We start from the raw sequence: 57,482 nt of genomic DNA on the forward strand, positions 1-57,482 counted from the left end.
CTGCGGCAGCGTGCGGTCGAGCGCGAGATAGTCGCCGGTCTCGCAGACCGGACCGACCACGTCGGCGACCATGGTCGGCGTACCCTGCGCGGGCTGGCGCACCGGCAGGATATCGTGATGGGCTTCATACAGCGTCGGCCGGATCAGGTCGTTCATCGCGGCGTCGATGATGACGAAGTTCTTGGCATCGCCCGGCTTCACATGGATCACGCGGGTGACCAAGATGCCGGCATTGCCGACGATCATGCGGCCCGGCTCGAACATCAGCGTGCAGCCAAGATTGTGCGTGACGCGCTTGACCATCGCGGCATAGGCATCCGGCGCCGGCGGCGCGGCGCGGTCCATGTAATAGGGAATGCCGAGGCCGCCGCCGAAATCGACATGGGAGATGTCGTGGCCGTCGGCGCGCAGTGTCTGCACGAAATCGGCGAGCAGGCGGAAGGCCGCCTCCAGCGGACCGAGATCGGTGATCTGGCTGCCGATATGCACATCGGTGCCGGTGACCTGGATGCCCGGCAGCTTCGCGGCGCGGGCATAAACCTCGCGGGCGCGCGCGATCGGAATGCCGAACTTGTTCTCGGACTTGCCGGTCGAGATCTTGGCATGGGTGCCGGCATCGACGTCGGGATTGACCCGCACCGAGATCCGCGCCGTCGTCTTCATCTCGACCGCAAGCCGCGACAGCATCTCGAGCTCCGGCTCGGACTCGATGTTGATGCAGAGGATGTCGGTGGCGAGCGCCGCGCGCAGCTCGGCTTCGGTCTTGCCGACGCCGGAGAACACGATCTTCGATGGCGGAATGCCGGCCGCCAGCGCCCGCTTCAACTCGCCGCCGGACACCACGTCGGCGCCGGCGCCGAGCTTGGCCAGCGTGCGCAGCACCGACTGGTTGGAGTTCGCCTTCATGGCGTAGCAGACCAGCGCCTTCTCGCCTGCGAAGGCTTCGGTGAAGACGCGGTAATGCCGCTCCAGCGTTGCGGTCGAATAGCAATAGAACGGCGTGCCGACGGCTTCCGCCAGCTCAATGAGATTGACCGCCTCGGCATGCAGCACGCCGTTGCGATAGTCGAAATGGTTCATGACACGTTAGATTGTTTGAGCATGATCTTGTCGGAAAACCGGCTTCCACTTTTCCGGATCATGCTCCGGATACTAGTTGCCGAGCAGCGGATCGAGGATGAAGGGCCGTTTATTGCCTTTCGATGCGGCCGGCGCGGCATCCGATCCATAGGTCGGATTGAACACGCTGGGCTGCGCCGCCCGCTCGCTCTCGGTATCGCCCGGCGCCGCTGTCGTCCCCGGCGCGGCATTCGCGGTCGGCGGTAGGTCGAGCGGTCCCTTGCGGCCGCAGCCGCCGAGCGTCAGCGCTGATACGCTCAGCACAATGATGGCCCATCCCGAGGGGGTCAGGCGGTTCTTGCTAGTCACGACGAAATCCCCAATTCGGGCCGCACCATACAAACATTGGCGTGCTCTGGCGAGAGGCGGAGCGCCACGAAATCACGGCCAAATTTTCGCGATCAGCCCGATTTTCGCTCTTTTTCCAGCCGCTTGGCCCAGGCTTTGGCTTGCGCCGTCACATTCTTCGGCGCCGTGCCGCCAAACGAGGTCCGGCTCTGCACCGAGGATTCGACGCTGAGCACCTTCAGGGCGTCGGCCGTGATCTTCGGCTCGACCTCCTGCATGGCCTTCAGCGGCAGCTCGTGCAGCGCCACGCCCTGCTTGGAGGCGAGGCCGACGATACGTCCTGTGACGTGATGGGCGTCGCGGAACGGCATTTTCAGGGTGCGCACCAGCCAGTCGGCAAGGTCGGTCGCGGTGGCGTAGCCCTCGCCGGCGGCGGCCTTCATCTTCGCCGCGTCCGGCACCAGGTCCTCGACCATACCGGTCATGGCGCGGATTGCGAGCGACAGCGCCGCGAACGCCTCCATCGCGCCCTGCTTGTCCTCCTGCATGTCCTTTTGATAGGCGAGCGGCAGGCCCTTCATCACGATCAGCAGCGCAGTGAGCGCGCCGATCACGCGGCCGGTCTTGGCGCGCACGAGTTCGGCCGCGTCCGGATTGCGCTTCTGCGGCATGATCGACGATCCCGTCGTGAACTTGTCGCTGAGCCTGACGAGGCCGACCAAAGGCGAGGTCCAGATCACGATCTCCTCGGCAAAGCGCGACATGTGCACCGCGCAGATTGCGGCCGCCGACAGCGTCTCCAGCACGAAATCGCGGTCGGACACCGCATCGAGCGAATTGGCCATCGGGCGGTCGAAGCCTAGCGCCTTGGCGGTCGCGGCGCGGTCGATCGGAAACGAGGTGCCGGCCAGTGCGGCGGCGCCAAGCGGCGATTCGTTCAGCCGCTTGCGCGCGTCGGTAAAGCGGCCGCGGTCGCGGGAAGCCATCTCGACATAGGCCAGCAGATGATGGCCGAAGGTCACCGGCTGCGCGGTCTGCAGATGGGTGAAGCCCGGCATCACGGTTCCGGCATGCTCAAGTGCGCGGGCGACCAGCGCCTCCTGGAACGCGGCCAGCGCCGCATCGGTCTCATCGATGGTGTCGCGGACATAGAGCCGGAAATCGGTCGCGACCTGGTCGTTGCGCGAGCGTGCGGTGTGCAGCCGGCCCGCCGCGGGACCGATCAATTCGGACAGCCGCGACTCGACATTCATATGGATGTCCTCGAGCGCGCGCTTGAAGTCGAAATCGCCCTTGCCGATTTCTGACAAAATCGTGTCTAGACCTTTGCCGATATTTTTCGCATCAGCAGCGGTGATGATGCCCTGCGCGGCGAGCATTGCGGCGTGGGCCTTGGACGCGGCGATGTCCTGGGCATAAAGGTGACGGTCGACGTCGATGGAGACGTTGATTTCCTCCATGATCGCGTCGGGACGCTCCGAGAACCGGCCGCCCCACATCTTGTTGCTCATGACTTCTCGCTCACGAATTTGTATTGCAGGCCGTGCGGTTTCATCGCCGGAGCGGCGAAACAGCATGGCGGTTCCGGTCGTATTCCCGGCATTGCTTAGCCACATCTGACCCAGGATGACAAACGATATGCCCGAGACGACCCCGTCCGAACCGACCGCCAAGCCTGCCGCCCGGTGGCGCATCCCGCTGGTGATCGGCGCCGTGCTGGCCGGGGCCGCGATCGGCTATGTCGGGGTCTCCGGCCTCAAGCATCCCGCGGGCGGCGATGTGGCCTGCAACAGCGCGGTGGCCCTAGCCAAGAAGATTGCCCCGCTCGCCCATGGCGAGGTCGCGGCGCTGACCATGGCGACCACCCCGTTGAGGCTGCCCGACCTCGCCTTCGAGGACGCCAACGGACAGCCGAAGAAGCTCTCGGACTGGCGCGGCAAGACTGTACTCGTCAATCTGTGGGCGACCTGGTGCGTGCCCTGCCGCAAGGAAATGCCGGCGCTCGACAGCCTGCAGACCAAGCTCGGCGGCAAGGATTTCGAAGTGGTCGCGATCAACATCGACACCCGCGATCCGGACAAGCCGAAGAACTTCCTGAGAGAGGCCAATCTGACCAATCTCGGCTATTTCTCAGACCAGAAAGCCAAGGTCTTTCAGGATCTTAAGAACATAGGTAAGGCGCTGGGCATGCCGACCTCGGTCCTGGTCGACGGCAACGGCTGCGAAATCGCCAATATCGCCGGTCCCGCCGAATGGGCGAGCGACGATGCGATCAAGCTGGTGAAGGCGGCGCTGGCGCCGGCCGCGGCCGGATTCTGATCAGGCGACGGCGTTGAGGTTGCCGCCGACGCCGGGGGACAAATTCGCGGTCGAAGGACTGCCGAGCAGGGTCTGAACCGCGAACTTTTCCGCGTCGAGGTTCTGCTTGGTCACACGGGTCGCGATCTCACCCTGCAAATTGCCCTGCTGCATCGACAGGATGCTGGTGACCATGCTCATCATGTCCATACGCGGTACTCCCAAGTCCGGCTTTGGCGTAGCCGGGGAAAGTTAACGCTTGGTATCGGCGGCCGCGTCAGGCGGACACATCGTTTGGACGACGAGCCGCTCAGGCCGCGTTCGCCGCGAAGGCCGCACCCAAGGTGCGCAACGCCTGCCGTGTCCGTGCATCTGACAACTTTGAGTGCAGCATGACGTCGCGCGACGGCAATGGCGGCAGGCCTAGCCGCGGCCCGAGGTCGACGGTATCGGCCGGCGCCACCCGGCGCGCCAGTGCTGCGACGGCAAGGCCCGCAGAGATCGCGGCGCCGATCGTCGCAAGCCCGCCACCGACGAACGCCTCGGTCCAGGCGATGCCGGCAGCGTCGAGAGCCTCGACCGCCATGGCGCGCACGCTGCAAGGCTCGGCTTGCGTCGCCAGCCGCAGCGGCTCGCCCGGCCGATGGTGAAAATCGGGCGCGGCCATCCAGCCGAACGGCTCCTCGAACAGCACATCGCCATCGCGACGCTTGGCGTCGTGGCGCAGCACGATCGCAGCATCGAGCTTGCCGTCGTCGAATGCGCTGAGCACCGACCGTGACGTATCGACGTGCAGCTGGATCACCAGGCCCGGATCGGTGGTGTTCATCCGCTTCAACAGCGAGGCCAGTTCCGATCCCACGATGTGGTGGCTGATGCCGACGACCAATCGCCGATGTTCGACCGCAAACGACCCGATCGCCGATTGATGCGCGGCCACCAGATTGCGCGCCGCGCCGAGGAAGGCGGCCCCTTCCGCGGACAGCCGGACCAGCCGCGGCGTTCGCTCAAGCAGCCGCCGGCCGAGCCCGTCCTCCAGCCGCCTGATCTTCAGGCTGACCGCGGACTGCGTGGTCTCCATGACCTGCGCCGCGCGCGTGAAGCTGCTGAGGTCCGCGACCAGGACAAAGGCCTGCACCGCCTCGACGTCGAGTGCCTTCATCGCCATTCATTTAAATTGAAAATCATTGAAATGCGATATCATACCGTTTTTCAATGATCAAGAAGCCCCTAGGATCGGCCGCACGTAACGCCGCCAGGAGAGCCACCATCATGCCGCTGACCAGTGTTTCCTTGCGACGGGGCAAGCCCGCCGCCTACCGCAAGGCCATTCTCGAAAGCCTTTATCGCGCCATGCGCGAGACCTTCGATGTGCCGGAAGGCGATCGCTTCATGACGATCTCCGAGCACGATGACGACGATTTCGCCTATGGCGCGAACTATCTCGGCATCAGGCGCAGCGAAGATCTGGTCATCATTCAGATCACGGTCAGCAACACCCGCGCGGTGGCGCAGAAGCAGAAGCTCTATCGACGCATGGCCGAACTGCTGACGGAAAGTCCCGGCCTGCGCGCCGAGGACATCTTCATCAACCTTGTCGAGGTGCTTCCCGAAAATTGGTCGTTCGGCAACGGTGAGGCGCAGTACGTCCGATGACCGCGACACCCATCCTCTCGCCGCGCATGAGCGGCATCAAGGCATCGCCCGCATCGGTGCTGCGGCGTCGCGCCCGTGAACTGCGCACCGCCGGGCGCGAGATCATCGAGCTGTCGTCGGGCAATCTCGACTTCCCGACGCCGGATCATGTGATCGCGGCCGCGCATGAAGCGGCACGGCGCGGCGAGACCCGCTACACCGATGTCGACGGCACGCCCGAGCTGAAGCGCGCGGTGCAGGCCGCGCTGCTGCGCGACCACCAGCTCGACTACGAACTGAACGAGATCGTCATCACCAATGGCTCGACCCAGGCGCTGTTCAACGCACTGCTGGCGACGCTGGCGCCTGAAGACGAGGTGATCGTCCCCGCGCCGTACTGGGCGCCGTATCTCGATCAGGTCCGGCTGGCGGGCGGCACGCCGGTGATCGTGCCCTGCGCGCAGAACAACGGCTTCAAGCTGCGTGCCGAGGATTTGCAGGCGGCGATATCGCCGCGAACCCGCTGGGTCGTCGTCAACAATCCGGTCAATCCCTCCGGCGCGCTGTATTCTCCGGAGGATCTGGCCGAGATCGCCGCGATCCTGTTGCGGCATCCGGACGTCTGGGTGCTTGCCGACGGGCTCTATGAGCACATCGTGTTCAACGGCGCTCCCGCGCCGACGCTTGCGGAAATCGAGCCGCGCCTGAAGCCGCGGACGCTGACCGTGAGCGGCCTCGCCAAGAGCTACGCCATGATGGGATGGCGCATCGGCTACGCCGCCGGCCCTGCAGCGTTGATCCGCGAGATGATCACGATCCAGTCGCAGACCACCTCCGGTGCGTCGTCGATCAGCCAGGCCGCCGCAATTGCCGCCCTCGACGGCGCGCAGGATGTGCTGGCCGAGCGCGCCGCCATCCTTCGCGCAAGGCGTGACCGCTTTGCTGAACTCGTGAACGGATGCAGCGGGCTCTCCTGCACGCCGCCGGAAGCCACGTTCTATCTGCTGGTCAGTTGCTCCGGCGTGATCGGCAAGCATGCTCCCGACGGCAAGCTGATTGCGACTGACCGCGATTTCTCCAGCTACCTGCTCGAACAAGCCGATCTGGTGGTGTTTCCCGGCGAGGATTTTGGGCTGTCGCCCTCTATCCGCGTCAGTTTCGCCAACCCGTCATCGACCATCGAGGAGGCCGGACGGCGGTTGAAGCGCGCCTGCGAGGCCCTGCAATGACAACGCACGGGTACAACCAGCGCCTCGCGCTAACAGCTCATCTGCTCGGACTTGGAACGGGTGTGACTGTCATCGTCGGCCTCGTGCCCGCGACGCTTGCGCTGTTGCGGGCACTGATCTGAGACGAGCGCGCGTGAATTACCGCGTCGGGACCGGCTTGTCGCCGCGATAGTCGTAGAAGCCGCGCTGGCTCTTGCGTCCGAGCCAGCCGGCCTCGACGTACTTCACCAGCAGCGGGCACGGCCGGTACTTGGAATCGGCGAGCCCCTCGTGCAGCACCTGCATGATCGACAGGCAGGTATCAAGGCCGATGAAATCGGCGAGCTCGAGCGGGCCCATCGGATGGTGCGCGCCGAGCTTCATCGCGGCGTCGATCGCCTCGACGTTGCCGACGCCCTCATACAGCGTGTAGATCGCCTCGTTGATCATCGGCAGCAGGATGCGGTTGACGATGAAGGCGGGGAAATCCTCCGACACCGCGACCTGCTTGCCGAGCTTGGCAACAAAGGCCTTGGAGGTGTCGAAGGTCACGTCGTCGGTGGCTATGCCGCGGATCAGCTCGACCAGCTCCATCGCCGGCACCGGATTCATGAAATGAATGCCGATGAATTTCTCCGGACGGTCGGTCGAGGCGGCGAGCCTTGTGATCGAGATCGACGACGAGTTGGTCGCGACGATCGCTTCCGGCTTCAGCACCGCGCAGAGGTCGTGGAAGATCTTGCGCTTGGTCTCTTCCTTCTCGATCGCGGTCTCGATCACGAGATCGCAATCGGCGAGCGCATCGATCGTCTCGGAGGAGGTGATGCGGTCGAGCGCCTGCTTTCGCTCGCTCTCGCTGATGTGTTTCTTGGCGACCTGGCGGGTCAGATTGCCGTTGATGGTCGCCAGCGCCGACTTCAGCCGGTCGCCGGACACGTCATTGAGCACCACGTCGAAGCCGGCCAGCGCCGCCACATGGGCGATGCCGTTGCCCATCTGGCCCGAACCGATCACGCCGACCTTTTTGATTGCCACCGTCATCTTGTCATCCACCGGAACGGCGCGCATGTCGCGCCTGCCCAATTCCAACGATACCCGAAGCGAAGCCTTCCGGGTTGCCCAATCCGCCGGAAAACGTTTCCCGGGACCATGATGTGATTAAAGATAATCACACCCCGATCCCATTTTCCCCTATCGAGCTCGATCCTTTCGGAAAACCGTTTCCGGATCGTTGCCCCAAGAATAATAACACCGGCCGGAGATTACTCACCCGGCCAGTGTCTTGTCGCTTACTTTCCGAGCTTGCCGAGTGCTTCGGTCAGCTCTGGAACCGCCTGGTAGAGGTCGGCGACCAAGCCGTAATCGGCGACTTGGAAGATCGGTGCGTCCTCATCCTTGTTGATGGCGACGATCACCTTGGAGTCCTTCATGCCAGCCAGATGCTGGATCGCGCCGGAGATGCCGACCGCGACATAGAGTTCCGGGGCCACCACCTTGCCGGTCTGGCCGACCTGCCAGTCGTTCGGCGCATAGCCGGCATCGACCGCGGCGCGCGAGGCGCCGACGCCGGCGCCGAGCTTGTCGGCGAGCGGCTCGATGTACTTGGCGAAGTTCTCGCGGCTCTGCATCGCACGGCCACCCGAGACGATGATCTTGGCCGAGGTAAGTTCCGGACGGTCGCTCTTGGCGACTTCCTCGCCGACGAAGCTCGACAGGCCGGGATCGGCCGCCGAAGCGGCGTTCTCGATCGCCGCGCTGCCGCCTTCGCCGGCTGCGGCGAAGGTCGAGGTGCGGACCGTGATGACCTTCTTGGCGTCCTTCGACTTCACGGTCTGGATCGCGTTGCCGGCATAGATCGGACGCTCAAAGGTGTCGGGCGCGACGACCTTGATGATCTCGGAGACCTGCATGACGTCGAGCAGCGCCGCGACGCGCGGCATCACGTTCTTGAAGCGCGAGGTCGCGGGCGCGACGAAGGCGTCATAGTTCGGCGCCAGCGCCACAATCAGCGCAGCCAGCGGCTCGGCAAGGTCGTGCTCATAGGCCGGGCCTTCGACCACCAGCACCTTCGCGACGCCGGCGAGCTTGGCCGCGGCTTCCGCCGCCGCCTTGGTGCCCTGGCCGCCGCCGGCAACCAGCACATGCACGTCGCCGCCGAGCTGGCTCGCCGCGGTCAGCGCCTTGTTGGTCGAGTCCTTCAGGGTCTCGTGGTCGTGTTCAGCAATCAACAGCGTCGTCATCAGAGAACCCCGGCTTCGGTCTTGAGCTTGTTCACGAGTTCGGCGACGTCCTTGACCTTGACGCCCGCCTTGCGGCCCGCCGGTTCCGCGGTCTTCAGCACTTCCAGACGCGGCGTGAGATCGACGCCGTAATCCGACGCGCTCTTGTCGTCGATCGGCTTCTTCTTCGCCTTCATGATGTTGGGCAGCGACGCGTAGCGCGGCTCGTTGAGGCGGAGGTCAGTGGTGACGATCGCCGGGCCCTTGAGCTTGATGGTCTGCAGGCCGCCGTCGACTTCGCGCGTGACCTTGAAGTCGCTTCCTTCGACCTCGAGCTTGGAGGCGAAGGTCGCCTGCGACCAGCCGAGCAGCGCGGCCAGCATCTGGCCGGTCTGATTGCTATCGTCGTCGATCGCCTGCTTGCCGAGAATGACGAGGCCGGGCTGCTCCGCCTCGACCACCGCCTTCAGGATCTTGGCAACCGCGAGCGGTTCGACATTGCCTTCGGCCTTGACCAGGATGCCGCGGTCAGCGCCCATCGCAAGCCCGGTGCGAATGGTCTCGGAAGCCTGCGCCGGTCCGATCGACACCACCACCACTTCGGTCGCCTTGCCGGCTTCCTTCAGCCGCAACGCTTCCTCGACGGCGATCTCGTCGAACGGGTTCATCGACATCTTGACGTTGGCGAGCTCCACGCCCGATCCGTCACTCTTGACGCGGACCTTGACGTTGTAGTCGACGACCCGCTTTACCGGCACAAGAACCTTCATCGATCCTCTTTCGCTTTGATTTTATGGGTTTCGGTTGGCTGGCGCGGAACCTAAAGGTCCCGTACCCCCCGGTCAACGCGGCAAAGCCAAAAAACCGTCCCCCGGTTTTGAACCAGTTTAGCGGTTCTGGCCCGGCACCCACAACACGTCCCCGGCCCCTTTATTGTTCTGGAAGCGGCTGGCAACGAACAGGAAATCGGACAGGCGGTTCATATACTGGATGCCAGCGGCATTGACCGTCTCGTCCGGCCGGGCTGCGAGTTCCACCATCATGCGTTCCGCGCGGCGACATATCGTCCGGGCCAGATGCAGATATGAAGAAGCGGGTGTCCCGCCGGGCAGCACGAACGAAGTCAGCGGTGCGAGCTGGTCGTTCAGGCTGTCGATATCGCGCTCGAGCCGCTCGACCTGGCTCGCCAGCATCCGCAGACGCTCAGTCTTGCCCTCGCGCTCGGGCACCGCAAGGTCGGCGCCGAGATCGAACAGATCGTTCTGGATCCGGCCGAGCATCGCATCGACATCGGGACTATCGGCCAGATGCAGCCGCACCACGCCGATCGCCGCATTGGTCTCGTCGACCGTGCCATAGGCGGCAACGCGCAGATCGTATTTCGGCCGCCGCTCGCCGGAGCCGAGCGCGGTGGTGCCGTCATCGCCGGTGCGCGTGTAGATCCGATTGAGAACGACCATGGTCGTGATCCCCTAAGGTTTGCGCATCTACCGCCCCATCGCCCAGACCACGACCATCGCGATCACGATGGCGACGAACTGGAACAGCACGCGCAGCCGCATCAACTTCTGCGACGTGTTCGGCGAGCCGCCCTTCATCATGTTGACGAGGCCGAGCAGGAGCACCAGCGCCACGGCGCCGACGGCGATGGGAAGAACGATCATGCTGAGGACAGATGTCATCTGCGGTACATAACACCGCATGGATCGGACTTCCACACAGCTGGGCCATGCAACCAACTGGCTTTTCAATGCGTAATATCAGATGCTGGGCCCGTTCTCGGACCGAGCCGTTGTCGACAATGCCGGGTGGAATGTGAAGCAGCTTCGTTACGTCGCCCATGTCGTGATGGATGCCTTTTACACGTTCCTTGCCGATGACGGCTGGGCGATCGCGAGCCATATCGCGCTGTCGACCCTGATGGCGCTGTTTCCATTCCTGATCGTGCTGACGTCGCTGGCCGGCTTCTTCGGCTCCAAGCAGCTTGCCGACCAGGCGGTCGGACTATTGCTCCAGGTCTGGCCCGATCAGGTCGCCGGGGCGCTGTCCGGCCAGATCCACGATGTGCTGACCAACACCCGCGGCGACATCCTGACCATCGGCGCGGTGCTCGCGATCTACTTCGCCTCCAACGGCGTCGAGGCGCTGCGGGTGGCACTGAACCGCGCCTATGCGGTGATCGAGCCGCGGCGCTGGTACTGGCTGCGGCTGGAATCGATCGGCTACACGCTGGTCGCGGCGTTCACCTCGCTCGCGATGGCGTTCCTGATCGTGCTCGGGCCGCTGATCATCGAGGCGGCGCGGCGCTATATCCCGTTCTTCGTCGAATCGAACGAGAGCCTGCTCAACACCGTGCGTTACGGCATCACGGTGCTGGCCCTGGTCGTGGCGCTCTTCATCCTGCATGCCTGGCTGCCGGCGGGCCGCCGCGGCTTCACGCAGATCCTGCCCGGCATCATCTTCACCATGGTGGCGTCACTGCTCTCGGGGATCGGCTTCGGCATGTACCTGGCGCGCTTCGCCAACAACTACGTCACGATGTATGCGGGGCTCGCCTCGGTGATCATCGCGCTGGTGTTCCTGTATTTCATCGCCGCGATCTTCGTGTTCGGCGGCGAGCTGAACGCGGCGATCATCAAGTCGCGGTTGCCGCACGGCGTGTCGCTTCAAGCAGCGCAGTCGCTAGCGCCCGCGGAGAAACAGGCTTGACCAGGAAGGCGTCGGCGCCGGCAGCGCGCGCCGCGGCCTCGTCCTCGGCACGGCCGGAAATCCCGACGATCACGGTACGGCCGTGCGGCGGCGGAAGCGCGCGGATGCGCTTGATCGCCTCGACGCCGTTGATGCCCGGCAGCACCATATCCATCAGCACCGCGTCGAAGGCGCCCTGCCCAAGCCGATCAGGCGCGGCCTCGCCTTGCCCTACGAATTCGGCGTGATGGCCGAGCTCGGTCAGGATGGTGTTGAGAACGACGCGGCCGAACGGATTGTCCTCGACGCTGAGCAGCCGCAGCCCTTGCGACAGCAGCGCCGTCCCGCTTTGGCCCGGCGTCGCACCGACCGGCCCTTCGGCGCGCGCCAGCACCACGTTGAGCGTGAAGATGGTGCCGCCGCCCGGGCGCTGGGCCGCGACGATGTCGCCGCCCATGGCGCGGGCGAGCTGCCTGACCGAGGACAGGCCGAGCCCGGCGCCGCCGAACCGCGAGGCGATCGAGACATTGGCCTGCGAGAACGGCCGGAACAGGCGCTTGACCTCCGCCAGCGTCAGGCCGATGCCGCTGTCGGAGACCGCGAAAGCGACGCCGAACCTGCCGCCGCCGATCCTGCCTTTGGCGGCGCGCACCGGCGCGACATGCAGCTCGATGCTGCCCTGCTCGGTGAACTTGACGGCGTTGTCGATCAGGTTTTCCAGCGCCGCGCGCAGGCGGACGGGATCGCCGACTGCGAAGGCGGGCAGCTTGCCGGAGACCTCGACCGAGGCCTGCAACCCCTTGGCCGCCGCGCGGCCGGCCAGCGAATCCCCGGCAAGGCGCGCCAGCGCACGCAGATCGAAAAAGTCCTGCCGGATCTCGAGCCCCGGCCCCTCGTTGCGGGCGGCATCGACGAACAGGGTCGCAAGGCTCGCCAGATGCTCCGCGCCAGCCCTGATGGTATCGACCCAGCGCCGCTCGCGCTCGCCAAGATCCGACGTCGCAAGCAGATTGCTGATCGCAAGGATTCCGGTCAGCGGCGTGCGCACCTCATGGGCAAAGGCGGCGAGCGCAGTCTCGACCATGCCGGGAGCGGCATTCGCCGACGCCTTCGGCGCGGCCCGTTTGCGGCGCGGCCTGGCTGCGGTCTTGGCTGCAGTCTTGATGGTACGAGTCTTGGTGGTACGAGATTTGGCGGTGCGCGTTTTTGCGGCGCGCGTCTTCGGCGGCACCCTGCTGGATGGCCGCTTGCTGCGCCGTACGCGCGATTTTGACGCCATGTTCTCCGTGATCCCCGCCCCTACAGCAACATGGCATGCCGGGCGTGCCGGAGTCACGGCGGCGTTGCGGCTTTCCTGGGCAAAGCGGCACGTTGGTAACCCGCTTGCTCGCGATCGGAATTCGGCCGGGATTTACGGCAGGCCGACCAGGCGGCGGATGTCGGCCGGGCTCGCCCCCGCCGCCCGCAGCTCGCGCAGCCCGGTCGCCTGGGTCGATTTCGACAGTTTCTGGCCGGCGGCGTCCGGGATCAGCCGGTGGTGCCGGTAGGCCGGCGCGGGCAGGCCCAACAGTTCCTGCAACAGCCGGTGCACGCTGGTCGACCAGAACAGGTCAACGCCCCTGACCACATCGGTGACGCCCTGCAGCGCGTCATCGATCACGACGGAGAGATGGTAGCTGGTTGGGGTTTCCTTGCGCGCCAGGATCACATCGCCCCAGGCCTCAGGCCGCGCTGCCACGTCTCCGCGCTCGCCGGCCGGCCCCTCGCCCGCTTCCCGCCAGCGCAGGCTTCCGGCGCGCGCACACGCGGCCGCCATGTCGAGCCGCAGCGCGAATGGCGCGCCCTGCCCGAACAGCTGGTCGCGGTCCTCGGCCGACAGCGATTTGGCCGCCCCCGGATAGAGCGGCGCGCCATCCGGATCGCGCGGCCAGGCGCCACCGGACTCCCTCTCCGCGACCAGCCGCGCGATGTCGGCGCGGCTCTCGAAGCTCGGATAGACCAGCCCCTGCGCCGACAGGCGGTCGACGGCAGCGCGATAGGCGGAAAAATGCTCGGACTGCCGCCGCTCCGGGGTTTCCCAGGCGATGCCGAGCCAGCCGAGATCCTCGTAGATCGCCTGCTCGAACTCCGGACGGCAGCGCGTCGCGTCGATGTCCTCGATCCGCACCAGCAAGCGCCCGCCCGAATCACGCGCTAGGTCGTGATTGAGCAGCGCCGAATAGGCGTGGCCGAGATGGAGATAGCCGTTCGGACTCGGGGCAAAGCGGAAAACGGGTGGCATGGCGTTTGGCCGTAGGTCATTGCCGGGCTCGACCCGGCAATCCTTGTTTAGGCATGATCTCTCCGGAAAACCGGTTTCCACTTTTCCGGATCATGCGGCTGGACAAGACTCTGTTACGATAGGAGATGGATGCGCGGGTCAAGCCCGCGCACGACAAGTCGATGCAGATCCCGCAATGCTGATCCATCTCGAAACCCAGGCCGACCTCGACGACGCTATCCACAAACTGGTCGCCCAGGACCGCCGCCTGCGGCCGATCCTCGAACTGACCGGCATGCCGGCGATCCGGCAGCGCGAGCCGGGCTTTGCCGGGCTTGCCGCGATCATCTGCGGCCAGCAGCTTTCGACCGCGAGCGCGGCGGCGATCTGGGGGCGGGTCAGCAAGGCGTTCGACCCGTTCCACCATGATGCGATCCGCAAGGCGCGGGCCGACCGCCTCGGCCGGCTCGGGTTGTCCGCGGCCAAGATCAAGACATTGAAGCACGTCGCCCGCGAGCTCGCCGAGGAGCGGCTGAACCTCGACGTGCTCGCCAACGAGGAGGCCGATGCCGCGCACAACACCCTGACCGCATTGCCCGGGATCGGCCCCTGGACCGCCGACGTCTATCTCCTGTTCTGCCTCGGCCATGGCGATGCCTGGCCCGCGGGCGACCTTGCCGTGCAGGAAGCGGTCAAGGTCGGGCTCGGCTTGAAGGAGCGGCCGACGCCGAAGCAGATGGCGCCGCTTGCGGAGCCGTGGCGTCCGCTGCGCGGCGCCGCCGCCCATCTGTGGTGGGCGTATTATCGCGTGCTTAGGAATCGCGAAGGCGTGATCGCCGGCGTGAAATAGCTTGCGAGAAAAACACATCTGCGGTGTGATCGCGTGATATATCGTCTGCAATTAATATTTCTGCAATTTGCCGGCTTCTCGCATTGAGCACGCTCAGCACATCCTTTCTGCAAGGGGGCAAAACTGGTTTCTCGCCGCATTCCGCTGACGCTGCTCCTGCTATCCCTGGCCGTCATCGCCGCGGTGTGGTCGTGGCTGGGCACACCGGTCAACTTGGTGCGGGCACCGATCGATCCGAACGACAAGGTGCAGTGCATCTCATACGCGCCGTTCCGTAACCACCAAACGTCGCTTTCGCAGACGACGCAGGTGTCGAAGGAACAGATCGCGGAAGATCTCGCCCAACTTGCCAAAGTATCCAACTGCATCAGGACCTACGCGAACGATCTCGGCCTCGATCAGATTCCCGAACTCGCGGCCAAGGCGGGGCTGAAACTCATCCAGGGCATTTTCCTCGACCGCGACCGCAAGAAGAATGCAACGCAGGTCGAAACGGCGATCCGCCTCGCCCGGGAATATCCGGAAACCATCATCGCGCTGGTGGTCGGCAACGAGGTCCTGCTGCGCAAGGAAATGTCGGCTTCCGACCTCGCCGCCCTGATCCGCTCGATCAAGGCGCAGGTCAGCGTCCCCGTCACCTATGCCGACGTCTGGGAATTCTGGCTGAGCAATCGCGAACTTTCCGACGTGGTCGATTTCGTCACGATTCATATCCTGCCCTATTGGGAGAACATTCCAATTCCGGCGGAACGTGCCGCCGCCCACGCTGACGAGATTCGCCGGCAAATCGCGGCGGTCTTTCCAGGCAAGGAGATCCTGATCGGAGAATTTGGCTGGCCGAGCGAGGGGCGCATGCGCGAGTCCGCGCTGCCGTCGCGCACCAATCAGGCGCGGGTGGTCGCGGAGGTACTGGACCTCGCGCGGCGCGAGCATTTCCGCGTCAACCTGTTCGAGGCCTATGATGAAGGATGGAAGCGTGAGATCGAAGGCACGATCGGCGGAACCTGGGGTCTGTTCGATTCCGAGCAACGCACGCTGAAATATCCGGCGGGCCTGCCCATCAGCAATTTCCCGCGCTGGAAGCTGCAAATGCTGGGAGGAATGGCGCTGGCGATCCTGGTGTTCGGCGCGGCATGGCTGACCTCACGCCGCAAGCCCGAACAACCCGGGCTCGCGTCATGGCTTGCAATCGGCGTGTCGGCAACCACAGCAGGAATCCTGTTTGGCGTGGCCGCGCAGAAAATGGTCTATGAAAGTTATGGAACGGGTGGCTGGCTGCTGTGGGGCTCATTGCTGGCGGCGGCAACGGCTTCGCCGGTGCTTGGCGCCAACGCCCTGATGTCGGGTCGCGCATCGCCCAGCTTCCTGGAACTGTTGGGTCCGAAGGGACACTACACTGAATCGGTGCAGGTGACCCTGCACGGATTGGCCTTGATGGTCACCGTCGTGATCGGCACCGCGACCGCGATCGGCCTCGTGTTCGACCCGCGCTTCATCGATTTTCCCTTTGCATCGCTCACCATGGCGGTTGTGCCCTTTGCGGCGATCACGCTGCTCAATCCTCCCGCGAAAGGAATCCGTCCGCTCGCGGAATCGATCTTTGCCGGCATTTTTGCCGTGGCGGCGATCTATGTCGGGTTCAACGAAGGGCCGGAGAACTGGCAGTCGCTGTGGACGTGCGCCGCCTTCTTGCTGCTTGCGGCAACGCTGTGGCGGGCGCGTGCCTGAGAACGGCAAAGCGGTCGGAAACGCGGCCACCTCTCACCTACCTTCTATCCGCGCAACCTCACCCGGTCCTCGCGCGCGGAAGCGGTGACGAAGTCGAGTACCGCGCGCACCGCGGGGAGTTCGACAAGATCAGGGTGCGCAAGCAGCCAGATGTCGGCCACGCTGAACAGCTTTTGCGGTGCGACGCGCACCAGATCAGGATAATCGGCTGCGACAAAGCACGACAGCGCGGAAATTCCGAGCCCGGCCCGCGCCGCGGCGAGCATGTCGCCCTGCGACGAGCACCGCATCACCACCGATCCCTGCCGCGTGATGGCATCGCTCCAACGCGCCAGGCGCTCATTGGAAGCTCGATCGGCGAAGCCTATGATGCTGTGTCCTTTCCACTCGTCGCGCCGTTCGGGCAGACGCCGCCCCGCGGTGTAGTCGCGCGAGGCAAAGAAGCCGGTGCCGAGACGGCCGATCTTGCGGCCGATCAGATTCTCGTCGCCGCTATCCACCGGCCGCAGCACGACATCGGCCTCGCGGCGGCGCACGCTGGCTGGAAACGGATGGGTGATGATCTCAAGCTGAATGTGGTCGTGCGCACGGAGAAACGGACCGAGCCGCGGCATCAGCCAGTGCGAGGCCAGCGTCGCACCGATCGACAGCTTGACCACGCCGCGCGCCTGCGCGCCGGTCGCCGACACCGCGGCTTCGGCGCGCAGGGCCGCCGCCGCCATGGCTTCGACATGCTCGCGGAATTTGCGACCCTGCGATGTCAGCGAAAGACCGTCATTGGATCGCGCGAAGAGGGGAACGCCGAGTTGATCCTCCAGCTCGGTGACCTTGCGACCGACCGTCGGATGGCTGGAGCGCAGCCTGCGCGCGGCGGCCGCGAAGCTGCGGGTTTCCGCGACCGCGACGAAGGTCTTGCACAGGTCCCAATCCATCGGATCCTCCGCCACGGCTGCGGCCGCTCTGTTCATTTTTGACGAGCTATCTGTTCAATATTGAACGGCTCGGCGATGCCGTCCAGCCCTATAATGCACAGCAGCAAGCGCAGGCCAGCGGCTCCGCCCGGCCCGACGCGCTCAAATCAACATCAATGAACGCGCCCCGGCCCTGGCCGGCCTCGCGACAAAGGAGGACCCGAATGCCGTTGCCTGCTTCGCTCGCCAACAAGCTTGAACTGCCGGTCGTCGGCTCCCCGCTGTTCATCGTCTCGGGCCCGGAACTCGTGATCGCGCAGTGCAAGGCCGGCATCGTCGGCTCGTTCCCGGCGCTGAACGCCCGCCCGGTCGAGAAGCTCGACGAATGGCTGACGCAGATCGAGAACGAACTCGGCGAATACCAGGCGCGGCATCCGGAGAAGAAGGTCGCGCCCTACGCCGTCAACCAGATCTGCCACGCCTCCAATGACCGCTTGATGCGCGACATGGAAACCTGCGTGAAGCACAAGGTGCCTGTCATCATCACCTCGCTGCGCCCGCCGTCCGAGATCGTCGAGGCCGCGCATTCCTACGGCGGCGTGGTGTTCCACGACGTCATCAACGTCAAGCACGCCCGCAAGGCCGCCGAGCAGGGCGTCGACGGATTGATCCTGGTCTGCGCCGGTGCCGGCGGACATGCCGGCACGCTGTCGCCGTTCGCGCTGGTGCGCGAGGTCAAGCAATGGTTCAAGGGCACGATCCTGCTGTCGGGCGCGATCTCCGACGGCTGGAGCATCGCATCCGCGCTCGCGCTCGGCGCCGATCTCGCCTATGTCGGCACCCGCTTCATCGCGACCGAGGAAGCCAATGCCGACCTCAGGTACAAGCAGGCGCTGACCGAATATGCCGCCCACGACATCGTCTATTCGAATTTGTTCACCGGCGTGCACGGCAATTATCTCGGGCCGTCGATCGCAGCCGCAGGTCTCGATCCGGCCAATTTGCCGGTCGCCGACAAATCCACGATGAACTTCGGTTCCGGCGGCAACACTAAGGCCAAGGCCTGGCGCGACATCTGGGGCTCCGGCCAGGGTATCGGCCAGATCGTCGACGCCCCGCCGGTCGCCGAACTGGTGGCGCGGCTGAAGGCGGAGTACACCGAGGCGCGCAGCGACTTCCTGCGAGCCAGCGCCTGACGACGACCGCCTGGAGAGAGAATGGCATGATCATCAGCGGCGACCGACAGATCAGCTATGGCGAGGTTCACGTCCGCATCGCGCGGGCGGCGGCCGGCTTCCAAGCGCTCGGCGTGCGTGACGGCAAACCGGTCGGCATGATGCTGCGCAACGACTTCGCGCTGTTCGAGGTGGTCGCAGCCGCGGCTGCGCTCGGCAGTCCGGTGGTGCCGATCAACTGGCATCTGAAGGCCGACGAGGTCGCCTACATTCTGTCCGACAGCGGCGCCGACACGCTGGTCTGCCACGCCGATCTGCTGCCGCAGATCCGCGACGGGTTGCCGCCGGGGATCAAGCTCCTGGTCGTGACGACGCCGCCGGAGATCGCCGCCGCCTATGGCGTGGCGCCGGCATCCACGCGCGTGCCCGACGGCATGACCGATTGGGATATTTGGCGTGAGACGCATCAGCCGCTCGCCGATGCGCCGATCGGCGCTGCGCCGATGTTCTACACCTCCGGCACCACCGGACTGCCGAAGGGCGTCAAGCGCAAGCCGATGCGGCCGGAGCAGCAGGCGGCGGCGGCGCGTGTCGGCGCCATCACCTACGGCGTCAAGCCGAACGAGGGCCAGGTGATCCTGATGAACGGCCCGATGTACCACTCGGCGCCGCACTCCTATGGAATGCTCGCGTTCCGCAACGGCTGCGTGATCGTGCTCGAGCCGCGCTTCGATCCCGAGGATCTGCTGCAACTGATCGAGCGCCACCGCGTCACGCACATGCATATGGTGCCGACCATGTTCGTGCGGCTGCTGCGCCTGCCGGAGGAGACGCGGCGCCGCTACGACCTGTCGTCGCTGCGCTTCATCGTCCATGGCGCGGCGCCCTGCCCGGTCGACGTCAAGCGCGCGATGATCGAATGGTGGGGACCGGTGATCAACGAATATCTCGGTTCGACCGAGACCGGCATCCCAGTCTGGCATTCGGCGGCGGAAGCGCTCGCCAAGCCCGGCACGGTCGGCCGCGTCATCGAGGGCGGCATCGTCAAGATATTCCGGCCCGACGGCACGCAATGCGACGTCGGCGAGCCCGGCGAGATCTTCATGCGCCAGACGACAGCGTCGGATTTCGATTATCACGGCAATGCCAAGGCACGCGCCGAGGCCGACCGCGACGGCCTAGTCAGCGTCGGCGACGTCGGCTATCTCGACGCGGACGGCTATCTGTTCCTGTGCGACCGCAAGCGCGACATGGTGATCTCGGGCGGCGTCAACATCTATCCCGCCGAGATCGAGAACGCCCTGATCGGCATGGACGGCGTTCGCGACTGCGCGGTGTTCGGGGTTCCCGACGACGAGTATGGCGAGCGGCTGTTCGCCTGCGTCGAGCCGGAAGCAGGCGCCGAGTTGTCGACTGCAGCGATCCAGGATTTCCTGCGCGGCAAGCTTGCCAATTTCAAGGTGCCGAGAGACATCCGCTTCATGGATGCGCTGCCGCGCGAGGCCACCGGCAAGATCTTCAAGCGCAAGCTGCGCGACCTCTACCGCGAAGGCCAGCTTCGCTGAGCGAGGTGACGGTGAAGCCGAACGGCGTTTGAAACTTAGTTGCTGTTGCAAACGGCCAGCGATCGACGCAACGATGCCGGCGCTCATCCGAGGCCGGGATCATCGCCATGAACTCCACCGACTTCATCGTCATCCGCAACGACCTGCAGCAGTGCAAGGTGATCGAGACAGAGCTGCCCGAGGCCGCGGCGCTGCCGGCCGACGCACTGCTGGTGAAAGTGACCCGCTTCGCGTTCACCGCCAACAACATCACCTACGCGGTGATCGGCGAGCAGCTGAAATACTGGCAGCTGTTCCCGGCGCCAGACGGCTACGGCATCATCCCGGTGTGGGGCTTTGGCGAGGTGCTTGCCTCGAAGCATCCGAACGTCACGGTCGGCGAAACCCTGTTCGGCTATTTCCCGATGGCGACCCATGTTGTCATCGAGGCCGCCGACGTCAGCAAGCGCGGCCTGCGCGATGGAGCCGCGCACCGGCAGGAGGTCTCGCCGGTCTACAACGCCTATGCCCGGGTCTCCGGCGATCCGACCTATGTCGGCCGCCAGGGCGATTTCCGTGCGTTGCTGCTGCCCTTGTTCATGCTGTCGTTCCTGGTCGACGACTCCCTCGCCGAGAACGAATTCTACGGCGCCCGCCGCGTCATGCTGTCGTCGGCCTCGAGCAAGACCGCGTTCGGCCTCGCCCATCTGCTGCACAAAAGGGGCATCCGGGTGATCGGGCTGACCTCCAAAGGCAATGTCGATTTCGTCAGCTCGCTCGGCTGCTATGACGAGGTCGTCACCTATGACCATGTCACCGCGATCCCGTCGGCCGAGCCCACCGCCTATGTCGACATGGCCGGCAACAGCGCGCTGCGCGAGACCCTGCACCGGCACTTCGGCGCACAGATGGTCTATTCCGGCCGGGTCGGGCTGACGCATCGCGCCAACGAGCCGGACGAGCCGACGCTGCCCGGCGCCAGGCCGGTCTTTTTCTTCGCGCCCGACCAGATCCGCAAGCGCGCCAAGGAATGGGGCCCGGGCGGCATCGACCAGCGCTTTGGCGCCGCCTGGACCGGGCTCGTGCCACATCTGCCCAATTGGCTCGATGTGGTCGAGCGGCGCGGCCCGGCCGCGGTGCGCGAAGCCTATCTCGATACCCTGCAGGGCCGCGTCCCGCCCGATCAAGGCTTGATCCTGTCGTTGGCCGAATAGGCGATATCCCGTCACGCCCTTTCTGCATGGCTTCGGATGGGTATAGGCTTTGCGGCAATGGGAACGCCGCACCAAGGCGGCCGATGGCGAGAAACGCTCAATGCTCGACAAGACGGACGATATTTCGGTCGCCGCCGACAATTGGCTTGTGCAGTTCGAGGATGCGCTGGCGAGCCCCGAAGATGTGCTGCTGAAGCCGCTGTTCCATCCCGACAGCTATTGGCGCGACGTGCTGGCGCTGAGCTGGAACATCCAGACGATCAACCGCGCCTTTGCGATCCTCGAAGAGATGCCCGGACACGCGCGTCGCAGTGCGCCGCATAATTTCCGCATCGACGCCGAGCGCGCCGCGCCACGCCGGGTGATGCGCGCCGGCACCCATGCAATCGAGGCGATCTTCAAGTTCGAGACGGCTGTCGGCCGCGGCCACGGCATCGTGCGGCTGGTCCCCGATGCGGCCGATGACGATCGGTTGAAGGCCTGGACGCTGCTGACGGCGCTCGAGGAGTTAAAGGGCTTTGAAGAGCAGCAAGGTCATACGCGGCCGCGCGGACAGGCCTATTCCCGCAACTTCCGCGGACCGAACTGGCTCGACCTGCGCAAGGCAGCCGCCGAATATGCCGGCCGCGACCCCGACGTGCTGGTGGTCGGCGGCGGACAGGCCGGGCTTGCGATCGCCGCGCGGCTGCAACAGCTCAGGATCGACGCGCTGATCGTCGACCGCGAGGCGCGCGTCGGCGACAATTGGCGCAAGCGCTATCACGCACTCACCCTGCACAACCAGGTGCAGGTCAATCATTTGCCCTACATGCCGTTCCCGCAGAACTGGCCGACCTATATCCCGAAGGACAAGCTCGCCAACTGGTTCGAATCCTATGTCGACGCCATGGAGCTGAACTTCTGGACCGGCACGGAGTTTGTCGGCGGCAGCTATGACGACGCGCAGGGACGCTGGACCATCGAGCTGCGCCGCGCCGACGGCACGACACGGAAAATGCAGCCGCGCCATGTCGTGATGGCGACCGGCGTCAGCGGCATTCCCAGCGTGCCTGACATCCCGTCGCTGAAGAACTTTGTCGGCAAGGTCATGCATTCCAGCGGCTACGAGGACGGCGAGCATTGGGCCGGCAAGCGGGCGCTGGTGATCGGCACCGGCAACAGCGGTCACGACATCGCGCAGGACCTGCATTCCTCCGGCGCCGAGGTCACGCTGGTGCAGCGCTCCTCGACGCTGGTCACCAATATCGAGCCGTCGGCGCAGCTTGCCTATGCCGCCTACAATGAAGGCTCGCTCGAGGACAATGATCTGATCGCAACCTCGATGCCGTTGGCGCTCGCCAAGCGCAGCCATGTGCTGATGACCGAGCAGTCGAAGGAGCTCGACAAGCCGCTGCTCGACGGCCTCGCGCGCAAGGGCTTCAAGCTCGATTTCGGCGAGGGCGGCACCGGCTGGCAGTTCAAGTACCTGACCCGCGGCGGCGGCTATTATTTCAACGTCGGCTGCTCCGATCTCGTCGCGGGCGGCGCGGTCGCTCTGAAGCAGTTTTCCGACATCGAGACCTTCGTGAGCGAAGGCGCGCGGCTGAAGAACGGCGAGACGGTTGCGGCCGACCTCATCGTGCTCGCGACCGGTTACCGGCCGCAGGAAGAGCTGGTGAAGAGACTGTTCGGCGAAGCCATGGCCGTGCGCGTCGGCCCGATCTGGGGCTTTGGCGACGGCCAGGAGTTGCGCAACATGTACACCCGCACGCCGCAGCCGGGCCTGTGGTTTATCGCAGGCAGCCTCGCGCAATGCCGCATCAACTCGCGCACCCTCGCGCTGCAGATCAAGGCGATCGAAGAAGGCCTGTTGCCGCGCGACGTCGGGCCGGTGGCGAGGCTGACATAACCAACATCGTCATTCCGGGGCGACGCGCAGCATCGAGCCCGGAATCCATCAAGCCACAATCTTCGCTGATAAATGGATTCCGGGCCTGCGCTTCGCGCATCCCGGAATGACGAGAAGAGAGAGGAACAAAAATGCCAACCATCCTCGGCACCGGCGAACACCGCTATCGCGTCGTTGAGAATTTCGCAAAACTGCCCGACGGCTGGAGCCTGACCGATGTCGCCTCCGTCGCGGTCGACAGCAAGGACCGCGTCTATGTCTTCAACCGCGGCGAACACCCGATGGTGGTGCTCGACCGCGAGGGGAATTTCATCAGGAGCTGGGGCGAAGGCGTGTTCTCGCGCGCCCACGGCCTGCATATCGACGCCGACGACAATCTCTATTGCACCGACGACGGCGACCACACCGTGCGCAAGTGCTCGACCGACGGCAAGGTGCTGCTGACGATCGGCATCCCGAACAAGCCGGCGCCGTTCATGAGCGGCGAGCCGTTCCATCGCTGCACCCACACCGCGCTGTCGCCGAAGGGCGAGATCTATGTCTCCGACGGGTACGGCAATGCCTGCGTCCACAAATACACGCCTGATGGAAAACTCATCAAGACCTGGGGCGAGCCCGGCACCGACCCCGGCCAGTTCAACATCGTGCACAACATCGCGACCGACGCCGACGGCTGGGTCTACGTCGCCGATCGCGAGAACCACCGCGTCCAGGTGTTCGACGGCAACGGCAAGTACGAGACGCAGTGGAACAATCTGCACCGGCCTTGCGCGCTGTGTTGCTGCGGCGGCGGCAAGCAGCCGAACTTCGTGATCGGCGAGCTCGGCCCCGGCATGGCGGTCAATCGCAAGGTGCCTAATCTCGGCCCACGGCTGTCGATCGTCGACCACAAGGGCAACCGCATCGCCCGGCTCGGCGGCGAGCACGGCCCGGGCGTGGAGACCGGAAAATTCCTGGCGCCGCACGGCATCGCACTGGATTCACGCGGCGACATCTATGTCGGCGAAGTCGGCGTCACCGACTGGAAGACCAGCTTTCCGGACACCGAGATGCCGGCCGCCGTGCGCGTGACGCGGTGCTTGCAGAAGCTGGAGAGGGTGAAGGAGTAGCGTCGGGCTCGGCTCACTCATTCCGTCACCCTGAGGAGCGCGCATTGCGCGCGTCTCGAAGGGTCGACGGCCCGGCTTGTGGCCGTACATCCTTCGAGACGCGCGTGCCGCGCTCCTCAGGATGACGGGTCTGATAGCTTGCGACGTGATCAACAGCTTTCTACTCCAGCCATCGGCCGCCAAAATCAGATCTCGCCGATCACCTCGCGGCGGCGCAGTTCGGATTCTTCCGCATAGCGCCGCATCGCGTGCGCTTCGGTGAGCAGGCCGATCGGCCGCCGGTCGCCGTCGCCCTCGACCACGGCGAGCGATTCCGCTTCGGCCGCGTCGAACACCGCGATCGCCTCCTGGACGTTCATGCCGGGATGCAGCATCACGTCGGCGTAGCGCAGAATGCCGGCAAGCCCCTTGTCGGCCTCGAGATCGGGCGCATGCGCTTCGGCGACCAGCGCAAGGCCTGCATAACGTCCCTCGCCGTCGATCGCGACGACCTGGGTCTTCGACCCCGGCGGAAATTCCTCGCGGAACGCCTCGATCGGCATCGCGGCGTCCACCGTTATCATGTCCCGCCGCATCATCTTGCCGACCGTCAGATCCCGGATCCAGCCGATATCGGCGGCGCTGCGGATGGTCTCGCCGCGCAGATGCAGCCGCCAGGTCGCGAACGAATAGCCGAACAGCTCGCGCGTGATCGTGGTCGAGATGATGACCGCGACCAGCACCGCAGTGGTGAGCCAGAGGTCGCCGGTGGATTCCAGCGCGATGAACGACATCGTCAGCGGACCGCCGATCACCGAGGCCGACAGCGCGCTCATGCCGATCACCGCATAGGCGCTGGGATCGAGGTTCAGCCCCGGCCAAACAATGTCGACGCCGGCCGCGAACAGCCGGCCGCCGAGCGCGCCCATGAACAGCGTGGCGAAGAACAATCCGCCGCGGAAGCCCGAGCCGAGCGAAACGATCGAGGCCACCGCCTTCAGCGCGAACACGCCGGCGATGAAGGCGAGCGGCATCGCCACGATGCCGGCGAAGCGCAGCGCGCCGTGGCCCGACGACATCACCTGCGGCGTCAGCAGCGCCATCGCACCGACGGCAAGCCCGCCGAGCGCCGGCCGCAGCGGCGGCCAGAGCCGGGTCTTGGCGAGCAGCGCCTCGCACAGCGTCACGCCGCGCATGATCGCAATCCCGGTCAGGGCCGCGACCATGCCGAGCAGCGCGGCGATCGCGAGATCCCGCCCGAGCACGTCGCCGACAGTTCCGACGCCGACGCCGAGCGGCAGCGGCTCGAAGGCGTGGGCGACGAAATAGCCGGTCACCGCCGCCACGCCGACCGGGGTCAGGCTCGCCGGCGTATAGCCGCCGATCACAAGTTCGAAAGCGTAGAACGCGCCCGCGAGCGGCGCGCTGAAGGCGCCGGCGATCGCCGCCGCAGCGCCGCAGCCGACCATGATTCGCTGGTCGTTGCGGCGGAGGTGGAAGCCGCGGCCGAGCGAGGCGGCCAGGCCGCTGGACAATTGGGTGTAGCCGGCCTCGAGCCCGACCGAGCCGCCGATGCCGCTCGACCAGATCGTCTGCAGCGCCACGATCACGCTGCCGCGGAACGACATCCGCCCGCCATAGAGCGCGTTGGCCTCGATCGGATCGATTTCGCGGGCCGGCCGAACCCGGAGCAGCAGAAGAAAGGCAATACCGAGCAGCAGGCCGCCGATTGAGGGAACCAGCAGCGCGCGCAGCGGATCGATGCTGGGCTGGCTCGACAACCGGTCGCCCAGCGGCAGATTGAACAGCACCGAATGCAGCACCGTGACCAGGCTGCTCATCACCGCCACCACGAGGCCGCCAATGGCGCCGATCAATACCGCCAGCACCACGAGGCTCGTCTCGTGCGCGCGTACGAATGCGCGCAACCGGCGCGGCGCCTCGAGATAGCTTGACGTCGTGGTCATCGGCAGGGTCCGTCACTGGCCGACACGGCCTTGCGGCTCCCTTTACGGGCCTCGCGGGCGGGAGGCAATCGGGGCAGGAACATGGCAGGGCGCGGCGGATAAGCCGCTCATTGCTCTTCACAATCCCGTCACGCTGCCTGTAGTATGTGAGTGCATGCTGCTTCGCAGCTAATGGGAGTCAGGAGCGTTATTTGAACGCACATGTCTCGCAAGGCGGTTGGCCGGTGCTGGTCTTGAATGCGGACTTCCGGCCGCTGAGTTATTACCCGCTGTCGCTCTGGTCCTGGCAGGACGCGATCAAGGCGGTGTTCCTCGATCGTGTCAACATCGTCGAATATTACGACCGCGCGGTACGAAGTCCTTCCTTCGAAATCCAGCTGCCCAGCGTCGTATCCCTGAAATCCTTCGTCAAGCCGACCACCCACCCCGCCTTCACCCGGTTCAACGTTTTCCTTCGCGACCGATTCAGCTGCCAATATTGCCTGTCGGCCGACGACCTCACCTTCGATCACATCATTCCGCGCAGCAAGGGTGGCCAGACCACCTGGGAGAACGTCGTCGCCGCCTGCTCGCCCTGCAATCTGCGCAAGGGCAATCTGACACCGCAGCAGGCCAGGATGTTTCCGAAGCAGGCGCCCTACGCCCCTACCGTGCATCAGCTGCACCGCAACGGCCGGCTGTTCCCGCCGAACTATCTGCACGAGAGCTGGCTCGATTATCTCTACTGGGATACTGAGCTCGATCCGTAGCGGATACGACGCGCGGACGTTCCGACGAAATTCACACGAAAAGAATCTAATCGTGGGCGCCATGGCTGCTGCCGCGAATCCATGAATTTTCTTCGAGCATGTCTGACACCATAAGCCTCTGTCCTCGCCGCAGAGTGCGTTCGCTTTTGCGTGATCGACGGAGATATTCCGGGGAATATGATTGCAGCCTAATCATTAGTATCCTATCTAATCGGCATGGCTCCGTCGCAAGCTCGTGTCCACGCCGAAATCGGGCTCCTGATCACCCGACTTGGGCGGATCTGGCGCCGCGAGTCGGATCAGGCGCTGTCCGATCATGGCCTGTCGGACGCGACTGCGATTCCGCTGCTGGTGCTGTCGCGGCAGGGAGAAAACGTCCGGCAGGGCGTGCTCGCCGACGAATTGGGTATCGAGGGGCCTTCGCTGGTGCGGCTGATCGATCTGCTCGCGAGCGAGGGCTTGGTGGAGCGCCGCGAGGATCCCACCGACCGCCGCGCCAAGACGCTGCATCTCACCGCAAGCGGCCAAGCCAAGGCCGCGGACATCAACCGTATCATGCGCCGCGTGCGGGCCAGCCTGCTGAAGGATATCGACAGCGAGAAACTTGCGATAACCTTCGAGACGCTCCAGCGCATCGAACAGCGTGCGAGCCGCCTGCAGGACGCGAAAACTGCCGCAGAGGCGAAATAGTCATGCGCGCGGAAGAGCCGTTCCTGGTCCGCCACGCGGACCTGATCTTCGCTTTGAAGACGTTCGCCGCGTCGATGCTGGCGCTTGTCGTCGCACTGGCGATCGATCTGCCGCGGCCCTATTGGGCGATGGCGACGGTCTATATCACGTCACAGCCGCTCGCCGGCGCGACCAGCTCGAAGGCGTTCTTCCGCGTGATCGGCACCCTTGTCGGCGCGAGCATGACGGTCGCCATGGTGCCGAACCTGGTCAATGCGCCGGAGCTGCTGTGCCTTGCGATCGCGCTCTGGGTCGGGCTCTGCCTTTACCTGTCGCTGCTCGACGGCACACCGCGCAGCTATATCTTCATGCTGGGCGGATATACCGTCGCACTGATCGGCTTTCCGTCGGTGGCCGACCCGGGCAGCATCTTCGACGTGGCGCTGGCGCGGGTCGAGGAGATCTCGCTCGGCATCGTGTGTGCGAGCCTGGTGTCCACCGTGGTGCTTCCCCGCAGCGTTGCGCCTGCGGTCGGCGGCCGCGTCAGGAATTGGCTGTCGGATGCGCGCGGTCTGTCCCGCGACGTGCTGCTTGATCGCGGGGCCAGCGAGACGCGCCGGGCCCAGCGCCTCCGGCTTGCAACCGACATCGTCGAGATCGATACGCTCTCGACCCATCTCGCCTATGACCGGCTGGCCGACGCCGGTGCCGTGCGCGGCCTCGGTGAGGTCCGGCTGCGCATGCTGATGCTGCTGCCGATCATCACGTCGATCGAAGACCGGCTTGCCGCACTCGGCGAGGCGGCGCTGCAAAGGCAGCCGGAGCTCCGGCGCCTGATCGGCGATCTCGCCGAATGGATCGTGGACGACGATCGCCAGCGGCAATCCGGTGAAGAGATCCGCGCCGCAATCGCCGAGCGGCAATCGGCGCTCGACGGCCTCGCGCCGCGGGAGCGCATCATCACGATCAGCCTGCTGCTCCGGCTGCGCGAGCTCATCGACATCTCAGCCGACTGCCGCGCGCTGGGCGATGCGATTACCGCAGGCCGGGATATCTCCACCGTTGCGCTATCGTTCCACCCGGAATCGGGCGCCGCGCCGGTCCGCCATCGCGACCACGGCATGGCGCTGTGGTCGGCCGCCGGGGCGGCGGTGGCGATCCTGATCTGCTGCGGCCTGTGGATCGCGACCGGCTGGCCCGATGGCGCTTCGGCGCCGATGATGGCGGCGGTCGCCTGCTCCTTCTTCGCCGCGCAGGATGAGCCGGCGCGCAGCATCCGGGCCTTCGGCCTGTTTTCGCTAGTCGCGATCGTCGTGGTCGCGATCTATCAGTTCGCGCTGGTGCCGGGTATCACCCATGTCGAGGTCCTGATCGCCGCGCTGGCGCCGACCTTCCTCCTGTATGGTTTCCTGATCGCGCGGCCGAAAACCGCGCCAATCGGCATGGCTCTCGCTGTCAACACCGCAACGCTGCTCGCACTGCAATCGACCTACAGCGCGGATTTTGCCAGTTTTGCCAACTCGTCCGTCGCCTTCTTCCTCGGTATCGTGATTGCCGAGATCGTGACCCGGATCGCGCGCGGCGTCGGCGCCGAATGGATCGCCAGGCGGCTGACGACGTCGAGCTGGCAGACGCTCGCGATCGCGGCCGAGCGGCGCGGCCACGGCGACCGCGCGCAGTTTGCCGGCCTGATGCTGCATCGGCTCGGACTCCTGGCCCAGCGCATCGCCTTCATCTCCGAGAGCGACCGCCGCGATGCCGACAGCCTGGTCCAGCTGCGCATCGGGCTCAACATCATCGATCTCAGGCGGCCCCGTTACGGCCTCGCCGCATCGACCGTGCGCGCCATCGACGACATGCTGGACGACCTCGCGGCGGCGTTTCGCGGCCATGCGGACGAGGCAATGCCGACCGAACTGCTGTCGTGCATCGATGCGGCGCTGACCGCGGTCGTCAAGGATCCCAATGAGCGCGCCCGGGACGATGCATTGCTCGGCCTCGTCGGCATCCGCCGCGGCCTGTTTCCGGATGCACCCGCGTATCGATCGCAGCCCGAGGAGAGTTTTGCTGCATGAGATATGAGCTCGATATCTACGGTGTCGTGGTCCCGGCGCTGCTGCTGTGGCTGATCGTGGCCTATGCGCTGAGCGTCATCGTGAGCCGGATCATGCAGCGCTTCGGGCTCTACCGGCTGGTGTGGCACCGCGCGCTGTTCAATTTCGCCCTGTATGTCTGCCTGCTCGGCGTTGTCGTCTATCTCTCGGAGTTTCTGCCATGAAGGGGAATTTTGTCTGGCTTGGCCGAGTTGCGCTGACCGTGATCGCGCTCGTCGCCGCGCTCGCCGTCGCTCGCGCCCTGTGGGTCTACTACATGGAGTCGCCGTGGACGCGTGACGGCAAGGTCCGCGCCGACGTGGTTCAGGTCGCTCCCGACGTCTCCGGCTTCGTCACCGACGTGCTGGTGAAGGACAATCAACCGGTGCATCGCGGCGATATCCTGTTCCGGATCGATCGCGCGCGCTTTGCCCTGGCGTTGCAGCAGGCCGATGCTGCGGTCGCCGGCCATCGCGCGACGCTGGATCAGGCCGACGCCGACCTCAAACGCTACAGCGCGCTGACCACCGATGCGGTGTCGCAGCAGAAGCAGGAGCAGGTGCTGGCCACGCAGCTCCAGGCCAAGGCCGCCTATGATCAGGCGGTCGCCGATCGCGCCGTCGCACAGCTCAATCTGGATCGCAGCGAGGTGCACGCATCGGTGAACGGCACCATCACAAATATGGATCTGCGGCCCGGCGCCTATGTCAGCGCGGGCAAGGGCGTGATGGCGCTGGTCGACACCGATACGCTGCATGTCGAAGGCTATTTCGAGGAGACCAAGCTCGCGCGCATTCGCGTCGGCGACAAGGCGCAGGTCCGGTTGATGGGCGAGCCGGTCCGGCTCACCGGACATGTCGAGAGCATTGCGGCCGGCATCGCGGACCGCGACCGCACGGAAGGCGCGAACCTGCTCGCGAACGTCAATCCGACCTTCAGCTGGGTTCGGCTCGCGCAACGCGTTCCCGTGCGCATCGCGCTCGATCACCTGCCGGATCGCATCGCGCTGGTCGCCGGCCGTTCGGCGACGGTCGAGATCATGGACTAGCCGGCCGGGCGGGCCGCACCTGCGTGGCGGCGTGAAGCGGGCCACCCGCACTTGCTGTGCCTCTGTCGGCCAAGTTCGCCTATTGCACGCCGTAGCGTGCAAAATCGTCGCCGATGCTGCCCTGGATCGCCTTGGCCGCCGAGATATCGCCATCGCCGCCGGCCCTGTCGCCCTGTTTCAGCTTCGCCAATCCGCGTCCATAGAGCGCGCTTGCGAGCTTCGGGTCGATCCGAATTGCGGCGCTGTAATCGTCGATCGCCGCGCCGAGCTGTCCCGTCTTCAGATAGATGAGGCCGCGCGAGTCGTAAGTCGCGGCATTGGCCGAACCCGATTGCAGCGCCCTGTTGCAATCCTCCAGCGCCGCCTGCAACGCGCCGAGGACGGCCCGGCTCCAGCAGCGTCCGTTCCATAGGCCTTCGAGATTCGGCTCGAGGCGAATGGCCTGATCATAATCCTGCGCTGCGTGGGCATAGTCATTCGTCTTCAGGTAGGCTTCCGCGCGATTGGCGAAGGCCTGGCCGTAGTTCGGGTTGAGCTTGATGGCCTGATCGAAAGCCGCAGTCGCAAGCTCGTATTCGTGTTTCCTGAAATAGGCCACGCCGCGGTTGTTGAACGGCTTGGTGTAGGTCGGATTGAGCTCGATGGACCGATCGAAATCCTGGATGGCGCGGTCGTAATCTCCCTGGGCGGCATAGGCGTTGCCGCGGTTGTTGTAGGCGATCGCCAGACCAGCCGTCGTCATGTCCTGCCCCGCATCGATCAGCGCCGTGCATCCGCCAATGCGCGCGTCGAGCGGCGCGCGGTCGCGGCCGCTGCACAGTTCGACATTCCGCAGATAGTTGTCCTTTGGCTTCGGCTTCTGCGCGATCGCCGGCCAGGCGAAGAGCATCGCAACGAGAAGCGATATCAGGCTGACAATTGCGCCGGCGCTTGCACGAGGTTTCATGTCGGCCCTTGCTTGCTCGAAAAGGCCTGCACCTGCCCTAGCATCCTCGACAGATGTTTGGATTGAACTTGTGGAGGATGTTTTGCTCAGGTTGCTGCGTCGTTCGTGTCCCGGTCTTCCGGACCTTGCTCTTGCCCTCTTCAACGAGCGTGGCGAACTTCACAGTGCCATCCTCAGATATTTCGATGCGTGGCGTGGTGCCTCGAATGCCCATCGTTGCCACGGGGGTGTCGATCTTCATGTCGCCGGTCTTCGCAATGTTGCCGGCAACAAAGGTGAACGTTCCATTGGTCAATTTGAGCAAGGTCGAGTTTGACTTGCCGTTTGGATCGTACACGAACTCGGTCATGGCCATTTTGGCGTTGCTCGACAGATTGAACGAGGTGCCGTCGGTGAAGTTGATCCCCACCCGTCCGTCGGCTCCGGTCTGCACCACATCGCCCAGATAGACGGGGTCGCCGACCTGCGTCTGAGGCAGTTTGTCAGGCAGCCCCGCCTGAACGACGACGGCACTCACATGTTCGATCGTGACCGAACCGGTGGCCGCCACGACTCTCCCGATGAATTTCAATTGAGAAGTCTGGACCGCGGGCTGGGCCGGTTCGGTTTGCGCCTGCACCTGGCCGGGCACAAGAGTTGCGAGCGCCAGGACGAAGCTTGCAAGCAATTGAACAATCAAATGAATGCGCACGATCCCCTCCTTTGAGAAGATTTTGTCGTGTCGTGGCTCGATGGTGACCGGAACCGCCGGGCCGAGACCGCAGGACCTTGAGTTCCAGATGAGCTACCGAAAACAGGCATAAGTGCCTGACGCAGTTCGACTAAAAATTAATAAGTGGACAATTTACTCAGTAACTATACTATTAATTTTGCGGGGCTGCACGCGCGATAAACGTCAGTTGTTCTGCCATTTTCGCAATGGCTCCGCGCTACTGGAATTCGATTTTCACTACCGAATTTAGTTTCAATCAGGACGTTTCGGCGGGCAAGCCTATGGCTGCTGGCGCGAGGTTTTTTCACCTTGCGGCGAGCCAAACCAAAAAACTGCGGCACCGCATTCCGGCCTGAGCTGCTCAACAGGCGAAAAGCCAATGTCAGTTGCGTCCGGCGTCGAGTTCGGGGGCGTGTGCATGGCCGATTTGGGCCAGCCGCCCCGATTCATCGGCAACATTCAGACGGCGATCGGCTGCGGCACTATCAGGCGTGCAAGCGGCATCGCGGTTCGAGGCGCGATTGGCGATCCCGTTCGCGAGGGTGACGTCATCGAGGTCGAAGCCGGCGGGCGGATCGAGATACGGTTGATCGATGGCAGGGTGCTCGACCTTCCAGGTGGCACCTGCCTCGAGCTAAGTGCATGCGCGCAGGACCCCAGCTACATCGCGCGACCGGGCCTGCTCGCGAAGACCAGGGGCATCTTCCGTTCCATTGGCAGTTGGCTAACAAGGTCGGGCACCCCGGCCGCGGACCCGCCGGTTGGCAACATTCGAGCGGGCGGCTTCGGCACACTGACGCTCACCGCGCTGACCTTCTCGCTCCTGAAAGAAGCCCGGGCCGCGGAGCCGAACGTCACGTTCCTGGACGACGACAGCATCAACTACAAGGACCTCCACCACGGCGTCTTCGAGCTCGTGACCAAGGAGGCGATCCCCCGGCATATCATCGTCGAGGATCCCGGAGAGACGATCATCCTGAGCAGAAAGGGGTCCTCCGTCGGCGTCAACCATGCCACCAATTCCCCTTCGCACATGCAGGAATTGCGGGAGGCCCAGCAGGAGACGCTAGCCTATTTCGAGAAGGGACCGGGATCGAAAGGGTCCAGCACGCCGACCTTCGACGGGTCGCCGTTGCTGCAACCGATCAATTTTCAGCCTGGCGCGCAACCGCTGACGCAAGATCCGCTCGCGCCCGTGCCGGTGGTCATCTTCGCCAACGTCGAGACCTTCAAGCCGCCGCCGGTGCCGCCGCACCTGAACCTCGGAGCAGGACTGACGGAAATCGATACCGCGAAATTTGATGACTTCGGTACGGCGAGCGGAACTTTTTCCGCGAGCAGCAAGAACGGCGCAGTGACATTCGGCATCGGCGGAGGAAGCGCCGGCAACGTGGTGCAGGGCCAGCTGACCTACGACGTGTCGAGCACCGGCGCGTTTGGCACGCTCTACCTCAACAGCGCGACAGGAAACTACACCTTCGTTCCGAACAATGCCGCGATCAACGCGCTGAAGGTCAACTCGACCCAAAGTTTCGTTATCACCGTATCGGACGGCACGCTCTCGACCAGCGAGAGCTTCGACATCCCCATTGTTGGTGTCGACGACGCCTCCATCATTTCCGGCGCCAAGGCCGGCGCTGTTGTGGGTGCAGTCGGCGTCAGTGGGGCCTCGCCCGGTCTGCTCATCGCGACCGGCACGCTCACCGACACCGATGTCGATGATCCCGCCAATACCTTCACCGCCATCAACGCGCCGACGACAAGCGCGGGCGGCCACGGCTCATTCACGCTCACAACGGCCGGCGTGTGGACCTATACGCTCAACAACGCCGACAGCTCCGTGCAAGCCCTCCATGTCGGCCAAACCCTGACCGACAGCTTCGCGGTGACCACGATAGGCGGTACCCCGCAGGTGGTGACGATCACCATCCACGGCCCGCTGATCGAGGCCAGACCGGCGCCGTCGCTGACGCTGAGCGAGACCCATCTGACAGCGACAGCGCTGGACGACAACATCGCCGGCTCGGCACCAGACGCCGCGTTGACGACGACCTCAGGCGAGTTCTCGGCGGCCTTCGTCACCGCACCGGGTCTGACCGTCAGCTACGCGCTGACGATCACCAGCGGCAATGGCGCGGCGTCGGGGCTGATCGACTCGCACACCGGCCTCGCCGACGTGCTGGTCCTGAACGGCAACACCATCGAAGGCCATGTCGGCACAGCAAGCGGGGCGCTGGCATTCACCATCGCGGTTGATCCGGCCACGGGCCGCGTGACCTTCGTCGAGCACCGCGCGGTGGAACAATCGTCCGGCACCAGCCCTGACAGCGGCGAAGGGATCGCGCTGGGGACCGGCATCGTAAACCTGATCGCGACGGTCACGGACAGCGACGGCCGGTACCAGGACATAAGCATCGATCTCGGCAAGCAGCTGACGATCACGGATGACGGCCCGCACATTGCGGCGGCGGGCACAGCCCCATCGCTGACGCTGAGCGAGACGCATCTGACGGCAACGGCGCTGGACGACCACATCGCGGGCTCGGCACCGGACGCGGCGCTGACGATGACTTCAGCCGATTTCTCGGCGGCCTTCACTTCGGTGCAAGGCGCCGATGGCGCGACCATCCACTACGCGCTGACGATCACGGGCGGCAACGGCGCAGCGTCGGGGCTGATCGACTCGCATACCGGCCTCGCCGACCTGCTGGTTCTGAATGGCAACACGATCGAAGGCCGCGTCGGCGCGACCAACGGCACGCTGGCATTCACCATCACCCTCGATCCGGCTACGGGACGCGTGACCTTCACCGACTACCGGCCGGTGGAGCAGCCGATCGGCGGAAGCCCGGACGGCGGCGAAGCCGTGTCGCTGGCCGCGGGCATCGTGAACCTGGTTGCCACGATCACGGACAGAGACGGCGACTTCCAGAGCGCGAACCTCGACCTCGGCAGCAGGCTATCCATCAGCGACGATGGCCCCTGCATCCGGGCCAACGGCACCGCTCCGTCGCTGACGCTGAGCGAGACGCATCTGACGGCAACGGCGCTGGACGACCACATCGCCGGCTCGGCGCCGGACGCGGCGCTGACGACGACTACAGCCGATTTCTCCACGGCGTTCACTTCGCTCCAGGGCGCCGATGGCGCGACAACCCACTATGCGCTGACGATCAACGGAGGCAACTGCACCCCATCCGGTCTGACCGACGTGCATACCGGCCTCGCCGACGTGCTGGTTCTGCACGGCAACACCATCGAAGGTCATGTCGGCACCGCAGGCGGGGAGCTGGCATTCACCATCGCGCTTGATCCGGCCACGGGAGCAGTCACTTTCACCGAGTATCGCGCGGTGACGCATCCGTCCTGCACCAGCGCTGACGAAGCCGTGTCACTGACCGCCGGCATCGTGAACCTGGTTGCCACCATCACGGACAAGGATGGCGACTTGCAGAGCGCGTGCATCGACCTCGGCAAGCAGCTGACGATCACGGACGATCACGCGACCATTTGCGGTTTCCCGGAGACCTTCGTCGCCGCTCAGGACCATCAGACGGCAAGCGGCACTTACCATGTCGATTTCGGCGCGGATGGCGACGCCGCGATGCGCGTTGCCGTCCACGACGGTGCAGTCGGCAGCACGGGATACGATCTGGAGACGTCATGCCTGGGCGACGGCATCACCTCGGTGCACGTCACCGGACATGGCGATGACTACAGCTTCTACTATACGACCCATGAGGTGGACGGCGGCGTCGAGCTCGACGCGTACCTTACGGATTGCGGCGGCACGCTGGCCGATCCGTATTTCAAGTTGCTGATCGATCCGGATGGAACCTTTTGCTTTGATCTCGAGCACGCCGGGCTGTCGAAGGACGTCACCGTTAGTGGCTCCGATTTCGGCGCCCCGGCCTGGGGCACGCCGTCATTGACTGCTCCGGACGGACAATTGGTGATTACCGGGTCCGACTGCGCCGGCCATGCGCTCGATGTCAAGGCGTCGGACTGCGGTATCGCAGTCGGCGACAGCGGACTGCAAATGGACCCCACCGAGCAGTTGAACCTCGCGTTCACCGGGCAGCAGTCGCAGGTCAGTTTCAATCTCACGCAATGGCAGGGCTACGGCACGGCCGGTGTGATCCTCAAGGTTCTTGACGGCAGCTCCGACGTTCACGACTTCTGTATCGATGTTCCCAAGCCGCTGTGCGGCAGCGCCAGCTTCGTGGTGCAGGAGACATCGGATGCTTCGCTGATCGACACCTACACTTTTGATGCCACGACGACGACGTACACGCTGTACGTTGACAGGCCGTTCAATCAAGTCCAGGTCGATTACGATCGGACGGAGGCCGGGCACCCCACCTTCGCGGTCAACAACATCAGCTATACTGAAAAGACCAGCATCAACGCGGATCTCCTGTTCGATGTAACCGCGGTCGACGGAGACGGCGATTCGGCCACGACCAACCTTCAGGTCGATATTCAGTGCCACACGGCGGGGATGGATGCCTTCACATTCGCGGCCAGCCCGGACAGTGCTGCGCCACCGGTCGGCGGCAGCACCAGCGCTCCAGCGCCCGACGTTAGCCCGATGTCAACGAGCGGCCACGTAGACGCGGCCTTGTCTCAGGCCATGTTGCCCTTTGTAGACGGCGGAACATCCGCAACGACCGCCCAGTCCTTTCATTTCGCGGCGGAGCTTCCGAGCCTTGACCAGCAGGCAGCTTCGCCTCCTCCAGACTTCGATCAAACGGCCACGTGGTTCGGTCAGCACCAGGATTCCGCTGGATTTCGCCTGGCACAAGGGGCAGCAGATGCAGCGCCGGCAATCGGGCCAGCTATCCCGGAGCACCAGCCAGATTACTTCTCAAACCACATGCCGGACGCCGTCGTGACCCATACGCCTCACGATCTGATCGTCTAACTACTCCCCACACTCCGGCCCGCGTCGGACGTTGACGCGGGCCAGGATCGCTTCTCTTGTCAGTGGTCGCCGGCCTTCAGCGCCGCCGAAAGGCTGCGCACTGAGCGCGTCACCAGCGGATCGAGATCAAAACGCTTCTCGAGCATCCTGAGGATCGACGTGGTGTCGAAATCCTCATGCGCGACGCCCGACTTGTTGAAGCGCTTGGCGATCAGCAGCGCCGGAATGCGGGTGCCCGGACCCCACTGGTCCGCAGCCCTGGCTTCGGCACCATAACGGTTGTGCGGCGGCGGCGGCACGTGATCCCACTGCCCGCCGAACTCGTCATAGGTGATGACGATCAGCGTATCCTTGCCATCCGGCCCTTCGGTGATCGCCTTGACGAGATCGACGAGATGCTGGCTGCCTTCGGACTCGCTGGTGTAGCCCGGATGCTCGTTCTCCTCGCCGATCGGCTTGATGAAGCTGACCTGCTTCAGCCGGCCGCTCTTGGCCGCCTGGATGAACTCCGCCTCGTCCTTCAGATGATCCCTGCGGGCCTGCGTTCCCGGTGCGTAGTTGGCGAAGTAGTTGAGCGCCTGATGGTGGAACTGGAAGTCCACGTCGGCGCAATTCGGGAACACCGCCGTCGCGAGATGGTTCGGATCGGTGCAGGTCGTGCCGTTGCCGTTGGTCCAGCCGGAAGCGCCGACGTCGCCATTGGCGTTCGACCAGCCGCCCGAATACCAGGCCCAGTCAACGTGCTTTGCCGACAGCCGATCGCCGATGTTCGGCGTGTGCAGCGGCGGAAGGCGCTTGATGTCGGGGGTGCCCGGCGAATAGGGCTGGTAGGTTGGCTGCGTGGTGTTGACCGCGTAGTCGCCGCAGGCGAGGCCCGCCGGTAGCCCGGCCTGGCTGCACTTGGCCGTCAGCTGAGCATCCTTCACGGTGGAGAGCGGCGTATAAAGCGGCGTGCTGGTGGGCATGCCGTTGGCATCGACGATCGAGTGGAAGTCGTTGGCGCTGCCGTCGCTCAAGGCACCGACGAACTGCGGCGCCGCGGCCGCAACAAAGAACTGGTGGTTGAGGAACGAACCACCGAAGGCGCCCTGGAAGAAGCTGTCGGCGATGACGTAGTTCGGGGCGCCGTGGCCGTGCAGATAGCTGTAGATCGGCAGTTTCTTGGTGTCGTAGTAGCCCATCGTCAGGCCCGACGCGTCGCTGCCGGTCACGTAGCGGTTCTGCCGGCCGCCGTTGAGCTGGTACTGCTCGTTGTAGAAGCGATGCACGATGTCCTCGGTGCAGCCGCCGGGCGCGCCGGTGCCGTTGAGGAAGCCGTGCGCCGCGAAAGCGCCGACCGGTTTCGGGCAGGTGGTGGCCGAGGTCGGAATGAAGTCGTTGATCTCGAACGGCTTGTTCTTGAAGGCGCTCAGGATCGCAACGGTGCCCGTATTGTCGGTGCAGCTCGTCGGCTGCGGCGACGGCGAGGTCAGGTTGACGTCGTTCTGCAGCAGGCACGCATAGACGGTCTGATTGTCCTGCCGGACCTGCAGGGTGTGCGCCGCATCGGCGTCGGCGGTGCCATTGATCCGGTCACGGCCGACATCGCCCCAGTGTCCGTAGAGGTTATCGAAGCTGTGGTTCTCCTGGTAGATGACCACGATGTGCTTGTACTGATGCACACCCTCATGACCGCGGTCGCGCAGATCACGCAGCTCGTCCCTGACCTCGTGCTTGAATTCATCGATGATCTTTTCGACCAGATTCTCGGCGTTTGCCACCGGTGCGGTGGCAACGGTGCCAGCAACAATTGCGAGCGCCGGAATGGCTCTCCAAAGCCGCATCATGCTCTCCTGATTTAGAAAGAAATAGAAATGGAGCTACACGCTAAGCAAAACACATTTCGCTGGGATGACCGTTTTTCGACGCGCGCGCGAAGGCATGACGTGTCGTTCGCGCCCCGACAGAGTATCGCCCGGTAAGAAGCGTAACCATCGGTTTCGGCTTCGTTGCCGTCATCAAACCGCAATCAACCTTCGTCTATCCAATCAGACGGTCATTGGTCCCGCCGACAGAAAACTGTCACCTCCGTGACATCTTCCGATCGGGCGGCGGCACGAAGCGATTTGTGACAGGGGCGAATTCTCGCGATGGCTTGGGAAATTGTTGCGCGCGATTCCGGAGCAGGTCGGACCGCAGCCGCCGGTCGCGGCGTGAAGCACGCGCCGATCGCGCTGCTGGCGCTCGTCGCGGCCTTCCTTCCGTTGCGCGCGACGGCGTTCCCGCTCGGCGGCGACCAGACGGTGCTGCCGGCCGGCACCGAATTTTCCGAGGAGGCGCTGGCGCGGCCGCGCGAGCTTTTTCATTCCGAAGCGATGGGCGGGCGAAAGTCCTATCTGGTCAATCTCGGCGATCTCGCCTTCAATTCGCCTTCCATCCTGGGCGGCAAGGCCAGGCAGGCCGAGATGAGCTGCGGCACCTGCCACGTCAATGGCGCATCGAACCCGAAATTATTCGTCCCCGGAGCCTCTTCGCGTCCCGGCACCTTCGACACGACCAGCCTTCTCTTCAATGCCAAGACGTTCAACAGCATCCTCGATCCGGTCAGGATACCGAGCCTGCGCGGCGCCCGTTTCCTCGCGCCCTACGGACATGACGGGCGCATCGGCTCGCTCCGCGACTTCGTCTATAATGTCATCGTCAATGAATTTTCGGGTCCAAAGCCGCGCGACGAGGTTCTCGACGGCCTCGTCGCCTATATCAACGACATCGATTTCCTGCCGAATCCGAAGCTCGGGCCCGGCGGCAGGCTTGCCGCGCAAGCCAGTGTTGCGGAGCGCCGCGGCGAGCAGCTGTTCTTCAAGCCGTTCCCGAAGCAGGCCGAACTAAGCTGCGCCGGCTGTCATGTTCCGGGGGCAACCTTCAACGATCAGCTGCGTCACGACGTCGGGTCCGGCGGACTGGTCAAGACCCCCACCCTGCTGAACGCCAACTTCAACGCGCCGTATTTCCACGACGGCCGCTACGACAGTTACGAGCAGGTGGTGGATCATTTCGACCGCGTGTTCGACCTCGACCTGTCGACCGAGGACACGCAGGACCTCGTCGCCTATCTGACCGCGGTCGGTGACGGCGACCGTCCGTTCGACAAGGACGGCGTCGTGCTCCGGATGAAGGAAGTGCTTGAACTGTCGAGCGTCCTCGAGGTCGCGATCCCGGCCGCCGATACCGCGGTGGTGTCGCTGGCCGTGACCGGCGTCGGCGCCGAGCTGCGCGAATTGACCGAGCGGATTCCCGACATCAGGAACAGCTCGATCGGCGGCAAGGACGAGCGGCTGGCAGCGCGTGCGATCCTGAAGGACCTCGTCCTCACCCTGCGCCGCATCGATCTCGACGTCGGCGCCGGCCGTATCGACGATGCGATGGCGGAATATCGCCAATTCGCCCAGCTGGTGAATTTCGACGTTCCCGTCGCTCTGAAGAAGGTCGAGCCCTGGTCGCTGTTCAACAGCAACGTACACCAGTCGCACTACACCGCGCTCGGCCGGATCCTTCCGGTGACGAGCCGGCAATCGCAGTAGGCACGGGCCGACACCGGCTCACTCCGAAGCCGGCGGCGCAACCCATACGTCGCTCTGCTGAATCCTGCGGATCAGCGCCTGCGGATCGAATTTGCGCAGGTTCGCCGGGATTTCGAAGGCTTGCGCCGGCTGGGGCTCGTCGCGGATGCGGTCGACGGCGACCAAGGTCCCATCCGCGGTCTTGATCTGGATCGGGAATTTCCGCGCGCGGTCGATCCACCCGACGAAGCCGGGACCGAGCGACGCCGTAACCCGATAGACATCGGTGGCGCGCCCCGCGATCGTCTCCTCTCCGACGCGTTGGCAATGCCATGTCGCGGCATCGATCGGCGCGGCCAATTGTGCGATCGCCTGCCATTGCCGGCAGGGTTGGTCCGGATCGACTGGAACGAACATTTGGGTCAGCGGGCTTGATCGTCTTGCGTCCATGAAGACGCGGGCGCCCGGACGGACGAACCAGGCCGCGGGTCTCGCCGTATCGATCAGGAAGAAGCCATCGGGCAACGCGGTTGTCTCGATCCGTGCTTTTCCGTCCGAGACTCGCAAGGTTCCCATAGCGGTTGCCGTGTCGTCCTTCCGCGCAACGAGGTCGGCGGAAAACTGCTGCGCCTGGGCGGGCATCCAAGCATTCGCCAGGATAGCAACAGCAAGTAGGCAGGCCGCGGCGGTCCTGCTTATTGAACACGTCACTTCGTTGCGCTTCATCGCATATTCCAGTCAATCAGAGGGTGAGCAGGCAAAACATGACAGCGCCGACCGAACCATGGGTTCGATCGGCGCCGGCCTCGGATGGATTCAAGAGCTCGCGCTGGGCGAGAGCTTGATCACTCGGTGTAGGACAACGTGACTGGCTTGCTGAAGTCGAACGCGTCGAACAGGTCAGACAGTGCCGGGCTGTTGGTCGGGACGTACTCGTTGTTCTTCGTGTAGGTCGGGTTCGGCAGGTTGTCGCGGCTTCGGTTCGTGAGCGGCTGGAGGGCCCAGTTGCGTTCGATGAACTTCAGCAGCGAAACGTGGTCGGCGTAGTTGTGGTTGACCTTGCCGCCCGTCGAATAGGGCGAAAGGATCAGGGTCGGAATGCGCGGTCCGTCGCCGAAGAAGTCGATGGACTGCTGGTAGCCGGAGTCCCAGTAGCCGCCGGCCTCGTCCCAGGTGATGAAGACAGCGGTTTCAGCCTTCAGCTCGGGATTGTTGTCCAGCGCGTTGAGTACGTTCAGGACATAGGCCTCGAACAGGTCGACTTTCGAGCTCTGCGGATGACCGTCGAGCAGGCCATCCGGCTTGCCGAACGACACCGAGGGCAGCGTGTTCTTCTCGATCGACGTGATCAGATCGGCAGTGTCCTTCATGTGAGCCTGACGCACGGCCGGGTTGGCCATGATCGAGGTCGCATACTGGAACGGATTGCAGATCTGGCAGTAGGCAACGCCGAGCGCGTGTGCCGGATCGGCAACCGCAGCGGCGCTGAGGTTCGGGTTCGACGGATTGGCGGCAACCGCGGCGTTCGAGAGCGCCACGGCGTCGTTAAAAGCACCACCATAGAACGCCCAGGAGATGTTCTTCTCCATGAGCGCGTCGCCGATCGTGCGGACCGACGACGGGGGGACGTTGTTGCCGCCCGCCAGCGCGCCGTTCGGCAGATAGCCCGGATTGACGTTGTTGAGCATGTAGTAGTGGTTGGGCTTGCAGTTCGGCTCGGCCGCGTACGGCAGATTGTTGAGATAGGTGACGATCGGCTTCACGCCGGGCTGGAAGACATCAGAGCAGTTGCTCCAATTGCCATCGACGGTGTAGCGGTTGACCGAACCCGCGGCCGGGTTGGGGTTGGCGATCAGGTTGGCCGGCGGCGTCACCGGGTTGCCCTTGCCGTCGCTCCAGAAGGCCGCATCGCCGGTGCCGAGCATGAAGTGATTCGCACCGGTGCCGCCGTGGAACGACTGGTGGAAGTTGTCGCTCAGCGTGAAGCGGTCGGCGAGCATCTTCAGGACCGGGGCCTGACCCTGCTGGGCGTTGTAGAAGCCCATCGAGTTGGCCATGCTCTTGTTCGACGCCGAATAGGTCGCCATCACGAACGGGAACAGGTCGTTCAGGCAGCCCGAATTGTTCTTCTTGGTGGCGCTGGCGGCGCTGCAGTCTTCCTGCTGCCAGTCCTGATAGAAGCGATGCGTCGAGTCGCCGGTGTAGTCGTCGTCGGAGAGCTGCTCGCCCTGCAGCTGGAACGGTCCGTTCAGACCGCCGGCGCCGGGAACGCGGGTATCGAGCACACCGGTCGGCAGGCCGCTGAAGCCGGTGGTGAGGATGTCGAGATCGGCCGGGTCCATGTCCTTCTCGACACTGGCTTCGGCGATCGTCTTGAACGGAGCGCCGGTGTCGCTCTGCGCGGTCGGCGTGCCGTTGGTGTTCGGCTGCGGCATCAGGTTGGTCGCGTTGTAGGGCGACTTCGAGATGGTCGGCGCGCCGATATAGAAGGAGGTCTGGCCCGCGACCGAGTACTGTTGCGCCTGCGCAAAGTTCGGACCCGGCGTTCCGTCCTCGTTGACGATGCCCTTCGACAACAGGTTGGAGATCGTCTGCCCCTTGCCCTTCGGCTTGTAGATACCAAAGGTGTGATCGAGGCCACGGTTCTCACCGATCAGGATGATGACGTGCTTGATCGGCGAGGCGGTCTTCACCTTGTCGCCGTGATCCTTATCACCATGATCGTGGTCATTCTTGGCGCGATCGGCGTCGTGGTGCGCCTTGTTGTTGTGATGCGGGCGCTTGTCCCAGTCACTGTGACCGCCCGGATAGTGAGCGGCATATGCGGCTGTCGCAACGAGCACCGTGGACGCGATGCAGAGCGCGGTGCTGGTTCGCCAGTGCTTTTTGTAGTTCAAACTCATTGTCGACCTCAGGTGTTTGCGGTTAGCAACGCACCCTGCTTAGTGCGGCAATATGACGCATGGTTTTCGCTTACATGAATGCGCGCAAGAAATTTCGAAACGTTCAAATATTTTCTGCGGAGACATCTGCAGCAGCGCGCGCATCTCCGCGATTCAAATCTTCAACTATTGATAGAAACTTAATTGAGCAATCAACGCGACGATTTTGACGGCGAACGCGCTTCAATACGGCCTTATCAATGCGAAACGTGCTTGGAGCGCATCACCTGGCGAAGCGCAGCATAATGCTGATCATGCACGTCCTGATTGAACAGCGACCACGGCTCGGCGCTGGCCAGCAACGCAGGAACTGCGGCGGCCATCAGGTTGCGATAGTTCCTGAACTCGGTTGCAGCATCAGCGCTGCGCCCCGCAGCAACAGCCATTTCGCTTCGCCGCAGCGTGAGCACGAGCTCCTTGAGACCGTTGCGCGCAAGCACGCGCTGCTGCTCGCCGCCTGATACGCTGGTGTTCTTGCGATCCGGGTATTGCTCGGTCAATTCGCGCAGCTCACGGCCGATCGTATCGACCGCAAGTGCGACGATGTCCTTGTCGCCGGCAGGAATCGCGGTCGCAAGCACCGTCGAGAAATCGTTGATCTCCTTCAGCGTGGCGCCGGCACCGTCGCGCTCATAGGGCTGCACGCCATCGCCCACCGCCGTGAGATAGGCGACCAGGTCGCCCTTGTCCTGCGCCGAGAGATCGAGCTGGAAGGTGCGGTCGAAATAATCGACGACCTGGCTGAAATTGTCGAAGCGGCCGTCGTGAAAATACGGCGCGTTGAAGTCGGCGTTGCGCAGGGTCGGCGTCTTGAACAGGCCGCCCGAACCGATGTCGTGCTGCTGATGATCGACAAAGCCCGACGATGGAACATGGCAGCCGGCGCAGCTCAGCGCAGGATCGTGCGGGAACGGCCGCGAGAACAACGCTTCGCCGCGGCGTTCCGGTTCGGTGATCTTGCCAGCCAGCCGTCCCGCGGGACCGAGGCTCGGGTTGGGCAGGAAGTCGACGTCGTGAATATAGGCCACGATCGCATCGAGCGTTGCCGGCGACGGCTCCGGTCCGGCGAACTCGCTGGTGATGACGTTGTGGACGAAATCGCGCAACGAGGCGAACCGGCCATCGGCGCCGTAGGGCGCCAGATAGCGGGCGCCGCGCAGGCTCGGAATCCGCACGGGATCGAACGACAGATTGTTGGCCTTCGGATTGAACAGCGGACCGGTGGTATCGAACGTGCCGGGCCGGCTCGACATCTTCGGCATGAAGAATTTGGTGTTGTTCGCACCATTGACATGGCAGGTGCCGCAGCTCACGCTGGCCTGCCGCGCCACCTCGCCAAGCAACCCGGGCGAATTGAAAGCGAGATCGCCGAGATTGACCAGATAGGATTTGCTGCCGGTGCGCTCGGACTGAAACACCTCGCGCGGCTTGTCGAGCGCATCCTCATTCAGCTCGGTTGCAACCGGCAATACAGTCTTGTCGCCATCGACGGGAAACGCCACGGCGCGCCCGAGCAGTGCAAGGGCGATGACGCCGGAGAGCAGTGCAGCCAGACGCAGCTGAAGCGATTTCATCGCGCCTGGGCCTCCAAAGTCGGCCGCTGCAGGCCGAGCTTCGCCGACGCGCTCTGCAAGGCGATGACCAGTTCCTCACTGGTCTGGCGCAGATCGGAAATGTTGACATGCGGCAGGTCGGGCGTCGCGACGATCGCCTCGAGCTGCTCGATCCGGTTGTTCACCATCTCGTCGAGCTTGCCGTCGACCGTGTTGAGCGCGGCAGAGAAAATCGTGTGGTAAGCGAAGTCGATGCCCGCGATGTTGTTGCGCATGTCGTCGAGCGAGGTGCCGCTGATACGCGACTCGCCGCCATCAGCCTTGCTCTCTCCGACTTCGTAAGCGAGCCGCACCGTGCCGTCCAAGAGGCCCTGCGGCGTCAGCTTGATGTCCTTGAGCTTGCCGTGAAGGTCGTTCAGGTGCTCGACAAGGCCCGCCGCATCGGTGGCGACGTTGGTGCTTGCAGCCCCGAACAGCTTCGCCTCGATGGCGTGGAACCCGCTGTCCGCGTTCGGCCAGGCGTCGATCTGCGCATCGAGCTCGGGAACGAATCCTGCGGTGAACACTTCCGAGCGCTCCCAGCCGGCGCGTGCCGACAGCCAGGCTTTCTTCGCACCGGGCAAATCCGCTGCCGCGGCGCGCTCGCGCAATGCACGCGCGCCTGTCAGCGCACTGGCGACGCCCTCGATCAAATACGGCCGATAGCGCTCGGCACCTTCCTCCAGAGCGCCGGCATTCGCGGCGCGCACGCCCGCGAACGCTGCCAGCAAAGCCAGGCACGCCGCCACTCGCATCTTGTGCATAGTCAACCCACTCATCTGCCACGAAGGGCTCGCGGCACGTAGTGGTGCGGACTATTGTCGGTATCCTATGCGGATTTGTGACAGCGCAGACTTTTTGTCGCATCTTTTCTGCTTCGCTGCCGTCGATGACGATCACAATTTCGCAAACCCGTCGCGCGGCGACGGATCAATTGAAAATGGACTGTTCAACGCGCGCGAGTTGTTGCAACACATTGAGCACGCGTCACACCTATCCCGTCACCATGCATATCGATCGCGAAGTTCTTTATTTTATCGGGTCTTACGGCACGCTTTGCGTGCTCGGCTGCGCGGTCGCGCTGATCGATCTTCGCCACGGCATCATTCCAAATTGGCTGAACCTTGCGATCGCCGCGCTCGGTCTTGCGAACGTCGTCGTCACTGAAGGCACGACAGCCGCCTTCACTGCAATGGCGAGCGCGGTCCTCGTCGGCGCCGTGTTCTGGCTGTTGCAGCGGCTTTACTTCGCCTTGCGGCATGTCGACGGATTGGGACTTGGCGACGTCAAGTTTCTTGCCGCCGCCACGATTTGGGTCGGCGCAACAGGAATTCCGACCTTGCTGCTGATCGCAGCACTCGCGGCACTTGCGGTTGCCGGCAGCCTGCAACTCGCAGGACATGAGATGAAGCGCCAGACGTCGATCCCGTTCGGTCCCTTTCTTGCGCTCGGGCTTCTCCTGACGTCGGCACTTCAGAGCTGGCTCGCGCTGATCTAACTTCCGCTGGACGCTGCAATCACATCTGGCGCCGCGCGGCCAAGGGCTTCCGCTCCGTGCTGACCGGAACGAGCCGGACGTCGCCGCTCTCCTCACCGCCGGGCTGGGGCAATGTGAGCACGGCCTCCTGCTCGTCCTTCTGCATCCTGACTTCACGTCCGTTGATGGCTCGCAGCTTCCATCCCTGGAAATCGTCACCGACCTTCAGTCGCAGCGCGGTCTTGTTCGATTGATCGAGAAATATCCCGAAACTTTCATCATCTCCCGCGATCGTGCCGACCAGCGACAGCGGCGGCGGCTCGATCGCGACCTTGCGCGGCGGCGTCGGCGCTGGCTTGCTGACCTCCGGTTCCGCAACGACGGCGGGCGGCGGCCGCCGCGACGGCGAGAACACCGGCCGGTCGCGCGTGTTGGACAGCGTCTTGAGCGGGATGCCCCACAGCGGATTTGCGCTGAGTGGCCGCGACGTCGGCGCCGGCGAAGGGGCCACGCGGACCGACGTTACAGGTTCGGACGGCGGCGGCGAGCTCAGCACCGGACCGCCCAGGCGGGTATCATCGAGCAGCCCGGCGTCGAGCGCATCGCCGGACCGGTCGGGCACGGCGGCCGGTGCAGCATGAACCGACGCGGCCAGGAGCACGATGATCGCTGCAAAGCGTCGCATCACTTGGCTCCCCGCCATTGTCCGGATACGCCGAGCAGCACGCGCATCTTGCCGGGATCGGCGCCCTTGGCGGCCTCGTCGGCAACGGGCTGCACGACCAATTGGTCGATGAACAGGAATGGCATGCCGGCTTCGAGATCGTAGAGCACCTGCTGCAATTGCGCCTGCTCGATCTCGCAGCTCGCGACCATGCTGAGGAAGCCGGCCTTGGCCGGTGCGTTGGGAACGTCGAGCTGCGTCGACAGCACGTTGCCGCCGGCCTTGATCACGGCGCCCGACACGCGTTGCAGCAGGGTGGCGCCGGCAACCGTGACGGTCGCGCCCTCGAGATAGGCGGAACCGGTCGGCATCGCGGGCTGACCGGGCGCGGTATTCGCCCTGGATCGCCCTTCGAGTTGCTCCAGCATTCCGGCCGAGGCAGCAACATCGCTGCGCAGGCCAGCGATGTCAGACAGCGACGAAATGACGACAAAGAGCAAAAGCACGAAAAGGCCGAGATAGCTCGCGGTCGCAACCAGTGGCGAGGTGCTGACGGCGGCCAGCGATCGGGATGCTGCGCTCATGTGCCGGACCCAAAATTTGCGGTGATGTTGGCTTCGACGTGGAACCGCTCCGCCGTCTCGTTCGCCGCGCGCGTCGTCGGCGCGAAGAACGTTGCGCGTGTGAATTGCGGCGACTGCTCCAGCAACCGGATCAGGGATGGCGCATCCTGGGTCATTCCGACCACCTGCACCTTGTTGCCCTCGATGCGCAGCTCGGTCACATAGGTGGTATCGGGCAGTACGCGCGAGATCGCTTCCAGGACCATGACGCTCGACGGCGTCGTCTGCTTGCGCTTGGCCAAGAGGCCGAGACCGGACGAATCGCCATTGGCATCGAGGCGCAGCGCGGCACGGCGCTGCGAGATCCGGTGCTGGAGATCGTCCTGCTCCGATTGCAGCCAGCCGCCGAGATAGACGTTCAGCAGCAGCGAGACCGCGGCTGCGGCGGCCGTCGAGACCAGGCCGATGCGCAACAGGCGCGGAACCACAGGTCCGGCAAGACCCCGCAACGGCCGATCGAGCAGCGTCACCTGCTGCAGCGCGCCGTCGCCGCCAACCGCCGGCGCCGTGACCGCGATGGAGGCACCGCCCAGCGTCCTGGCCAACCGGATCAACGGATCGACCTTGGCCGCCGCGGTCGCACTGAACGCGACCTCAATACGGTCATTGCCGACCGGTTGCGGCGCGCCCCAGCCGAACACCGCGTCAGCGGCGCTCCATGGTGTCAGCCGGTCGACCTGCGCGCGGATCATGCCGTCGAGGAAATCGCCAGCCTGACTCGGGAAATCGAGCACGCGGCTGACGATTTGATCCGATCGCAAGCGCACCTCGATCCGGCTGCCGTCGAACGCCGTCTTCCAATCCGCTGGCAGCGGAGGCTGCGGCGCATCGTGATCGAGCCGAAACGAAACCGGCACCGAAGGCGAACCATCCTTCGACACCGCGAGACGGGCGGTGAATGTGCCGTCGGCATTTTCGTCGAGCGCGACGCCACGCCGGCGCACGAACCTATCAGCGACGCCGTCAACGGTGACCGCGACCGCGCCGATCCAACGCTCAAACCATTGTCGTGCTTCGGCAAATATTGCCATCAACCTCTCCCGCGAAGCAGAACCGGATTTCGCGGTTCGACATCGTTCTGCCAGGACAACACACGATAGGGCTCGACCTTGTCGCCGAGCGCGATCACCGCCTCGGACGTGGTGCGATGGCCGTTGCGGAAACGGATCGAGATCGCGATCCGGTAGCATGGGCTTTGCGCTGTCGATGCCGCACTTTGCGCGTTCGGCGCTTGCGTTCCGGCCGCGATGCCGTTTGGCGAGGCCGAACGCGCCCCGAATCCGTCCTGATCGTTGCCCGATGCCTTGTCCAGCGCCCTGACGATTTCCGGCGCCGCGATCTTCGGATCGACATCCGGGCTGCCGTTGAACACCGTGACAAACGGCAGCGCGCGGTCGACCAGGGCTTCGGGGATACCGGCGACCAGCGCCAGCTCATTGACGTGGACGAACAGGCCCTGTCGCGGCGGGTAGCCAAGCGCATTGTAGCGGGCGGCCTCGACATTCTCGCTGCCCGGCGCGGGCCGGGTTCGCCAGCCGACGATCCGGTCGGCGTATTCGCCGGCTGCGTCCTTGCCGGCGCCGAGCACGACGAACAGGCCAATCAGCATCTCCTTCGATGCGTAGTTCAGGTCGAGGCGCCCCGCCTCCGACGTGAAGGTCACGCCGACGCTGGCATCGTCCAGCCCAAAATGAAAAGCCCCGCTCTGCGGCCGCGTCTTCTCATCCGTCAACGTCAATTGATAAGCGGCGAGCTCTACTCCGGCCGACATCAGCGCCTCGGTCTGCAACGACAGGTCGCTGGCGGCCAGCGCCCGCGCCGACGCGGCGAGATAGGCCGAGAAGATGATCGCCAGCGACGACAGCGCCAGCAGGATCCAGAGCACCGCAACGATGACGAAGCCGCGATCGGCCGGCGTTCGGCCGCACTTGCCGGTCGCGCCCATCACGTCTTCCCCTGATCGGTAGACGTCTTGCCCTGATCGGTGTTGCCGTCGGAATTGCGCTTGTCGCCGCAATTGCCGTCCGGCTTGGTGCAGTCGCTCGGAATCTGGACATGGACCGGCGCGATGGTCGACACCGACAACACCCGTTCGCTGGCCGCATCACGCACCGTCAGGCGGATCATCACCGGCAGTCTGTCGGCATCCTGCCACACGCTTTTCCATGCCCGGTCCGCCCCGGCATAGGCGAAGGACAGCCGATAGGGCGCGCGCAGCAGCACGACCGGGCTGCCGAGATGCACCTGTTCCGACAGCGACACTCCGTCGGCCAGCGGCGTAAACCGCGCCTGCGAACGCACCGTGACGAACTCGCCGCGATCCCTGATCTCGCCAAGCCGCACGATGTCGAGCCCCGGCCCCGCATTCGGTCCTACCGATGTCCGCACGAACGTCACCGACAATTCCGATCCATCGAACAGCGGCTTGTGGGCGTCGCGATTCGCGGCAACAAACTCCGCCGCGGCGAGGTCGGCGCCGATCCGTTCCAGCGCGATCCCGATCAGCTCGCTGCGCTGGATCCGGTCGAGCCCCTTGTTCCAGCTCGGCAACCATTGCGCCGTGATGCTGGCGAGCGCCGACAGCAACAGCCCCATCAATGCCAGCGCGACGATGGTCTCGATCAGCGTGAAGCCGCGCTCATGCGCGCGCCGGTCTGTGTTCGCCGAGGTCATTGCGAGGACCTCGGCATCAGGCGCACGGTGCGGACGTCGGACAACGCGCCGCCCGGAGATTTGACACGAATTCTCACCAGCTCCGGGGCCCAGGGCACGTTGCCCTCGGGAACCGTCCAGTCACCACCGAGCGGACTGACGTCGACGGTCCAGCGGTAGCCCTCCGCCTGCCCGGTCGATGAGCCCGGCTGCAATTCGGCGCGGGTCGGGATGCCGACCGTCATCAAGGTGCGCGCTGCCTGCATCAGCGCGACGTGCTGCTCCATGGCGCGAACACCGCGCGTCTTGACGCCCATGACGGCGCCGATCGCGACGATCGAGACGGCCACCAGCGCCAGCGCCACCAGCACCTCGATGATCGTGAACCCCGCATCAGCGCGGTTAGTTGGCGGCGACGTCGCGAGCAACGATTTCAACCCTTCCGGTGAGCCAGTTGACGCGCACTTCATATCCTGCATCGAGCCGCGTCAGCGCGATGGAGCCGCCACAGGAACCGCCATTGGCGAAGAAACGAATGGTCGATAACGCGGCCTGCCGCTGGCAGCGTTGCGGCAGCACGGCATCGAACCGCACATCGTCTGGAATTCGCACCGCCATGCGCGATGCGCCCGAGTGGATCACCCGGCTCGCCGCATCGACCAGCGTCGCCACGCTGGTGCTGCGCTCGATGGCGGCATTGCGATCGGCCTTCAAGAGCGTCGCGGTCTGCAGCGCATAGGCCTGCAACCGCGAACGCGAGGTCTGGTGCGGAATGAACGGAAGCAGCACGGCCGCGAGCAGCGCGATGATGGCGAGCACGCACACCATCTCGAGCAAAGTGAAACCGCGCTGCGTCGCGTCATTCATGCTCGCCATGCATCCTTGTTATTCATTGTTGGCGGCTGTCGCCTTCTCGAGCGAAATGTCGGCGGAGGTGCCGCTGCCGCCCTCCTGACCGTCAGATCCATAGGAGACGATGTCATAGGGCCCGTGTTCACCCGGCGAGCGATAGATGTAGGCGTGATTCCAGGGATCGCTCGGAACGTTGCCGCCCTTCAGATACGGGCCATTCCAGGCAGCAACACCCGGCGTGCGCCGGACCAGAGCGGCGAGGCCCTCCGCCGTGGACGGGAAGCGGCCCGCGTCGAGATAGAACAGGTCGAGCGCGCTGGAGAAGCTCTGCAGCTGAATGCGCGCGGTCTTGACCTTGGATTCGCTGAGATAGTTGAGAACGCGCGGCCCGATCAGCCCCATGATGAGGCCGATGATCGCGATCACCACCAGCATCTCGACCAGGGTGAAGCCCTCCTCCCCTGAACGCCGCGGCCCTTGTGACCGCGCCCGCGCGCGTCCCGCTCGCATGGAAAATGCCCCGATGATGGTGTTGCGCGATATCATGACCGATGACCTCTGCTCTAACCGACTAGCTGCGTGACCGAGAGCAGCGCCGTCATCACCGATACGATCAGTCCGCCGACGACGGTGCTGATCGTGATGATGGCCAGCGGACCGACAATGCCGACGACACGGTCCAGGCTGCGCTGCAATTTTGCTTCGTAGAATTCCGCGACTCGCCCGGCCAGCACCGGCAGCTGCCCGGTCTCTTCACCGAGCCGCAGCATGCGCACCGCCATCGGCGGCAGGCTGTCCGCGACGGAGAGCGCTTCCGACAGTTTTCCGCCATGGCGGACGCGGTCGGCGGCGGCGGTCCAGTTCGCCTCGCTCCCGGTCACCGCCATGATGTCTACGAGGATGCGCAGCGCAGCCGTGAGGTTGACGCCGCTGCCGAGCAGGACGCCGAGATTGCGGCAGAACAGGCTGGCGCGATAGAACTGGAAGGCGCTGCTGATGCCAGGCACCCGCGAGATCGCGTTGACGAGCGCCGCACGGACGCGCGCCTGCCGCAGCAGCCACCATGCGAGCGCGATCGTGGCCGCACTGATCAGGCTTGCCGCCGTGGCATTGGCGCGGAGGAAATCCGATACCGCGATGAAGCTGGCGAGCGCCGTATCCGACTTGCCGCCGAAATCGCCCAGCACGGTCGAGAATTGCGGCAGCACGAACAGCAGGAAGAACAGCATCACGCCGGATGCCGCGACCAGCACGAAGGCCGGATACTGCATGGCGTCAGTCAGCTTGCGCCGCATCTGCTCGGAGCGCGCGCGCTCGGTCCCCAGCATCTCCAGCACGGAATCCAGCGTGCCGGAGATTTCCCCGACCCGGACCAGGGCGATGTACATCGGCTGGAACAAGGTCGGATGATCCGCCACCGCATCGGCAAAACTCTCGCCGGTGAGCAGGGCCGCGCGAATTTTTGCCACCACCGGACGCATCCGGCCGACATCGGCATCGCCGGACAGCAGCTCCAGGGCATCGTCGAGACGCGCGCCGGCCTTGAGCAGAAGCGCAAGATCGCGCGTGAACGTGGTGACCTCGGCGGCACTCGGCCCGCCGAACAGGCTGCGGCCGCCGCCAGCGCCGGACGCGCGCTTGTCCTCGGTGGTTTCGATCGGCAGGAGCTTGAGATATTCGATCCGCCGCGCCACCTCGGCCGCAGTCGGGGCGGCGATCGTGCCGTTCACGATCTCGCCAGTCTGGGTCAAAGCGCGATAGCGATAATTCGGCACGACGTCACCGCACCGTCGCAACGCGGAGGATCTCGGCGGGCGAGGTCAATCCGGCGCGGCATTTGGCGACCCCGTCGTCGAGCATCGTGGTCATGCCCGCCCGGATCGCCATCGTATCGATCTTCAGTCCGTCGGTTCGCTCCCCGATCAGGTCGCGCAATTCATTCGATAGTTCGAGCAGTTCGAATGCGCCGAGGCGGCCGCGATAGCCGGTTCCGCCGCAGCGTTCGCAGCCGCATGGCTCGTGAACAATCTCGCCAGCCCGCAATCCGATCGCCGCAAGCCGGGGATCCTCGGAGAAATCAGCCGTTGCCAGCGGCCGCGCCGTCTTGCAGCGCTCGCACAATTGCCGGACCAGCCGCTGCGCGATCACGCCGCGCAGCACCGAACGGAGCAGATAGCCTTCGACCCCGAGGTCGAGCAGGCGCGGCACCGCGGCCGCCGCCGTCTCGGTGTGCAGCGTCGTCAGCACCAGATGCCCGGTCAGCGCCGCATGCACCGCGACATGCGCGGTCTCGGTATCCCGGATTTCACCGACCATGATGACGTCGGGGTCCTGTCGAACGAAGGAGCGCAAGGCGGTGGCGAAGGTCAGACCGATCGCAGGCTTGACCTGGGACTGGTTGACGCCGGGGATCTCGTATTCGACCGGGTCCTCGATCGTGAGAATCTTGCGGCTGGGCTCGTTGAGGATCGACAGGATCGTCGCCAGCGTCGTGGTCTTGCCGCTGCCGGTCGGTCCCGTGATCACGATCATGCCATGCGGCAGCTTCAAGAGCCGCCGCAGCTTGGCCTCATCAGCCTGCGAGAAGCCGAGCTTTTCCACGACCAGCAGGCCGCGATCCTTGGGCAGGATACGGATGACGGCGGATTCGCCATGCTGCATCGGCATGATCGCGACGCGGATATCGATGTCGGTCCGCCCGGCCCGCAGCCGCGCCGCGCCGTCCTGCGGCAGGCGACGCTCGGCAATATTGAGATTGGCGATGATCTTGATGCGGGAGACCACGGCCTGGGGCAGCACGCCGGACAACGCCGCGACCGGCCGCAGCAGGCCATCGATCCGCAACCGGACCATCAGGCCGGCGGCAAACGGCTCGATATGGATGTCGCTGGCGCGAAGCTCGACCGCCTTCTCGATCAGATCGTTAACCGCGCGCACCACCGGCGCGCCGCTGGCGAGATCGCGCAGGCTCTCGATGTCGTCTTCGCGGGGCAGCGCCGCCGTCAGTTCGGTGGCCTCGTCCTCCTCGGCACTGGCGCGGTTGTTCAGCACGATGGCGACGTCTTCCGACGATGCCACTTTCACTGTTATCCCGGCGCCGAGCACAATCTGCGCCGCCCGCTGCGTCGCCTGATCGGTGGGATCGACCACCGCAAGAACAGCGGTTCCATCGGCTTCCCGGCACGGATAGACCATGGTCTCGCGCAGGAAACGCGGCGAGAACGACCCGACCAGCGGCTCGGCCGAGGTCATTTCCTGGAGCGTCAGGCGGCCCAGCGCGAAGAAGCGCGCGGCTTCGTCGGCGAATTCGACAGGCGAAAGACTGGTGACCTCCCACAGCTTCAGTTGCCGGTGGTCGGCGCCCTGCCCGGTCCGCTCGGCCGGCCCATCGGTCGGCGCAAGGTGATTGTTCTGACGGAGATAATCCACAAACCGAACGGACAGGTCGTTGGCCATTCTCTTATCCCGCCACGCTATCCTGGATCAGCTCGCGCCGAGCCGCTGGCGCCGTTCGGCTCCCGTTAACTGCGCGGTTATCGACCCGAAGTGTGACAGCTGTGCGAAGTCACATCGTCCGCCGCGCTCAAGAAACTTTGAGGTGGCATCGCGGACACAAGCAACGCGCCGGCTGCACAAATTTTGGCACGACACGATGCAGGTCGCGAACGACAATCATGTAACCAATTTATTTCTGTCATGAACGCTCGCTAAGAGTCCTCCGGGGCAGGACCGATCGTCGCAAGCCATCGAAATATCAGCCAGCAAGTAGCGAAGGGCCTTCATGCAACGCGTAGGCACAGTGGGCCGCTGCCCGACGATCCGTGGCGGCCTGACAGCCATTTTCGTCTTGACGTCGCTGGGGTTGCTGGCGTCCTGCAATTCCGCGACGGTCGGCGAGAGCGTGGATGCGTCGCAGCTCGACGTCACCGACAAGGTGCGCTCGCTGGATCTGCTGCCGCGCCAGCCGCAACCGGTGAGCGCACTCGCGGCGACACCCGGCAACCAGGGCGGGAACGTCCGCGCGTCGATGTATGAAGGCAGCGACGTGACGGCCGTCGCCGACGCGCGGCCGCAGCCGACGGCGAATGGCAATGGTTTCGACCTGAATTTCGAGAGCACGCCGGTGGCGACCGTCGCCAAGGTCGTGCTGGGCGATATCCTGCATGTCGGCTACACCATCGACCCACGGGTGCAGGGCACGGTGAGCCTGGTGTCGGTCCGCCCGGTGCCGAAATCCGACATGGTGTTCGTGCTTGAAAACGCGCTGCGCCTGAGCGGCGTCGTGCTGCTCAAGGATACCGCGGGCTATCGCCTGACGCCGCTTGGCGACGCCGTCGGCGGCGGCCGCATCGATGCCGCGGCAGCCAATCCCGAGCCCGGTTTCGGCATCTCGGTGGTTCCCCTGCAATATGTGTCGGCCCAGACCCTGCTGAAGCTGACCGACAGTTTTGCCACCAGGGCGGGCGCAATCCGCGCCGACACCACGCGGAATCTTCTGCTGATCCAGGGCACCGGGGCCGAGCGCCGCACCGCTGTCGACACCGTGCTCAGCTTCGACGTCGACTGGATGCGCGGCCAATCGGTCGGGATCTTCCCGATCTCGAGCGGCTCGCCCGCGCCCGTGATTGCCGAGCTGGAGAAGATCGTCGATTCCGGCGAGAACGGCCTCAGCCAGAACGTGATCAAATTCATGCCGATCGCACGCCTCAATGCGGTGCTGGTCGTGACCAAGAAGCCGGACATGCTGCACACGGCCGCGACCTGGATCAAGCGGCTCGACCGCAACGACACCGCGCGAACCACGGTCCATGTCTACCGCGTCAAGTATGGCGATGCGCGCCAGATCGCGCGGGTTCTGACCGACATGTTCCTCGGCGGCTCCTCAGGCAATCTGCTCGACAGTGCCGACAGCCAGCTCGCGCCGGGCTCCGGCACCTCGTCGACGTCAAGCGTCGCCGATCGTCTATCACTCAACAACAACAACGGCTCGAATTCGAGCATGGGCGGCTTCGCATCCCGCGGCACGTCGGGGACAGGTGCGACGGGTCAGGGCCTGGGTCAGGGATTTGGCGCCGGTGGGCAAGCCAACAATCCCAATGCGGGCCAGGGTAACAATGCCGCGCTGGATGCCGGACGCGGCGCCAGCGGCGGCAACGGCCAGCCCGTGCTGCAGGACGTCCGCATCACGCCCGATGTCGTGAACAACAATCTCCTGATCTATGCCGACCAGGCCAACTACCGCATCATCGAGTCGACGCTGCTGCAGATCGACGAGCCGCAGCTCCAGGTCGCCATCGACGCGACGATCGCGGAGGTCACGCTCAACAACACCCTGTCCTACGGCGTGCAGACCTATCTCACCAGCCAAAACCTCGGCCTGAAGCCGAACACCGGCTCGATCCTTGGCACCCAGGCCACCAGCGCGCCCGCGACCACCACCGACGCAACCACCGGCGCGGTCTCGGTGGCGGGCTCGCTCACCAATGCTTTCATCAACCAGAGCTTTCCGGGCTTCAACTTCCTGATCGGCTCCGCGACGCAGCCGAGCCTGATCCTGGATGCGCTGCATGCCGTCACCAGCGTCAAGGTGCTGTCCAATCCCTCGCTGGTCGTGATCAACAACCAGGTCGCGACGCTGCAGGTCGGCGACGTCGTCCCGGTCTCGACCGGAAGCGCGACGGTGCTGACCACGAGCAACACGGTGGTCAACACCATCGACTATCGCAACACCGGCATCATCCTGAAGGTCTCGCCACGCGTTAGCGTGAACGGCACCGTGCGGCTCGATGTCGAGCAGGAGATCAGCAACGTTCCCCAAAGCAGCTCGGTAAACCTGACGCCCACGGTGTCGGAGCGGCGGGTCAAGAGCCAGATCGCGGTCGCCAATGGCCAGACCGTGCTGCTGGCGGGCCTGATCAGC

General features: G+C 64.7%; 52 protein-coding genes (2 of these 52 only partly in view). 21 read left to right on the forward strand and 31 right to left on the reverse strand.

What is annotated here, in order from left to right; translation table 11 throughout:
- From lysA to argH, 3 genes are all read right to left on the reverse strand, one after another.
- On the reverse strand, positions 1-1,080 hold the 5' portion of the coding sequence (gene lysA / locus V5279_RS40295; protein WP_166299113.1) for a diaminopimelate decarboxylase. It extends 186 nt beyond the left edge of the window; the window shows 1,080 of its 1,266 coding nt (coding positions 1-1,080); its start codon is at positions 1,078-1,080; its stop codon lies beyond the left edge, outside the window.
- A gap of 72 nt (positions 1,081-1,152) precedes the next feature.
- Positions 1,153-1,428, reverse strand: a complete 276-nt coding sequence (lptM, locus tag V5279_RS40300; RefSeq protein ID WP_166299114.1) for an LPS translocon maturation chaperone LptM — start codon at positions 1,426-1,428, stop codon at positions 1,153-1,155.
- Positions 1,429-1,520: 92 nt separating this feature from the next.
- A complete protein-coding gene (gene argH / locus V5279_RS40305; RefSeq protein WP_166299115.1) occupies positions 1,521-2,918 on the reverse strand; it encodes an argininosuccinate lyase in 1,398 nt (465 codons plus the stop codon).
- 127 nt (positions 2,919-3,045) lie between these two features.
- Here argH and tlpA point away from each other — a divergent pair, with 127 nt between their 5' ends.
- The gene (gene tlpA / locus V5279_RS40310) at positions 3,046-3,726 is read left to right on the forward strand and encodes a thiol:disulfide interchange protein TlpA (RefSeq protein WP_338692372.1); all 681 of its coding nucleotides are present in this window, start codon (positions 3,046-3,048) and stop codon (positions 3,724-3,726) included.
- On the opposite strand, the gene V5279_RS40315 is transcribed toward tlpA, so the two are convergent.
- Positions 3,727-3,915 carry a putative motility protein gene (locus tag V5279_RS40315; RefSeq protein ID WP_029079739.1) on the reverse strand — a complete coding sequence of 63 codons (189 nt, stop codon included), beginning with the start codon at positions 3,913-3,915 and terminating at the stop codon, positions 3,727-3,729.
- A gap of 100 nt (positions 3,916-4,015) precedes the next feature.
- Positions 4,016-4,873 carry a LysR substrate-binding domain-containing protein gene (locus V5279_RS40320; RefSeq protein WP_210292824.1) on the reverse strand — a complete coding sequence of 286 codons (858 nt, stop codon included), beginning with the start codon at positions 4,871-4,873 and terminating at the stop codon, positions 4,016-4,018.
- Positions 4,874-4,977: 104 nt separating this feature from the next.
- Here V5279_RS40320 and V5279_RS40325 point away from each other — a divergent pair, with 104 nt between their 5' ends.
- From V5279_RS40325 to V5279_RS40335, 3 genes are read left to right on the forward strand one after another with little or no spacing between them, the layout of a single operon-like run.
- The gene (locus tag V5279_RS40325) at positions 4,978-5,361 is read left to right on the forward strand and encodes a tautomerase family protein (protein WP_338692373.1); all 384 of its coding nucleotides are present in this window, start codon (positions 4,978-4,980) and stop codon (positions 5,359-5,361) included.
- On the forward strand, positions 5,358-6,569 hold the full coding sequence (locus V5279_RS40330) for a pyridoxal phosphate-dependent aminotransferase (protein WP_338692374.1): 1,212 nt from the start codon (positions 5,358-5,360) through the stop codon (positions 6,567-6,569). The genes V5279_RS40325 and V5279_RS40330 overlap by 4 nt, the downstream gene beginning before the upstream one ends.
- Entirely contained in the window at positions 6,566-6,691 is a 126-nt protein-coding gene (locus tag V5279_RS40335) for a hypothetical protein (protein WP_338692375.1), read from the forward strand. Before V5279_RS40330 ends, V5279_RS40335 begins: the two co-directional genes overlap by 4 nt.
- 16 nt (positions 6,692-6,707) lie before the next feature.
- Here V5279_RS40335 and V5279_RS40340 read toward each other — a convergent pair whose 3' ends face one another.
- From V5279_RS40340 to V5279_RS40360, 5 genes are all read right to left on the reverse strand, one after another.
- Complete coding sequence (locus V5279_RS40340; protein ID WP_029079743.1) at positions 6,708-7,589, reverse strand: 3-hydroxybutyryl-CoA dehydrogenase; 882 nt, start codon at positions 7,587-7,589, stop codon at positions 6,708-6,710.
- Between the two features lie 248 nt (positions 7,590-7,837).
- Positions 7,838-8,788 (reverse strand): electron transfer flavoprotein subunit alpha/FixB family protein, encoded by a 951-nt coding sequence (locus tag V5279_RS40345; RefSeq protein ID WP_338692376.1) that lies wholly within the window; start codon positions 8,786-8,788, stop codon positions 7,838-7,840.
- The gene (locus V5279_RS40350) at positions 8,788-9,537 is read right to left on the reverse strand and encodes an electron transfer flavoprotein subunit beta/FixA family protein (RefSeq protein ID WP_092123260.1); all 750 of its coding nucleotides are present in this window, start codon (positions 9,535-9,537) and stop codon (positions 8,788-8,790) included. The genes V5279_RS40345 and V5279_RS40350 overlap by 1 nt, the downstream gene beginning before the upstream one ends.
- A gap of 117 nt (positions 9,538-9,654) precedes the next feature.
- Positions 9,655-10,227 (reverse strand): cob(I)yrinic acid a,c-diamide adenosyltransferase, encoded by a 573-nt coding sequence (locus V5279_RS40355; protein ID WP_338692377.1) that lies wholly within the window; start codon positions 10,225-10,227, stop codon positions 9,655-9,657.
- A gap of 27 nt (positions 10,228-10,254) precedes the next feature.
- Positions 10,255-10,449, reverse strand: coding sequence for a twin transmembrane helix small protein (locus V5279_RS40360; protein ID WP_338692378.1), 195 nt, complete (start codon positions 10,447-10,449; stop codon positions 10,255-10,257).
- 166 nt (positions 10,450-10,615) lie between these two features.
- Here V5279_RS40360 and V5279_RS40365 point away from each other — a divergent pair, with 166 nt between their 5' ends.
- Positions 10,616-11,476 (forward strand): YihY/virulence factor BrkB family protein, encoded by an 861-nt coding sequence (locus V5279_RS40365; protein ID WP_414645786.1) that lies wholly within the window; start codon positions 10,616-10,618, stop codon positions 11,474-11,476.
- Here V5279_RS40365 and V5279_RS40370 read toward each other — a convergent pair.
- Both V5279_RS40370 and gluQRS read right to left on the reverse strand, forming a co-directional pair.
- Entirely contained in the window at positions 11,403-12,734 is a 1,332-nt protein-coding gene (locus V5279_RS40370) for an ATP-binding protein (RefSeq protein WP_338692379.1), read from the reverse strand. The genes V5279_RS40365 and V5279_RS40370 overlap by 74 nt on opposite strands.
- Positions 12,735-12,866: 132 nt before the next feature.
- A complete protein-coding gene (gluQRS, locus tag V5279_RS40375) occupies positions 12,867-13,736 on the reverse strand; it encodes a tRNA glutamyl-Q(34) synthetase GluQRS (protein WP_338692380.1) in 870 nt (289 codons plus the stop codon).
- A gap of 175 nt (positions 13,737-13,911) precedes the next feature.
- Here gluQRS and V5279_RS40380 point away from each other — a divergent pair, with 175 nt between their 5' ends.
- The gene (locus V5279_RS40380) at positions 13,912-14,565 is read left to right on the forward strand and encodes a DNA-3-methyladenine glycosylase family protein (RefSeq protein ID WP_166299124.1); all 654 of its coding nucleotides are present in this window, start codon (positions 13,912-13,914) and stop codon (positions 14,563-14,565) included.
- Between the two features lie 165 nt (positions 14,566-14,730).
- Positions 14,731-16,293 (forward strand): glycosyl hydrolase family 17 protein, encoded by a 1,563-nt coding sequence (locus tag V5279_RS40385; protein WP_338701659.1) that lies wholly within the window; start codon positions 14,731-14,733, stop codon positions 16,291-16,293.
- A 44-nt stretch (positions 16,294-16,337) separates the two neighbouring features.
- Here the strand turns inward: V5279_RS40385 and V5279_RS40390 are convergent, their stop codons facing one another.
- Complete coding sequence (locus V5279_RS40390) at positions 16,338-17,225, reverse strand: LysR family transcriptional regulator (protein ID WP_338692381.1); 888 nt, start codon at positions 17,223-17,225, stop codon at positions 16,338-16,340.
- A 203-nt stretch (positions 17,226-17,428) separates the two neighbouring features.
- On the opposite strand from V5279_RS40390, the gene V5279_RS40395 reads away from it, so the two are divergent.
- The 5 genes from V5279_RS40395 to V5279_RS40415 all read left to right on the forward strand — a co-directional run bounded on the left by V5279_RS40395 (position 17,429) and on the right by V5279_RS40415 (position 24,134).
- Positions 17,429-18,400, forward strand: a complete 972-nt coding sequence (locus V5279_RS40395) for a nitronate monooxygenase family protein (protein ID WP_338692382.1) — start codon at positions 17,429-17,431, stop codon at positions 18,398-18,400.
- A gap of 26 nt (positions 18,401-18,426) precedes the next feature.
- The gene (locus tag V5279_RS40400; RefSeq protein WP_338692383.1) at positions 18,427-19,944 is read left to right on the forward strand and encodes an acyl-CoA synthetase; all 1,518 of its coding nucleotides are present in this window, start codon (positions 18,427-18,429) and stop codon (positions 19,942-19,944) included.
- A gap of 107 nt (positions 19,945-20,051) precedes the next feature.
- Positions 20,052-21,137, forward strand: coding sequence for a DUF2855 family protein (locus V5279_RS40405; RefSeq protein ID WP_338692384.1), 1,086 nt, complete (start codon positions 20,052-20,054; stop codon positions 21,135-21,137).
- 100 nt (positions 21,138-21,237) lie between these two features.
- Positions 21,238-23,025 (forward strand): NAD(P)/FAD-dependent oxidoreductase, encoded by a 1,788-nt coding sequence (locus V5279_RS40410; protein WP_338692385.1) that lies wholly within the window; start codon positions 21,238-21,240, stop codon positions 23,023-23,025.
- Positions 23,026-23,156: 131 nt separating this feature from the next.
- Entirely contained in the window at positions 23,157-24,134 is a 978-nt protein-coding gene (locus V5279_RS40415; RefSeq protein ID WP_338692386.1) for a peptidyl-alpha-hydroxyglycine alpha-amidating lyase family protein, read from the forward strand.
- A gap of 185 nt (positions 24,135-24,319) precedes the next feature.
- On the opposite strand, the gene V5279_RS40420 is transcribed toward V5279_RS40415, so the two are convergent.
- Positions 24,320-26,080 carry a chloride channel protein gene (locus V5279_RS40420; RefSeq protein WP_166299129.1) on the reverse strand — a complete coding sequence of 587 codons (1,761 nt, stop codon included), beginning with the start codon at positions 26,078-26,080 and terminating at the stop codon, positions 24,320-24,322.
- Positions 26,081-26,271: 191 nt separating this feature from the next.
- Here V5279_RS40420 and V5279_RS40425 point away from each other — a divergent pair, with 191 nt between their 5' ends.
- The 5 genes from V5279_RS40425 (at position 26,272) to V5279_RS40445 (ending at position 30,639) form a co-directional block, all read left to right on the forward strand.
- The gene (locus V5279_RS40425) at positions 26,272-26,829 is read left to right on the forward strand and encodes an HNH endonuclease (protein WP_166299130.1); all 558 of its coding nucleotides are present in this window, start codon (positions 26,272-26,274) and stop codon (positions 26,827-26,829) included.
- A 216-nt stretch (positions 26,830-27,045) separates the two neighbouring features.
- Entirely contained in the window at positions 27,046-27,519 is a 474-nt protein-coding gene (locus tag V5279_RS40430) for a MarR family winged helix-turn-helix transcriptional regulator (RefSeq protein ID WP_166299131.1), read from the forward strand.
- A gap of 2 nt (positions 27,520-27,521) precedes the next feature.
- On the forward strand, positions 27,522-29,573 hold the full coding sequence (locus tag V5279_RS40435) for an FUSC family protein (RefSeq protein WP_338692387.1): 2,052 nt from the start codon (positions 27,522-27,524) through the stop codon (positions 29,571-29,573).
- Positions 29,570-29,776 (forward strand): DUF1656 domain-containing protein, encoded by a 207-nt coding sequence (locus V5279_RS40440; RefSeq protein ID WP_166299132.1) that lies wholly within the window; start codon positions 29,570-29,572, stop codon positions 29,774-29,776. Before V5279_RS40435 ends, V5279_RS40440 begins: the two co-directional genes overlap by 4 nt.
- A complete protein-coding gene (locus V5279_RS40445) occupies positions 29,773-30,639 on the forward strand; it encodes an HlyD family secretion protein (protein WP_338692388.1) in 867 nt (288 codons plus the stop codon). Before V5279_RS40440 ends, V5279_RS40445 begins: the two co-directional genes overlap by 4 nt.
- A 79-nt stretch (positions 30,640-30,718) precedes the next feature.
- Here the strand turns inward: V5279_RS40445 and V5279_RS40450 are convergent, their stop codons facing one another.
- Both V5279_RS40450 and V5279_RS40455 read right to left on the reverse strand, forming a co-directional pair.
- The gene (locus V5279_RS40450) at positions 30,719-31,585 is read right to left on the reverse strand and encodes a tetratricopeptide repeat protein (protein ID WP_338692389.1); all 867 of its coding nucleotides are present in this window, start codon (positions 31,583-31,585) and stop codon (positions 30,719-30,721) included.
- Positions 31,586-31,622: 37 nt separating this feature from the next.
- Positions 31,623-32,276 carry a FecR family protein gene (locus V5279_RS40455; RefSeq protein WP_224741364.1) on the reverse strand — a complete coding sequence of 218 codons (654 nt, stop codon included), beginning with the start codon at positions 32,274-32,276 and terminating at the stop codon, positions 31,623-31,625.
- Between the two features lie 439 nt (positions 32,277-32,715).
- On the opposite strand from V5279_RS40455, the gene V5279_RS40460 reads away from it, so the two are divergent.
- Entirely contained in the window at positions 32,716-37,221 is a 4,506-nt protein-coding gene (locus V5279_RS40460; RefSeq protein ID WP_338692390.1) for a DUF5801 repeats-in-toxin domain-containing protein, read from the forward strand.
- 59 nt (positions 37,222-37,280) lie between these two features.
- Here the strand turns inward: V5279_RS40460 and V5279_RS40465 are convergent, their stop codons facing one another.
- Positions 37,281-39,047 carry an alkaline phosphatase family protein gene (locus V5279_RS40465; RefSeq protein WP_338692391.1) on the reverse strand — a complete coding sequence of 589 codons (1,767 nt, stop codon included), beginning with the start codon at positions 39,045-39,047 and terminating at the stop codon, positions 37,281-37,283.
- A 303-nt stretch (positions 39,048-39,350) separates the two neighbouring features.
- Here V5279_RS40465 and V5279_RS40470 point away from each other — a divergent pair, with 303 nt between their 5' ends.
- Positions 39,351-40,781: a cytochrome c peroxidase gene (locus V5279_RS40470; RefSeq protein ID WP_338692392.1), complete on the forward strand. Its 1,431-nt coding sequence runs from the start codon at positions 39,351-39,353 to the stop codon at positions 40,779-40,781.
- An 18-nt stretch (positions 40,782-40,799) separates the two neighbouring features.
- Here V5279_RS40470 and V5279_RS40475 read toward each other — a convergent pair whose 3' ends face one another.
- From V5279_RS40475 to V5279_RS40490, 4 genes are all read right to left on the reverse strand, one after another.
- Positions 40,800-41,402, reverse strand: a complete 603-nt coding sequence (locus V5279_RS40475) for a hypothetical protein (protein WP_338692393.1) — start codon at positions 41,400-41,402, stop codon at positions 40,800-40,802.
- Between the two features lie 203 nt (positions 41,403-41,605).
- Positions 41,606-43,657 carry an alkaline phosphatase family protein gene (locus V5279_RS40480; RefSeq protein WP_414645787.1) on the reverse strand — a complete coding sequence of 684 codons (2,052 nt, stop codon included), beginning with the start codon at positions 43,655-43,657 and terminating at the stop codon, positions 41,606-41,608.
- Between the two features lie 242 nt (positions 43,658-43,899).
- On the reverse strand, positions 43,900-45,276 hold the full coding sequence (locus tag V5279_RS40485) for a cytochrome c peroxidase (RefSeq protein ID WP_338692395.1): 1,377 nt from the start codon (positions 45,274-45,276) through the stop codon (positions 43,900-43,902).
- Entirely contained in the window at positions 45,273-46,058 is a 786-nt protein-coding gene (locus V5279_RS40490) for an EfeM/EfeO family lipoprotein (RefSeq protein ID WP_338692396.1), read from the reverse strand. Before V5279_RS40490 ends, V5279_RS40485 begins: the two co-directional genes overlap by 4 nt.
- Positions 46,059-46,270: 212 nt before the next feature.
- On the opposite strand from V5279_RS40490, the gene V5279_RS40495 reads away from it, so the two are divergent.
- A complete protein-coding gene (locus tag V5279_RS40495) occupies positions 46,271-46,792 on the forward strand; it encodes an A24 family peptidase (protein ID WP_338692397.1) in 522 nt (173 codons plus the stop codon).
- Between the two features lie 19 nt (positions 46,793-46,811).
- Here the strand turns inward: V5279_RS40495 and V5279_RS40500 are convergent, their stop codons facing one another.
- The 10 genes from V5279_RS40500 to V5279_RS40545 are packed head-to-tail and all read right to left on the reverse strand — an operon-like array spanning position 46,812 to position 55,018.
- Positions 46,812-47,456, reverse strand: coding sequence for a hypothetical protein (locus tag V5279_RS40500; protein WP_224741358.1), 645 nt, complete (start codon positions 47,454-47,456; stop codon positions 46,812-46,814).
- Entirely contained in the window at positions 47,456-48,019 is a 564-nt protein-coding gene (gene gspM, locus V5279_RS40505) for a type II secretion system protein GspM (protein ID WP_338692398.1), read from the reverse strand. The genes V5279_RS40500 and gspM overlap by 1 nt, the downstream gene beginning before the upstream one ends.
- Complete coding sequence (locus tag V5279_RS40510; protein WP_338692399.1) at positions 48,016-49,089, reverse strand: PilN domain-containing protein; 1,074 nt, start codon at positions 49,087-49,089, stop codon at positions 48,016-48,018. The genes gspM and V5279_RS40510 overlap by 4 nt, the downstream gene beginning before the upstream one ends.
- A complete protein-coding gene (locus V5279_RS40515) occupies positions 49,089-50,003 on the reverse strand; it encodes a type II secretion system minor pseudopilin GspK (RefSeq protein WP_338692400.1) in 915 nt (304 codons plus the stop codon). Before V5279_RS40515 ends, V5279_RS40510 begins: the two co-directional genes overlap by 1 nt.
- Positions 50,003-50,731, reverse strand: a complete 729-nt coding sequence (locus tag V5279_RS40520; protein ID WP_338692401.1) for a type II secretion system protein — start codon at positions 50,729-50,731, stop codon at positions 50,003-50,005. Before V5279_RS40520 ends, V5279_RS40515 begins: the two co-directional genes overlap by 1 nt.
- Positions 50,728-51,147 carry a prepilin-type N-terminal cleavage/methylation domain-containing protein gene (locus V5279_RS40525; RefSeq protein WP_338692402.1) on the reverse strand — a complete coding sequence of 140 codons (420 nt, stop codon included), beginning with the start codon at positions 51,145-51,147 and terminating at the stop codon, positions 50,728-50,730. Before V5279_RS40525 ends, V5279_RS40520 begins: the two co-directional genes overlap by 4 nt.
- Complete coding sequence (locus tag V5279_RS40530) at positions 51,113-51,577, reverse strand: type II secretion system protein (protein WP_029079778.1); 465 nt, start codon at positions 51,575-51,577, stop codon at positions 51,113-51,115. Before V5279_RS40530 ends, V5279_RS40525 begins: the two co-directional genes overlap by 35 nt.
- Positions 51,578-51,595: 18 nt before the next feature.
- Entirely contained in the window at positions 51,596-52,072 is a 477-nt protein-coding gene (gspG, locus tag V5279_RS40535) for a type II secretion system major pseudopilin GspG (protein ID WP_166307498.1), read from the reverse strand.
- A gap of 53 nt (positions 52,073-52,125) precedes the next feature.
- Positions 52,126-53,337, reverse strand: a complete 1,212-nt coding sequence (locus tag V5279_RS40540) for a type II secretion system F family protein (protein ID WP_338692403.1) — start codon at positions 53,335-53,337, stop codon at positions 52,126-52,128.
- A 4-nt stretch (positions 53,338-53,341) separates the two neighbouring features.
- A complete protein-coding gene (locus V5279_RS40545) occupies positions 53,342-55,018 on the reverse strand; it encodes a GspE/PulE family protein (RefSeq protein ID WP_338692404.1) in 1,677 nt (558 codons plus the stop codon).
- A 325-nt stretch (positions 55,019-55,343) separates the two neighbouring features.
- On the opposite strand from V5279_RS40545, the gene gspD reads away from it, so the two are divergent.
- A protein-coding gene (gene gspD / locus V5279_RS40550) for a type II secretion system secretin GspD (RefSeq protein WP_338692405.1) crosses the window boundary here: on the forward strand, positions 55,344-57,482 show its 5' portion. 240 nt of this gene lie beyond the right edge of the window; 2,139 of the gene's 2,379 nt are visible here — the first part of the coding sequence; the start codon lies at positions 55,344-55,346; the stop codon falls past the right edge of the window.

Origin of the sequence: Bradyrhizobium sp. 26S5 (genome assembly GCF_036923295.1) — a bacterium.
Lineage (GTDB): Bacteria > Pseudomonadota > Alphaproteobacteria > Rhizobiales > Xanthobacteraceae > Bradyrhizobium > Bradyrhizobium septentrionale.

Coding starts and splice junctions, on each gene's coding strand:
- V5279_RS40365 (WP_414645786.1), top strand. CDS start 10,616: ATGGATGCCTTTTACACGTTCCTTGCCGATGACGGCTGGGCGATCGCG.
- V5279_RS40500 (WP_224741358.1), bottom strand. CDS start 47,456: ATGCGACGCTTTGCAGCGATCATCGTGCTCCTGGCCGCGTCGGTTCAT.
- V5279_RS40470 (WP_338692392.1), top strand. CDS start 39,351: ATGGCTTGGGAAATTGTTGCGCGCGATTCCGGAGCAGGTCGGACCGCA.
- V5279_RS40405 (WP_338692384.1), top strand. CDS start 20,052: ATGAACTCCACCGACTTCATCGTCATCCGCAACGACCTGCAGCAGTGC.
- V5279_RS40360 (WP_338692378.1), bottom strand. CDS start 10,449: ATGACATCTGTCCTCAGCATGATCGTTCTTCCCATCGCCGTCGGCGCC.
- V5279_RS40490 (WP_338692396.1), bottom strand. CDS start 46,058: ATGCACAAGATGCGAGTGGCGGCGTGCCTGGCTTTGCTGGCAGCGTTC.
- V5279_RS40435 (WP_338692387.1), top strand. CDS start 27,522: ATGCGCGCGGAAGAGCCGTTCCTGGTCCGCCACGCGGACCTGATCTTC.
- V5279_RS40440 (WP_166299132.1), top strand. CDS start 29,570: ATGAGATATGAGCTCGATATCTACGGTGTCGTGGTCCCGGCGCTGCTG.
- tlpA (WP_338692372.1), top strand. CDS start 3,046: ATGCCCGAGACGACCCCGTCCGAACCGACCGCCAAGCCTGCCGCCCGG.
- V5279_RS40355 (WP_338692377.1), bottom strand. CDS start 10,227: ATGGTCGTTCTCAATCGGATCTACACGCGCACCGGCGATGACGGCACC.
- V5279_RS40515 (WP_338692400.1), bottom strand. CDS start 50,003: ATGGGCGCGACCGGCAAGTGCGGCCGAACGCCGGCCGATCGCGGCTTC.
- V5279_RS40370 (WP_338692379.1), bottom strand. CDS start 12,734: ATGGCGTCAAAATCGCGCGTACGGCGCAGCAAGCGGCCATCCAGCAGG.
- V5279_RS40510 (WP_338692399.1), bottom strand. CDS start 49,089: ATGGCAATATTTGCCGAAGCACGACAATGGTTTGAGCGTTGGATCGGC.
- V5279_RS40410 (WP_338692385.1), top strand. CDS start 21,238: ATGCTCGACAAGACGGACGATATTTCGGTCGCCGCCGACAATTGGCTT.
- V5279_RS40400 (WP_338692383.1), top strand. CDS start 18,427: ATGATCATCAGCGGCGACCGACAGATCAGCTATGGCGAGGTTCACGTC.
- V5279_RS40395 (WP_338692382.1), top strand. CDS start 17,429: ATGCCGTTGCCTGCTTCGCTCGCCAACAAGCTTGAACTGCCGGTCGTC.
- V5279_RS40475 (WP_338692393.1), bottom strand. CDS start 41,402: ATGCCCGCCCAGGCGCAGCAGTTTTCCGCCGACCTCGTTGCGCGGAAG.
- V5279_RS40450 (WP_338692389.1), bottom strand. CDS start 31,585: ATGAAACCTCGTGCAAGCGCCGGCGCAATTGTCAGCCTGATATCGCTT.
- V5279_RS40325 (WP_338692373.1), top strand. CDS start 4,978: ATGCCGCTGACCAGTGTTTCCTTGCGACGGGGCAAGCCCGCCGCCTAC.
- V5279_RS40335 (WP_338692375.1), top strand. CDS start 6,566: ATGACAACGCACGGGTACAACCAGCGCCTCGCGCTAACAGCTCATCTG.
- V5279_RS40485 (WP_338692395.1), bottom strand. CDS start 45,276: ATGAAATCGCTTCAGCTGCGTCTGGCTGCACTGCTCTCCGGCGTCATC.
- V5279_RS40430 (WP_166299131.1), top strand. CDS start 27,046: ATGGCTCCGTCGCAAGCTCGTGTCCACGCCGAAATCGGGCTCCTGATC.
- V5279_RS40465 (WP_338692391.1), bottom strand. CDS start 39,047: ATGATGCGGCTTTGGAGAGCCATTCCGGCGCTCGCAATTGTTGCTGGC.
- argH (WP_166299115.1), bottom strand. CDS start 2,918: ATGAGCAACAAGATGTGGGGCGGCCGGTTCTCGGAGCGTCCCGACGCG.
- V5279_RS40420 (WP_166299129.1), bottom strand. CDS start 26,080: ATGACCACGACGTCAAGCTATCTCGAGGCGCCGCGCCGGTTGCGCGCA.
- V5279_RS40460 (WP_338692390.1), top strand. CDS start 32,716: ATGGCCGATTTGGGCCAGCCGCCCCGATTCATCGGCAACATTCAGACG.
- V5279_RS40340 (WP_029079743.1), bottom strand. CDS start 7,589: ATGACGGTGGCAATCAAAAAGGTCGGCGTGATCGGTTCGGGCCAGATG.
- V5279_RS40320 (WP_210292824.1), bottom strand. CDS start 4,873: ATGGCGATGAAGGCACTCGACGTCGAGGCGGTGCAGGCCTTTGTCCTG.
- V5279_RS40390 (WP_338692381.1), bottom strand. CDS start 17,225: ATGGATTGGGACCTGTGCAAGACCTTCGTCGCGGTCGCGGAAACCCGC.
- V5279_RS40315 (WP_029079739.1), bottom strand. CDS start 3,915: ATGGACATGATGAGCATGGTCACCAGCATCCTGTCGATGCAGCAGGGC.
- gluQRS (WP_338692380.1), bottom strand. CDS start 13,736: ATGCCACCCGTTTTCCGCTTTGCCCCGAGTCCGAACGGCTATCTCCAT.
- V5279_RS40415 (WP_338692386.1), top strand. CDS start 23,157: ATGCCAACCATCCTCGGCACCGGCGAACACCGCTATCGCGTCGTTGAG.
- V5279_RS40445 (WP_338692388.1), top strand. CDS start 29,773: ATGAAGGGGAATTTTGTCTGGCTTGGCCGAGTTGCGCTGACCGTGATC.
- V5279_RS40350 (WP_092123260.1), bottom strand. CDS start 9,537: ATGAAGGTTCTTGTGCCGGTAAAGCGGGTCGTCGACTACAACGTCAAG.
- V5279_RS40530 (WP_029079778.1), bottom strand. CDS start 51,577: ATGAATGACGCGACGCAGCGCGGTTTCACTTTGCTCGAGATGGTGTGC.
- gspM (WP_338692398.1), bottom strand. CDS start 48,019: ATGAGCGCAGCATCCCGATCGCTGGCCGCCGTCAGCACCTCGCCACTG.
- V5279_RS40330 (WP_338692374.1), top strand. CDS start 5,358: ATGACCGCGACACCCATCCTCTCGCCGCGCATGAGCGGCATCAAGGCA.
- V5279_RS40380 (WP_166299124.1), top strand. CDS start 13,912: ATGCTGATCCATCTCGAAACCCAGGCCGACCTCGACGACGCTATCCAC.
- V5279_RS40520 (WP_338692401.1), bottom strand. CDS start 50,731: ATGACCTCGGCGAACACAGACCGGCGCGCGCATGAGCGCGGCTTCACG.
- V5279_RS40545 (WP_338692404.1), bottom strand. CDS start 55,018: ATGGCCAACGACCTGTCCGTTCGGTTTGTGGATTATCTCCGTCAGAAC.
- gspG (WP_166307498.1), bottom strand. CDS start 52,072: ATGCGAGCGGGACGCGCGCGGGCGCGGTCACAAGGGCCGCGGCGTTCA.
- V5279_RS40345 (WP_338692376.1), bottom strand. CDS start 8,788: ATGACGACGCTGTTGATTGCTGAACACGACCACGAGACCCTGAAGGAC.